The organism is Sphingobacterium endophyticum, from assembly GCF_009733535.1.
Classification (GTDB): domain Bacteria; phylum Bacteroidota; class Bacteroidia; order Sphingobacteriales; family Sphingobacteriaceae; genus Sphingobacterium; species Sphingobacterium endophyticum.
The window spans coordinates 1-57,671 of sequence record NZ_SMMI01000013.1; the positions used below are offsets into that span (position 1 = coordinate 1).

51 protein-coding genes (1 of these 51 running past the window's edge) are annotated in these 57,671 nt (G+C 34.1%); 29 read left to right on the forward strand and 22 right to left on the reverse strand.

Going from position 1 to position 57,671, the window contains the following annotated elements; genetic code table 11:
- Positions 1-341: 341 nt before the first annotated feature.
- Positions 342-2,510 carry a S46 family peptidase gene (locus tag E0Y80_RS15080; protein WP_156308507.1) on the reverse strand — a complete coding sequence of 723 codons (2,169 nt, stop codon included), beginning with the start codon at positions 2,508-2,510 and terminating at the stop codon, positions 342-344.
- Between the two features lie 204 nt (positions 2,511-2,714).
- Here E0Y80_RS15080 and E0Y80_RS15085 point away from each other — a divergent pair, with 204 nt between their 5' ends.
- The 6 genes from E0Y80_RS15085 to E0Y80_RS15110 all read left to right on the forward strand — a co-directional run bounded on the left by E0Y80_RS15085 (position 2,715) and on the right by E0Y80_RS15110 (position 12,990).
- Positions 2,715-4,505 carry a chloride channel protein gene (locus E0Y80_RS15085; RefSeq protein WP_156308508.1) on the forward strand — a complete coding sequence of 597 codons (1,791 nt, stop codon included), beginning with the start codon at positions 2,715-2,717 and terminating at the stop codon, positions 4,503-4,505.
- Between the two features lie 365 nt (positions 4,506-4,870).
- Entirely contained in the window at positions 4,871-6,037 is a 1,167-nt protein-coding gene (locus tag E0Y80_RS15090; protein ID WP_231596063.1) for an efflux RND transporter periplasmic adaptor subunit, read from the forward strand.
- Between the two features lie 87 nt (positions 6,038-6,124).
- Complete coding sequence (locus E0Y80_RS15095) at positions 6,125-9,280, forward strand: efflux RND transporter permease subunit (RefSeq protein WP_156308509.1); 3,156 nt, start codon at positions 6,125-6,127, stop codon at positions 9,278-9,280.
- 6 nt (positions 9,281-9,286) lie between these two features.
- The gene (locus E0Y80_RS15100; protein ID WP_156308510.1) at positions 9,287-10,753 is read left to right on the forward strand and encodes an efflux transporter outer membrane subunit; all 1,467 of its coding nucleotides are present in this window, start codon (positions 9,287-9,289) and stop codon (positions 10,751-10,753) included.
- 445 nt (positions 10,754-11,198) lie between these two features.
- The gene (locus E0Y80_RS15105; RefSeq protein WP_156308511.1) at positions 11,199-11,939 is read left to right on the forward strand and encodes a sulfite exporter TauE/SafE family protein; all 741 of its coding nucleotides are present in this window, start codon (positions 11,199-11,201) and stop codon (positions 11,937-11,939) included.
- 535 nt (positions 11,940-12,474) lie between these two features.
- Complete coding sequence (locus tag E0Y80_RS15110) at positions 12,475-12,990, forward strand: thioredoxin family protein (protein ID WP_156308512.1); 516 nt, start codon at positions 12,475-12,477, stop codon at positions 12,988-12,990.
- A 46-nt stretch (positions 12,991-13,036) separates the two neighbouring features.
- On the opposite strand, the gene E0Y80_RS15115 is transcribed toward E0Y80_RS15110, so the two are convergent.
- Positions 13,037-13,423 (reverse strand): group III truncated hemoglobin, encoded by a 387-nt coding sequence (locus E0Y80_RS15115; RefSeq protein WP_156308513.1) that lies wholly within the window; start codon positions 13,421-13,423, stop codon positions 13,037-13,039.
- A 32-nt stretch (positions 13,424-13,455) separates the two neighbouring features.
- Positions 13,456-13,890 carry an RrF2 family transcriptional regulator gene (locus E0Y80_RS15120; protein WP_156308514.1) on the reverse strand — a complete coding sequence of 145 codons (435 nt, stop codon included), beginning with the start codon at positions 13,888-13,890 and terminating at the stop codon, positions 13,456-13,458.
- Positions 13,891-14,141: 251 nt separating this feature from the next.
- Here E0Y80_RS15120 and E0Y80_RS15125 point away from each other — a divergent pair, with 251 nt between their 5' ends.
- A complete protein-coding gene (locus E0Y80_RS15125; protein ID WP_156308515.1) occupies positions 14,142-14,708 on the forward strand; it encodes a DUF1543 domain-containing protein in 567 nt (188 codons plus the stop codon).
- A 9-nt stretch (positions 14,709-14,717) separates the two neighbouring features.
- On the opposite strand, the gene E0Y80_RS15130 is transcribed toward E0Y80_RS15125, so the two are convergent.
- The 4 genes from E0Y80_RS15130 to E0Y80_RS15145 form a co-directional block, all read right to left on the reverse strand.
- Positions 14,718-15,368 carry an NAD(P)-dependent oxidoreductase gene (locus E0Y80_RS15130; protein ID WP_156308516.1) on the reverse strand — a complete coding sequence of 217 codons (651 nt, stop codon included), beginning with the start codon at positions 15,366-15,368 and terminating at the stop codon, positions 14,718-14,720.
- 103 nt (positions 15,369-15,471) lie between these two features.
- Positions 15,472-16,173, reverse strand: coding sequence for a hypothetical protein (locus E0Y80_RS15135; protein ID WP_156308517.1), 702 nt, complete (start codon positions 16,171-16,173; stop codon positions 15,472-15,474).
- A gap of 3 nt (positions 16,174-16,176) precedes the next feature.
- Positions 16,177-18,138, reverse strand: a complete 1,962-nt coding sequence (locus tag E0Y80_RS15140; protein WP_156308518.1) for a M1 family metallopeptidase — start codon at positions 18,136-18,138, stop codon at positions 16,177-16,179.
- A 7-nt stretch (positions 18,139-18,145) separates the two neighbouring features.
- On the reverse strand, positions 18,146-18,490 hold the full coding sequence (locus tag E0Y80_RS15145; protein ID WP_156308519.1) for a Spx/MgsR family RNA polymerase-binding regulatory protein: 345 nt from the start codon (positions 18,488-18,490) through the stop codon (positions 18,146-18,148).
- 164 nt (positions 18,491-18,654) lie between these two features.
- Between E0Y80_RS15145 and fbaA the strand changes: the two genes are divergently transcribed.
- The 8 genes from fbaA to E0Y80_RS15185 all read left to right on the forward strand — a co-directional run bounded on the left by fbaA (position 18,655) and on the right by E0Y80_RS15185 (position 28,642).
- Positions 18,655-19,734: a class II fructose-bisphosphate aldolase gene (gene fbaA / locus E0Y80_RS15150; RefSeq protein ID WP_156308520.1), complete on the forward strand. Its 1,080-nt coding sequence runs from the start codon at positions 18,655-18,657 to the stop codon at positions 19,732-19,734.
- A 205-nt stretch (positions 19,735-19,939) separates the two neighbouring features.
- Positions 19,940-20,821: a tyrosine-type recombinase/integrase gene (locus tag E0Y80_RS15155; protein ID WP_156308521.1), complete on the forward strand. Its 882-nt coding sequence runs from the start codon at positions 19,940-19,942 to the stop codon at positions 20,819-20,821.
- 13 nt (positions 20,822-20,834) lie between these two features.
- Positions 20,835-21,176, forward strand: a complete 342-nt coding sequence (hpf, locus tag E0Y80_RS15160; RefSeq protein WP_156308522.1) for a ribosome hibernation-promoting factor, HPF/YfiA family — start codon at positions 20,835-20,837, stop codon at positions 21,174-21,176.
- Positions 21,177-21,326: 150 nt separating this feature from the next.
- Complete coding sequence (locus tag E0Y80_RS15165) at positions 21,327-21,689, forward strand: DUF6686 family protein (protein WP_231596064.1); 363 nt, start codon at positions 21,327-21,329, stop codon at positions 21,687-21,689.
- Between the two features lie 172 nt (positions 21,690-21,861).
- Positions 21,862-22,389 (forward strand): ferritin, encoded by a 528-nt coding sequence (locus E0Y80_RS15170; RefSeq protein WP_156308523.1) that lies wholly within the window; start codon positions 21,862-21,864, stop codon positions 22,387-22,389.
- Positions 22,390-22,538: 149 nt separating this feature from the next.
- Positions 22,539-25,292, forward strand: a complete 2,754-nt coding sequence (locus E0Y80_RS15175; protein ID WP_156308524.1) for a TonB-dependent receptor — start codon at positions 22,539-22,541, stop codon at positions 25,290-25,292.
- Positions 25,293-25,294: 2 nt separating this feature from the next.
- Positions 25,295-26,269 carry an NAD(P)H-quinone oxidoreductase gene (locus E0Y80_RS15180; RefSeq protein WP_156308525.1) on the forward strand — a complete coding sequence of 325 codons (975 nt, stop codon included), beginning with the start codon at positions 25,295-25,297 and terminating at the stop codon, positions 26,267-26,269.
- Between the two features lie 72 nt (positions 26,270-26,341).
- Positions 26,342-28,642: a GH92 family glycosyl hydrolase gene (locus E0Y80_RS15185; protein ID WP_156308526.1), complete on the forward strand. Its 2,301-nt coding sequence runs from the start codon at positions 26,342-26,344 to the stop codon at positions 28,640-28,642.
- A 213-nt stretch (positions 28,643-28,855) separates the two neighbouring features.
- On the opposite strand, the gene E0Y80_RS20650 is transcribed toward E0Y80_RS15185, so the two are convergent.
- The 3 genes from E0Y80_RS20650 to mqnC form a co-directional block, all read right to left on the reverse strand.
- The gene (locus tag E0Y80_RS20650) at positions 28,856-29,020 is read right to left on the reverse strand and encodes a hypothetical protein (RefSeq protein ID WP_197091629.1); all 165 of its coding nucleotides are present in this window, start codon (positions 29,018-29,020) and stop codon (positions 28,856-28,858) included.
- 121 nt (positions 29,021-29,141) lie between these two features.
- The gene (scpB, locus tag E0Y80_RS15190; protein WP_156308527.1) at positions 29,142-29,702 is read right to left on the reverse strand and encodes an SMC-Scp complex subunit ScpB; all 561 of its coding nucleotides are present in this window, start codon (positions 29,700-29,702) and stop codon (positions 29,142-29,144) included.
- Between the two features lie 3 nt (positions 29,703-29,705).
- Complete coding sequence (gene mqnC / locus E0Y80_RS15195) at positions 29,706-30,830, reverse strand: cyclic dehypoxanthinyl futalosine synthase (protein ID WP_156308610.1); 1,125 nt, start codon at positions 30,828-30,830, stop codon at positions 29,706-29,708.
- A 272-nt stretch (positions 30,831-31,102) separates the two neighbouring features.
- Between mqnC and E0Y80_RS15200 the strand changes: the two genes are divergently transcribed.
- The 5 genes from E0Y80_RS15200 to E0Y80_RS15220 all read left to right on the forward strand — a co-directional run bounded on the left by E0Y80_RS15200 (position 31,103) and on the right by E0Y80_RS15220 (position 36,414).
- The gene (locus E0Y80_RS15200) at positions 31,103-31,534 is read left to right on the forward strand and encodes an SRPBCC family protein (protein ID WP_156308528.1); all 432 of its coding nucleotides are present in this window, start codon (positions 31,103-31,105) and stop codon (positions 31,532-31,534) included.
- 147 nt (positions 31,535-31,681) lie between these two features.
- Positions 31,682-32,959 (forward strand): C4-dicarboxylate transporter DctA, encoded by a 1,278-nt coding sequence (dctA, locus tag E0Y80_RS15205; RefSeq protein WP_156308529.1) that lies wholly within the window; start codon positions 31,682-31,684, stop codon positions 32,957-32,959.
- A gap of 102 nt (positions 32,960-33,061) precedes the next feature.
- Complete coding sequence (locus E0Y80_RS15210) at positions 33,062-34,267, forward strand: NAD(P)/FAD-dependent oxidoreductase (protein ID WP_156308530.1); 1,206 nt, start codon at positions 33,062-33,064, stop codon at positions 34,265-34,267.
- A gap of 536 nt (positions 34,268-34,803) precedes the next feature.
- Complete coding sequence (locus E0Y80_RS15215; protein ID WP_156308531.1) at positions 34,804-35,172, forward strand: YkvA family protein; 369 nt, start codon at positions 34,804-34,806, stop codon at positions 35,170-35,172.
- Positions 35,173-35,286: 114 nt separating this feature from the next.
- The gene (locus tag E0Y80_RS15220) at positions 35,287-36,414 is read left to right on the forward strand and encodes a serine hydrolase domain-containing protein (RefSeq protein WP_156308532.1); all 1,128 of its coding nucleotides are present in this window, start codon (positions 35,287-35,289) and stop codon (positions 36,412-36,414) included.
- On the opposite strand, the gene E0Y80_RS15225 is transcribed toward E0Y80_RS15220, so the two are convergent.
- The 12 genes from E0Y80_RS15225 to E0Y80_RS15280 all read right to left on the reverse strand — a co-directional run bounded on the left by E0Y80_RS15225 (position 36,411) and on the right by E0Y80_RS15280 (position 42,374).
- On the reverse strand, positions 36,411-36,953 hold the full coding sequence (locus tag E0Y80_RS15225; protein WP_156308533.1) for a hypothetical protein: 543 nt from the start codon (positions 36,951-36,953) through the stop codon (positions 36,411-36,413). The two genes, E0Y80_RS15220 and E0Y80_RS15225, sit on opposite strands and share 4 nt — an antisense overlap.
- A gap of 125 nt (positions 36,954-37,078) precedes the next feature.
- Positions 37,079-37,600 carry an SRPBCC family protein gene (locus E0Y80_RS15230; protein ID WP_156308534.1) on the reverse strand — a complete coding sequence of 174 codons (522 nt, stop codon included), beginning with the start codon at positions 37,598-37,600 and terminating at the stop codon, positions 37,079-37,081.
- A 22-nt stretch (positions 37,601-37,622) separates the two neighbouring features.
- Positions 37,623-38,054: a DUF1697 domain-containing protein gene (locus tag E0Y80_RS15235; RefSeq protein ID WP_156308535.1), complete on the reverse strand. Its 432-nt coding sequence runs from the start codon at positions 38,052-38,054 to the stop codon at positions 37,623-37,625.
- Positions 37,993-38,157 carry a DUF1697 domain-containing protein gene (locus E0Y80_RS21010; RefSeq protein ID WP_156308536.1) on the reverse strand — a complete coding sequence of 55 codons (165 nt, stop codon included), beginning with the start codon at positions 38,155-38,157 and terminating at the stop codon, positions 37,993-37,995. The genes E0Y80_RS15235 and E0Y80_RS21010 overlap by 62 nt, the downstream gene beginning before the upstream one ends.
- A 4-nt stretch (positions 38,158-38,161) precedes the next feature.
- Positions 38,162-39,055: a VOC family protein gene (locus E0Y80_RS15245; protein WP_156308537.1), complete on the reverse strand. Its 894-nt coding sequence runs from the start codon at positions 39,053-39,055 to the stop codon at positions 38,162-38,164.
- Between the two features lie 7 nt (positions 39,056-39,062).
- On the reverse strand, positions 39,063-39,392 hold the full coding sequence (locus E0Y80_RS15250) for a hypothetical protein (protein ID WP_156308538.1): 330 nt from the start codon (positions 39,390-39,392) through the stop codon (positions 39,063-39,065).
- 156 nt (positions 39,393-39,548) lie between these two features.
- Positions 39,549-39,995 carry a VOC family protein gene (locus E0Y80_RS15255; protein ID WP_156308539.1) on the reverse strand — a complete coding sequence of 149 codons (447 nt, stop codon included), beginning with the start codon at positions 39,993-39,995 and terminating at the stop codon, positions 39,549-39,551.
- Positions 39,996-40,189: 194 nt separating this feature from the next.
- Positions 40,190-40,606 (reverse strand): DUF6157 family protein, encoded by a 417-nt coding sequence (locus E0Y80_RS15260; RefSeq protein ID WP_156308540.1) that lies wholly within the window; start codon positions 40,604-40,606, stop codon positions 40,190-40,192.
- 60 nt (positions 40,607-40,666) lie between these two features.
- A complete protein-coding gene (locus E0Y80_RS15265) occupies positions 40,667-41,098 on the reverse strand; it encodes a DUF1801 domain-containing protein (RefSeq protein ID WP_156308541.1) in 432 nt (143 codons plus the stop codon).
- Between the two features lie 2 nt (positions 41,099-41,100).
- Positions 41,101-41,553: an SRPBCC family protein gene (locus E0Y80_RS15270; RefSeq protein WP_156308542.1), complete on the reverse strand. Its 453-nt coding sequence runs from the start codon at positions 41,551-41,553 to the stop codon at positions 41,101-41,103.
- Between the two features lie 4 nt (positions 41,554-41,557).
- A complete protein-coding gene (locus E0Y80_RS15275; RefSeq protein ID WP_156308543.1) occupies positions 41,558-41,950 on the reverse strand; it encodes a VOC family protein in 393 nt (130 codons plus the stop codon).
- A 1-nt stretch (position 41,951) separates the two neighbouring features.
- Positions 41,952-42,374 carry an SRPBCC domain-containing protein gene (locus E0Y80_RS15280; RefSeq protein ID WP_156308544.1) on the reverse strand — a complete coding sequence of 141 codons (423 nt, stop codon included), beginning with the start codon at positions 42,372-42,374 and terminating at the stop codon, positions 41,952-41,954.
- Positions 42,375-42,693: 319 nt separating this feature from the next.
- On the opposite strand from E0Y80_RS15280, the gene E0Y80_RS15285 reads away from it, so the two are divergent.
- The 9 genes from E0Y80_RS15285 to E0Y80_RS15325 all read left to right on the forward strand — a co-directional run.
- Complete coding sequence (locus tag E0Y80_RS15285) at positions 42,694-43,146, forward strand: SRPBCC domain-containing protein (RefSeq protein ID WP_156308545.1); 453 nt, start codon at positions 42,694-42,696, stop codon at positions 43,144-43,146.
- 9 nt (positions 43,147-43,155) lie between these two features.
- On the forward strand, positions 43,156-44,091 hold the full coding sequence (locus E0Y80_RS15290; protein WP_156308546.1) for a DUF1801 domain-containing protein: 936 nt from the start codon (positions 43,156-43,158) through the stop codon (positions 44,089-44,091).
- Between the two features lie 102 nt (positions 44,092-44,193).
- Positions 44,194-45,336 carry an aldo/keto reductase gene (locus E0Y80_RS15295; protein ID WP_156308547.1) on the forward strand — a complete coding sequence of 381 codons (1,143 nt, stop codon included), beginning with the start codon at positions 44,194-44,196 and terminating at the stop codon, positions 45,334-45,336.
- Positions 45,326-46,183, forward strand: coding sequence for an NAD(P)-dependent oxidoreductase (locus E0Y80_RS15300; protein ID WP_156308548.1), 858 nt, complete (start codon positions 45,326-45,328; stop codon positions 46,181-46,183). Before E0Y80_RS15295 ends, E0Y80_RS15300 begins: the two co-directional genes overlap by 11 nt.
- A 48-nt stretch (positions 46,184-46,231) precedes the next feature.
- Entirely contained in the window at positions 46,232-46,972 is a 741-nt protein-coding gene (locus tag E0Y80_RS15305; protein WP_156308549.1) for a dienelactone hydrolase family protein, read from the forward strand.
- A 635-nt stretch (positions 46,973-47,607) separates the two neighbouring features.
- Positions 47,608-50,841: a SusC/RagA family TonB-linked outer membrane protein gene (locus E0Y80_RS15310; RefSeq protein WP_231596065.1), complete on the forward strand. Its 3,234-nt coding sequence runs from the start codon at positions 47,608-47,610 to the stop codon at positions 50,839-50,841.
- A gap of 12 nt (positions 50,842-50,853) precedes the next feature.
- A complete protein-coding gene (locus E0Y80_RS15315; RefSeq protein ID WP_156308550.1) occupies positions 50,854-52,728 on the forward strand; it encodes a RagB/SusD family nutrient uptake outer membrane protein in 1,875 nt (624 codons plus the stop codon).
- A gap of 190 nt (positions 52,729-52,918) precedes the next feature.
- Positions 52,919-55,375: a phosphocholine-specific phospholipase C gene (locus E0Y80_RS15320; protein ID WP_156308551.1), complete on the forward strand. Its 2,457-nt coding sequence runs from the start codon at positions 52,919-52,921 to the stop codon at positions 55,373-55,375.
- Positions 55,376-55,580: 205 nt separating this feature from the next.
- Positions 55,581-57,671: the 5' portion of a calcium-translocating P-type ATPase, PMCA-type gene (locus E0Y80_RS15325; protein ID WP_156308552.1), read on the forward strand. Its footprint extends 585 nt past the window's final position; only the first 2,091 of its 2,676 coding nucleotides appear in the window; it begins with the start codon at positions 55,581-55,583; its stop codon lies off the right edge, out of view.

Genomic DNA, 57,671 nt, shown 5'->3' on the forward strand with positions numbered 1-57,671 from the left:
GTTGTCAAAGACGCAGAATAAAAGCAGATAGAACATTTTCCTCCCATGGAGCACTTTACTATAGTGGTCAACATTGGTGGTCGCTGAAAGATGGCTTAAAAGCGCCTCGGGAATGAAATTCAGAACCTGACTAAGGGAAACTTTGTGGTCATTGAATACTGACATAAATGTTTGATTATCAGTATAAAAATACAAAATTTAAACGATAAAAACAAGTTAATTATTTAATTATCAGATAATTATAAAATTATTTTTGCACATATAAAAAACAAAAAAGTCGGAAGAAAATCTTCCGACCATGACTACCAATTTAGGTGGCTTTTCTATTTTTATAAATTATTTTATCTCTTAATACCCATTTCATTAATTATAAACTGGGCATTGTCAATTTTATCTGCAATCCAAAGTACATATCGAATATCTACCCCAATAGAACGACTATAGCTTTCATTCCATGCATAATCATTTATGGTTGCATCATAAGCTCGGTCAAAATTTACACCAATTAATTCTCCATAGGCATTCATAATTGGAGAACCGGAATTTCCACCGGTAGTATCCATATTATATAGTATATTCACAGGGACATCATTCAATTCTTTCTTAAAATAGTTGCCGAAATTCTTATCCAACCAGTTCTGTTTGATGGATTCTGGATAAGTAAATTCTGATAGACCGGAATTTCCTTTTTCAATTAAACCTCTTACCGTTGTAAAGGGTTCCATATAGGTTGCATCTGCAGGACTGTATCCTTTAATATTTCCATAGGTCAGACGCAAAGTAGAATTAGCATCTGGAATAAAGCTTTTGGATTGGAACTTTTCTTTTACGGCAATGTAATCCGCCATTAATTTATTTAGATTTCCTTCTCTTCTTTTTTGTTCTTGATCAAATGGAGTCATTTCCTTTTCTAAACCCTTCTGAAATATCATCAAATCGTCTTGGTATTTTAAGAAGCTGTTGACATCTTTTAATACATTTGATTCAAAATCTGTATAATTTGAAAGCTTTGAGCTTTCGATAGCTTTTGTTATAAAATTTGAAGCCTCTTGTTCACTCTTAAATTGATAATTCGAAACAAATGGAAGTCTGTTATCGCCTTTTAATTGATAAGCTTGGTTGAACATCGTTGCTGAAATGTTTTTATCTACTTGGAGATTGTAGCTCTCATATAGGCTAGCCATTTGTTTTTTAAAGCCTTCAATGTTTGCTGCAAATAAATCTGCCTTTCTTTTGGAGGATAACTCTTTATTTAAGGCATCCTGGAATGAATTGGTAAGACTCGCCAATTGTAAGGATCGAATTCCGCTATAGATATTATTATACCATAATTCCTTTTCAGCATTATTGAAAACTGTTTGATAATGTTGGTCTATATCATTCATCAAATTCCCATATTGAGCCTTCAAGGCAGCATCGGATTGGATGAATTTTTCGAGATCCTGATCCTCCTTAATCTTTGTATTTACTAAATCTATGTTTCTTAAACCTTTTAATTTACCTCTATAATTCTTCATTACATTGGCATTTCTTTTTATCCTGGTAGCTAATGCAAGTTCGGTAGCCTTATCATCTTTTCCTGCAATTTCCATTTGTTGATTTTGAAAATCATAAAGCTCAGAGGTGTAGGGAAGGAGATATTTTTCCTGATATGAAATATATTGTGCTGGTCTATGTCGGAATGTTCTACCAGGATAACCTAAAATGAAAACAAAATCATTTTCATTAACTCCTTTTGGATTTACTTTAAGATGTTTTTTAGGTTTATAAGGAACATTTTCTTTTGCAAATTTTGCAGAGGAACCATCTGGTGCCACATATGCCCTTAAAAATGAAAAGTCTCCTGTATGTCTTGGCCAAACCCAATTATCGGTCTCTCCTCCAAATTCCCCTATATCCTGTCGAGGAACATAAACCAACCTAACATCTTCTATCGTTTTGTATCTGAATAATACATAGCTTTTTCCTATAAACATTTCTGAAACTTCCGCTTTTATTGTGGGATCCTGTCCCTCAGCTTCCTTAGCTATTTCCTTCCGTTTATTATTTATAATATCAATCCGTTCCGTAGGATCGCTAACATGAGCCACTGCTGCCAATACTTCTTGCGAAACATCCTCGTATGAATCCGTAATACGTATATTTAATCCTTTGGCTTCAATTTCTTGTTCGTGTGAATTTGCTACAAATCCGTTTTCCAAATAATTGTGTTCGGGGGTAGAGGCAAGCTGAACTGCACTAAATGCACAGTGATGATTCGTAATAATTAAACCATTTGGAGAGACGAAAGAACCTGAACATCCACTAACTTGTACCAATGCATCTACCAATCCAATTTGACCTGGGTTATAAATATCTTTTTCACTGATTTTTAATCCGGCCTTTTTTAATCCTGCTTTCCCTAGTTCACTTAAGGGAAACATCCCTTCATCTGGAATTGCACTTGGAATAACGACAGTGCCGGTTGCAAGAAATGCTGTGATAATTCCTGCTTTAATAATATTTAACATAACTATAGAATTTGTTTCGCTTCAAAAATACAAAATGTAACCCGGCAAATTCATGAATTTGATCTCAATCCTTACTTTATTTAACTATTCGATAAATGGTTCCTATATTTGCAGAAATTATAATTTTGTACAGCTAATTTTTATTAGTTCATAAGCCCAAATAGATTCAGAAAATCTGTAAATTCCTATTTGCTGATCAAAAATATGAGACATAAATTCCTTAAGAAGCTTGAAGCATTAAATAAATGGAGAATGCAGAAGATTTCCAATCGAAACTTCTTGATTGTTCTGGCATTTGTGGTAGGTATAGTTGGAGGTCTTGCAGCAGCTTTATTAAAAGGAATGACCCATTTTATTGCTGCGAAATTACAAGATGACTTAGAATGGCATTTTAAGTATTCCTTGTATCTCATTTTCCCTTTAATCGGGATTTTCTTAAGTGTACTGTATGTTCGTAAATTTATTAAGGGTAAGAAATTAGAGCATGGCATTACACCTATTATTTATGCAATATCAAGGCGTTCAAGCCGAATTGATATCCATAATATATATTCACAAATAGTTACGGCTGCCATAACGGTAGGTTTTGGGGGATCTTCAGGTTTGGAGGCTCCAATTGCATATTCAGGTTCGGCCATTGGATCTAATATTGGAAGGTTCTTCGGATTAAGTTATAAAGAGATAACCATGCTTTTAGCTTGTGGTGCCGCCGCGGGTATTTCCGGTGCTTTTAATAGTCCTGTTGCTGGGATGATTTTTGCTATTGAAATTCTATTGCCTGAATTCTCTATTCCAGTATTTATTCCTTTATTAATTTCTTCCGCTCTTGCAGCTGTCATCTCTAGAATCTTATATAGTGAACCTTTATTCCATACTTCCGCTACCGATTGGGAAGTTGGATCCATTATTTTTTATATCCTGCTTGCCGTTTTGGTGGGTTTATATACTATCTATTTTTCTAAAATTAGTCAAGTCGTAAAAAATTGGTTTGCCAATATTAAAAATCCTTATAATAAAGTATGGTTTAGTGGAATATCATTAGGAATCATGATTTTTATTTTCCCAGCTTTATATGGCGAAGGATACCTCACTATTCAACAAATGCTGGATGGGCATTTTAATGCAATTGTTAAGAATTCTCTTTTTTCAGATTATCGAGATATCGCTTGGGTAGTTGTTGGGTATACGATTTTGACTTTATTTGGAAAGTCCTTTGCATCTCTTTTCACGATCAATGGCGGAGGTAATGGTGGAGTCTTTGGACCTAGTTTAGTCATGGGTGGACTTATTGGTTTCGCCTTTGCCTATGGAATGAATCAAACTGGTTTTGTGCAGTTAAATGTTCCAAATTTTGTAATGGCAGGCATGGCTGCGGCATTAGCTGGAATTATGCATGCGCCTTTAACAGGTATCTTTCTAATTGCAGAAGTGACAGGTGGATATACGTTAATGGTACCGCTTATGCTGGTGGCTTCTATTTCTTACTTAATTAATAGGGGGGTAATGAAGCATTCTATCTATACCAAAGTACTTGCTGAATCTGGTGATTTAATATCCTATGAAGATAAGGATCGGACTGTACTCAGTATGATGAAAATTAGATATGTCCTTGAAACTAACTTTGTCGTATTAAGGCCGCAAGAAACTCCATTGGACAGACAATCTGATATTATTCATTCCAAGCGTAATATTTTTCCTATTGTGGATGAAAAAGGAAAGCTTATGGGGATCTTGTATAGTGAGCGCTTGTTTTCAATCCTTTTGGGAGAGGAGGAAGGTCGGGATATGACCTTCGCTGCTTTGGGACAAAAACCAAATGATATAATTTTCGAAACCGAAAATATGGAAAATGTGATGACGAAAATGAATAAAGAAGATGTATGGATATTGCCTGTTGTCAATAAAGAAGAACAATATTTAGGATTTATATCGAAGTCTTCCGTATTCAATAAATATAGAGGTTTATTAATTCGTCAAGGTCAGTATTTAGAATAATAGTATATCTAAATTAATAGGAGAGGCAATTGAAAAATCAATTGCCTTTTTTTTTAACTCATCATGATAATTTTAAGGTTTACAAGATGATTTAAATAAAAAGTTTGCTTTGACGTCAAAATTCTCTTTTGGTTTAAGGTCAGAAAAAAATCTAATAAAAAAAATCTTAGTGTTATAAATACACAGCTTGTTCTTTGTGAATCAGTGTTTTAACGTTTAAAAGGTTAGAAGGTCTTATTTATTTAACTAAAAAATAATATGTTAACAAATGTTAAACGGTACAATAATTGTTAAATGATACGTTAATAAGATGGAAGTGTAATAAAAATATTACGAAGACAAATAAATCAAATCGGAAAATTACTGTGAAGAAAACAAATTTATCAATTTTAAAAGCGACCTTTTTATTAATCGGTACAGTGAGTATTATGGCTAGCTGTTCCGAGAGTAAATCAAAAGAAAAGGAAAATACGACAAAAGCCATGGCTTTACCAGTTTATACTGTTGAGAAAGCTGATGCGGTAACGGTGAAGGATTACCTTGGAACCATAGAAGGTAAGGTTAACGTTGAGGTGCGCCCTCAGGTTGAAGGCCTACTTCAAGAAATATATGTGGATGAGGGTGCTTATGTACAGAAAGGCCAAAAATTATTCAAAATCGACCCTTCTTTTTATCAAGAGGATCTGAATAATATGTATGCCGCTGAAAAAGTAGCTCAAGCAAAATTAAAAAATGCCAAACTTGAAGTCGATCGTTTGAGACCTTTAGTAGAAAATGATGTAATTGCGGATGTAAGATTAGCTTCTGCTGAATCTGACTATCAGGTCGCTAAAGCCGGTTTAGATCAAGCCGCTGCTGAAGTAAGATCTGCTCAACTAAGTAGAAATTTTACAACCATTACTGCTCCTGTAAGTGGATATATTGGCCGAATCCCAAAACGTATCGGTAACCTTATTACCAAAGGGGATAAAGAACCTTTGACAAACTTATCAGACATTCAGGATGTATATATATATTTTGCAATGAATGAATCTGATTTCTTGTATTTCTCTAAAGCACAAGCTAAGAAGGATAGTGTTGAAGGTCGAAAATATGATAAACTTAAACGCTTGACTTTTCCAGAAGTTACTCTTATGATGGCGGATGGTGAAGAATATTCTTCAAAAGGTATTGTTGATGCGGTGAATGGACAAGTTGATCGTACCACAGGTTCAATCTCTTTACGAGCAACATTCCCTAATCCAAATAATATTTTAAGATCGGGTAGTACAGGTACCTTAAAAATTGCTGAAGTGAAAAAAGATGTCCTTCAGATCCCACAAATCGCCACTAACGAGTTACAGGATAAAACCTTCGTGTATGTGGTTGATAAGGCAAATAAAGCTCAGCGCCGTAATATTAAATTAAATGGTAAAACCAAGGATAAGTATATTATATCTGAAGGGTTACAAGAAGGCGACCGTGTTATCTTAAGTGGATTTGAAGAACTAACTGAAGGTTCTGAAATCATTCCTGTAGCACAACAAAAATAATTTGAATTTTAATTTTATGCTATGCTATCCTTTCTTAACTAGAGAGTTGGGAAAAGTATAGGTTAGCTAGATCCTATATTATACTATATGCTTAAAACATTCGTAAGCCGTCCCGTTTTAGCTACTGTTGTTTCCATTATCTTAGTCATCTTAGGCTTGGTCGGAATGAAATTGCTTCCCGTAACCAGATTTCCTGAGATTGCACCTCCTAGTGTTGTGGTATCACTAAGTTATCCTGGAGCAACAGCAGAAACCGTAGCAAGCTCAGTTCTATTGCCTATTGAAGAGGCTATAAATGGGGTGGAGAATATGACTTATATTAAATCCACTGCATCTAATTCCGGTTCTGGTTCTGTTACCGTATATTTTAAAACCGGAACCAATCCTGATGTTGCTTCTGTCAATGTACAAACTAGGATTTCGAAAGCAATTTCCTCAATTCCTGCTGAAGTAAATGAAGCTGGTATTACCACCATGCCTCGACAAAGTGGGGTAATAATGACCATCAATATCTTTTCAAATCAGAAGGACTCTGCATATGATGAGACTTTCCTTCAAGCGTTTGCCCAAATTAACTTAATGCGACCATTACTCCGTGTGGATGGTGTCGCTCAGGTTTCTAGATTGGGAGCGCGTGACTATGCGATGAGGGTTTGGTTAAATCCTGAAAAACTGGCGCTTTATAATTTAGTTCCGAAAGATATTTCGGATGCGATTAAAGATCAGAACTTTGAAATTGCTCCCGGTAAATTCGGCGAAACTTCTGACGAAGCATTTGAAACGGTTATTAAACATAAAGGTAGATTTAGTCAGCCTGAAGAGTTTCAAAATATCGTTATTAAAACAAATAAAGATGGTTCTGTTCTTTATCTCAAAGATGTTGCAAGGGTAGAATTTGGTGCTACCAACCTAAACTCTGATAATAAAGTCGATGGCAAACCAGGCTTAACTTTGAACCTGACCCAAACAAGTGGATCTAATGCACATGATATCGATGTGGAAGTAAGAAAAGTTCTAGAAGAACAGAAGAAATACTTCCCTAAAGGTATTGATTATGAAATAACGTATTCTGTTCGTGATCAAATTGATCAATCCATTGATCAAGTTAAGCATACTTTATTTGAAGCGTTTATCCTCGTATTTATTATCGTATTTATTTTCCTACAAGATTTTAGATCGACGTTAATTCCTGCTATCGCAATTCCAGTTTCCTTGATTGGTACATTCTTTTTCCTACAATTATTTGGATTTTCATTGAATGTATTAACCATGTTTGCCCTGGTATTGGCTATTGGTATTGTTGTGGATGATGCAATTGTTGTTGTGGAGGCCATACACCATAAAATGCATGCAACAGGGCAGAAACCTAGACAGGCGACCTTGTCAACCATGTCGGAAATTACAGGAGCTATTCTTTCCATTACCATGGTAATGGCTGCAGTTTTCTTGCCTGTAGGTTTTATGGAAGGGCCGGCCGGAATATTTTATAGACAGTTTGCTTATACTTTAGCAACAGCCATATTAATTTCTGCATTAAATGCTTTGACTTTGAGTCCTGCTCTTTGTGCGCTTTTATTAAAAGCGCCGGAGGATGAGAAAGAGATTGGAAAGAAGAAAAATAAATTCAATACTTATAAGGATAAGTTCTTTACTGCCTTTAATACTTCCTTTGATCGATTTACAGACAAATATATTATCGGGGTTAAAAAACTCATTAAAAATAAAAAAGTGGCTTGGGCAGGTTTAGCTGTTATTACCGCTCTAGGTGCATTCTTTATGATGAAGTCTCCAAAATCATTTATTCCTACAGAGGATGATGGCTTTATCACCTACAATATCGCAATGCCTCCTGGTGCTTCCTTAGCAAGGACCACTGAAGTATTGAAAAAAGCAGATAGCATATTACGTAGACATGAAGATATCAAAGGAATGACTTCAGTGTCCGGATATAATGCTTTGGATGCTAGTTCTAGCCCGGCGTTTGCTGCAGGATATATCAATTTAGTCCCTCATGAAGACAGGAAAAAAATTCATGATATTCAAGATTTTATGGATACCATTCGAAACGATCTTGCCCAATTGCATGAGGCTAAATTTACGGTATTCCCAAGGCCTACCGTACAAGGTTTCGGAGATTTTGCAGGAATTGAATTAGTCTTACAGGATAGATTAGGGGGGGATATTCGTGATTTTAATGTGCTTGCAGATACATTTATTAATCAATTAAATGAGTTGCCGGAAATCGGAAATGCTTATACAAGTTTTAAATCTACATTCCCACAATATGAAGTAAATATCGATGTTGTTAAGGCAAAATCTTTAGGTGTTAGTATTAACAGCTTGATGTCAACTATTCGTTTATATTTCGCAAGGGTACAGGCCTCAGATTTTAGTCGATTTGGTAGACAGTATCGTGTTTATGTTCAATCAGACTTTGATTATCGTACAGACCCTGAATCTTTCAGTTCCATTTTCGTTCGGAATACTGAAGGCAAAATGGTACCCATAAATACAATTGTCACATTGACAAAAATTGTTGGTCCGGAAACCATTACTCGTTATAATTTGTATAATGCAATTGTTGTTAACGCAGAGCCTGCGAAAGGATATAGTACAGGAGATGCAATGGCTGCAATTGAAAAATACGCTGAAGAAAAACTTCCTGGTAATGTTGGATACGAGTGGACGGGTATGAGTTTGGAAGAGAGTCAATCAGGTTCTCAAACGGTTCTGATCTTTGCGCTGAGTATATTGTTTGTTTACTTCTTATTAGCGGCTCAGTATGAAAGTTACATCCTTCCTTGGGCGGTATTGTTATCGATTCCTGTAGGCTTAATAGGTGTATACGCCACAATTGGTTTGGCAGGACTTCAGAATAATATATATGTTCAGGTTGGATTGATCATGTTGATTGGATTACTGGCCAAAAATGCCATTCTAATTGTTGAATTTGCCGTACAAGAACGGGACAAAGGTATGAACATCGTAGATGCCGCAATTAATGGAGCAAGATTAAGGTTGAGACCTATCTTAATGACCAGTTTAGCTTTTGTTGCCGGTTTAATTCCCTTAATGTGGACTGTAGGACCTTCAGCAATTGGTAACCATTCCATTAGTTTTAGTGCCGCAGGTGGTATGCTGTTTGGCGTAACCTTTGGTATTTTCATTATACCTGTATTGTTTGTGGTATTTAAGACTTTGGATGAGAAGGTTCGAAATAAAATTAAAACAGAAGAAGAATAAAATTCAATGAATAAGAAATTAATATATAAAGTTTTAATGGGTTGCCTTGGAATTGCATTTTTAATGGTGCAGGGATGTAAGGTGGGACAGAAATACCAGCAACCCGAATTGAACTTACCTGATCAGTTCAGGGGAGATACCCTGGCTTATTTTGGTGACACTTCAAGTATCAGTCAAATTTCATGGAAAGAATTCTTTCATGATCCTACCTTAAAAGATTTGATTGATTCAGCCTTGACTAATAACTATGACATGCAAACAGCATTAAAAAACATAGAAATTGCTAATAAGTGGTTGCGCCAGAACAGGATGAATTATTTACCTGAGGTTGATGCAACAATTGCAGGTGTCAATAAACAATATCGATCCAAAGAATTTGGATCAGGACCTTCCACCAAATGGTATGAGAAGCATGGAACAAAAGCTCCTGAAAACATGTTCAGCTACCTTAATCAGTTTGGAACGGAGATAGGATTTAGTTGGGAAATCGATATATGGGGTAAAATCAGCAATGCTAAAGATCAATTATCTGCAGAGTTTCTAAATACACAGGAAGCCAAAAATGCTATTCAGACCAATCTTATTGCAAATGTAGCGAAGGGTTATTTTAATCTATTAATGTTGGATGCAAAAATTGATGTAGCAAAGAGAAATGTCCAGCTGAATGATAGTACCCTTCAGATGATAAAACTACAATATGATGCGGGTGAAATTACAGCATTAGCAATACAACAAACTGAGTCACAGCGTTTAATTGCAGCTTCATTAGTGCCAGAACTTGAAAAAGAAATTGTTCTTCAAGAAAATGCTTTACGTATTTTAATTGGCCAGATGCCTGATTCTGTTAGTAGAGGAACTAGTTTTGAGCATCTATTTGCTGAAAACAAAGATATATCCTTAGGTTCTCCAGTAGATATAGTAAGGAATAGGCCTGATGTACGCGGAGCGGAATGGGATTTGGTTGCTGCAAATGCCAATGCAAATATTAAACAAGCAATGAGATATCCTTCACTTTCTCTTGAGGGTGTATTTGGTGTTAATTCTATGCTACCCAAGAATTGGTTTTCTATTCCAGGTTCGCTCTTGGGTGGATTCGGAGGAAATATCACTGCCCCAATTTTCAAAAATAAGAAATTAAAAACAGAATGGGAGGTAGCAAAATTAGAACGAGATAAAGCAGAAATTGATTTTCAAAGAACGGTAATGGAGGCAGTAAGCGAAGTTTCAGACGCTGTAGTAACCGTGGAAAAATTAAGAGAACAATTAGAATTTGCAAGATTAAGAGTAGAAAACTCTGAAAAAGCAGTCAAAAATGCAGGATTACTGTTCAAAGGTGGATATGCAACTTATTTAGAGGTAATTACTGCCCAAAGTAATGCTTTAAATTCTGATTTAGCTTTAGTAGAATTAAGACAAGAACATTTAGAATCCTACGTTGATCTGTACAGATCACTAGGTGGGGGATGGAGATAATAATTTTCCAGAATAAAAATCTTCACAGTATCAATTTGATACATTTCCATCGTTCTTAGCACTTTTTCTAAGTGTTGGGAACAAAAAATGGGTCGGATTTCATAGAAATCTCGGACCATTGATTTTTATAATGAAAAATACAATAGTCGAAATATACGACAGTCGGGTCACCTTTGGGTTTCAGTCGTGTTTTGGTCGTGAATGGTCCGCACCTTGGTTTGACATTGTCCACAGCTCGTCCGCTTGTGAGCGGACGAGCTCCGGATTACCTTTGGACAAGCTGTGGATGAGACACGAGCGAAACACGAGCGAAACCTAAGCAAAACATGAGCGGATCTTGAAAAAGACACATGTTTGTCTTCCGAATTCTTATCTTTATAAACCGAACCGGCAAATTGATTTGCCATGAAAAACAATAAGAATTATTAACCACTGAAATTCCTTTATGGAAAAGTATTTCGTTTTTTTAATATTGGCCCTTATCACAGAAATTATTGGTACGATTTCAGGATTTGGATCTTCTATATTATTTGTACCGACAGCATCGCTTTTTTTTGATTTTAAAGCAGTATTGGGAATTACGGCGGTGTTTCATGTTTTCAGCAACATTTCAAAAATTACCTTATTCCGTAATGGAATCAATAAGGATATTGCAATTAAACTTGGTATTCCAGCTGTACTTTTTGTCATTTTAGGTGCGTGGCTGACAAAGTATGTGCCGGTTAAAGAAATGGAATTAGGGATGAATATTCTGATTGCATTATTAGCAATATTTCTATTATTTAGGTTCAATAAACCAATAAAACAAACGAATCAGAATTTATACTTAGGTGGAATGATATCTGGTTTTTTTGCTGGATTAGTGGGGACTGGAGGAGCAATTCGAGGTATAACCCTAGCTGCATTTAACCTGCCAAAGGACATTTTTATTGCTACTTCTGCTTTAATTGACTTAGGGGTTGATTTAAGTAGAGCTGTTATTTATGTCTCTCAAGGATATTTCCCTACAGAATATATAAAATTAATTCCCTTTTTAATATTGGTGAGTGTTTTAGGAAGTTATTTAGGGAAAGTTATTTTAAAATTCACTTCAGAAAAATTATTTAAATATATTGTTTTAGGTGTAGTTCTATTAACTTCACTATTTCAATTTATCAATTATTTTACGGTTCATACTACTCCTTAATTATCGCCAATTTGGTCTACTTGTAAGCGGTGAGAAAGACCATGGAATTGAGCTCAGAATAAATATTGCTATCCAAATATATCTTTTGGCCAGATAGGAAAATCCATTTGATCCTATTTTTTTTCGTACTGTAAACGTAAAAAGATTGATTAGGAGAATGGCTAGGGTCATCATTGACATATGTTCGATTCCAAAGAATCTTAATTGTCGATTTTTAACACCTGTTCCTATATCATTCCAAAATGCATTAACCAATGGACTGTTAATGTATAGCAGCCAGCCCAAAATAAGTTGAAAATCATATATTAAAGTAAAAAAGATAAGCAATTGATAATGTTTGCTTTTAAACTCCGATTTGTTTTTATGATTGATGTATATCCAAACTAATTGAAAGATTAAGGCAAGCAGAACTAGCCAGCGGAAATAGGAGTGGAATATTAAAAAATAGTGGTACAATTTTTTGAGATTAAAATGATGCTAAAATTACATAGGAAACCTTAATTTAGTATCGTTTTATTGTAGAAAAAATATTAATATGACGAAATTGAAATATATAATAGGATTTGCGTTTTCATTGTTTTTAATTGGATCAGTGGGAGAAGTAAATGCTCAAGCTAAAAAACCAAATTTAGAATTAGACAGTTTAGCTAAACCTTATCATCCGGAGGCAGATGCGCAAAAGGACATTGACAGTGTGGTTCGAGTTGCCCAAAATGAAAATAAAAATATAATTATCCAAGCCGGTGGAAACTGGTGTATATGGTGTTTAAGATTCAATAAATTTATTCAACAAAATAAAAAAATCAAGGATCTATTAGATCATAATTTTGTGTATTATCATTTGAATTTTTCTCCGGAGAATAAAAATGAAGCGGTTTTTAATAAGTATGCCCCAGGAAAAGGGAAGGAATATGGATATCCTTTTTTCATAGTGCTTGATAAAAATTCGAAGGTACTAACGACCAGGGAAAGTGGAAATTTAGAAGAAGGGAAAGGATATGATGAATCAAAGGTTCTTTCGTTCTTTAATGAATGGTTACCTCAAAAATAACAACGAAACGGGCTAATTAGAAAAAATTAGCTCGTTTTTTATATTATTATATTAATGGCTTTAAATTATTTCCTTGGTAATATTCTATTTTGAACTGAAACATTTCTGCCATTCTTGAACCTTGCCATTTTGCCTTTTCTGCTTTTTCTCCTGCATATAAACTGTCAACAGTTTCTGAAAACAATCCAATCCAATGATCGAAATGTTTTTTGTTGATAGGCATCTTAGCATGAGGAGGAAATGGGCTTCCATAATAAGTGTGTTCTTCGAGTAAAACAGTTTGCCAAAATCTATACATCTTTTCTAAATGCTCAGGCCATCTATCTTGTATAATTCCATTAAAAATAGGTCCTAATAGACTATCTTCACGAATACGGTCATAAAATTTGTTTACCAGAATTTTAATATCATCTAAACTTTCTATATCCTTCATTTATCTTCCTCCAATTATGTTTATGAATATCCTTATCTAATTAAAATACTTTCCCCTGAAATTAAACCAATTGCTAGATCATGAATACTGGTATTTTCCATCATGTTCTTTAAATCAGTTCTGATTTTCACAAAATTATTATGCATAGGGCAAGGTTTATCTGCATTGCATTCTTTTAAACCTAAGGCACAACCCGTAAATATATGATTACCATCAACTGCATTAACAATTTCGGCGAGTCTTGTTTCATGGATTTGCTTTTTATCCATTTCGAATCCTCCAAAAGGACCTTTAATTGAATGTAGAATATTATGTTTACTCAGGAGTCCTAAAACCTTTGCGGTAAAAGCTTCAGGAGTACCTGTGTGTTCCGATACTTCTGTTATTTTAACTCTATGGCCACTCAAAGACTGCGTTGCGATATAGACTACCGCTTTTATTCCGTGCTCACATGCTTTTGAAAACATTATCTATCTATGTATTTTCGGTAAAGATACATCCAATTATCCTATTTAACGACAATTTTGTCTTAAATAACTTTGGTCCATAGGGAAAGATTATAATTAAATGATAATCTAAATGAACAAACAGTTGTTTTCTGGAAGATTTTTTTACAAATATCCCTCGGCATGTTTAAAAGAAAAATAATATATCTGGGGATTAGTTTTTCCTAAGAATCGATTAAATTTATTGAATTATCAAAATTAGCAAGTTAAGGATGGAAAAATTGGACGCATTACATTTATTTATGGTTGTAATTGGGGGAAAGCCTGAAGGTCGTTTTACTGAACAGCATGATATCTTTTTTGGAATAGGAGCAGTGCTGAAGGAATTAGTACCTAGTATGAATGAATTTTGGCCAGAACTGGAAGGGAAGATGCATATAGATTCCTGGAGAAAGGTTACGAAAGTTGGGGACTATAAAATTCAAATTGTTCCCAAACATAATCAAATAAATAATGTGGGCAAGAAATTGTACTTTGTAAATTTAGGTGGATATAAGCCTGATGATATGGAGGAATACCATTACAAACAACTTGTAGTAGCAGACAGTTTAGCAGAAGCAACTAGAATAGCGAAGAGTTCGGTATTTTGGAAGAATCATGAATCATCACATATCGATGATAAATATGGAATAGATGTGGATGATATTTATGAAGTTTCAGAATTATTAAATCCAATTTATAAGGAAAACTTCCAAATAGAAATTAAGGAATATAAAGAAGCACTTGAAGACCCATTGGAAGTTGGGTATCTAAAAATTAGCAAATTAATGACAGATTAAAACAGCAGATTAGTAACCTGCTGTAAATCTTTTTTTGATATAATTTTGATTTTCTATTTCATCGACTATTGCTACGGCTAAATCTTCTACAGAAATTCTGGAATGGCCTTCATGGTCAAAAACTGGATGGTCAGTTCCCAATCTATATTTTCCGGTTCTTTTGCCGGAAGTTGAAGGATTCATTTCAATGGCAGGGCTAAAGAAAGTCCAATCCAATTCATCTTCCCGTTGTATGATCTCATAAAATTCGGCAGCTGCTAGTGCTCCTGGTTTGAATTCCTTAGGGAAATTAGGTCCATCGACTATTCTTTTTTCATTATCATCTAAAAGACTTCCAGCGCCACCAATTACGATAATTCTTTTAATTCCAGCATCTTCAACAGCTTTTAGAATATTACGAGATCCTATTAAAAAGTCTTCATAGATTTCGGGATTATTCCATCCTGAATTATATGCAGAAATTACAACATCATTGCCTTTAAGTGCACTAGCTAATCTATTTTCTTCATTGACGTCCAATTGTACTGCGATTACATGGGGCTTATCTTTAAGATTTTCCACATTTCTTGCTATGGCTGTAACTTCAATATTTTTATGGATTAATTCTTCTAAAATATGGGATCCAACAAAGCCTGTTGCTCCAATTAATGCTACTTTCATATCTAATAAGTTTAAAAAAAACAGGCTAGCGGAAATTTTGAAAGATTTGCTAACCTGTTTTAAATACAAATTTTATTAAAAAATGTTTAATACATTTCGTGTTTTACTTGATTGAATCCACTTTATTGGTTTTGAATTTAGCATAAGAATCCAAGATATATGCTGTCAGATCCTCTTTGGAAGCTTGTTTAATAAATTCATAAGTCGGCCTATATCCATCTTTAAACAACAGTAGTTCTTGTCTTTCCATAGGAATTAAGGTAAGAATTAAATCGTCGGTAAAAACTCGGTCTACATTTCGATGCTCTCTTTCCAATTCTAAGATTTCGATGGAAGATCTTGCTTGTTTAGCTTCTTTTCCAAATAGACGAGAAGGGGAAATTCTTAATCCTCCTCTTGTTGAGCTTGTTTCCACCGCTTTACTATTGTTTTTTGCTCTTTCAATTTCTCTTGTCAATCTACTATCCGTTATTTTAGAAACGATTACTTCATCGATTGTAATCGTGCTTTTGTCATTAACAAGGTAGATCCTATTTATACCTTCCTGATATATAAATGCAGTATCACGGTCATAGCCACGAACTTCTAAGCTTAAATAATCATTGATTTGTCCAGGAATTGTGAAATTACCTTGTAAATCTGTTTTTACTTGCTCATTTGTTCTTAGATTTTTAATCTGTACATCGGATATTTTTTTACTCGTTTCGAGGTCATATACAATGCCTTTTATTTCTTGGCTCAATGAAATAGTTACGTTGCAAAAGAGCAACATTGCTATAAGAAAACTTATTTTATTAATATTCATATCTTATTTTGAATTCCAAGTATTGTTTTCAGGATTTATATCTGGATAAACATTGTCTGGATCTATTTTAACGCTAGAAAGCTTTTCTGTAGTATTGAGTTCAAATCTCCAGGAGTTATTTCTTTCCCATACTTCAACAGGTAATTTCTTTCTAATTTTTTTACCGCTAACAGTTGTCGCTTCCACCACCACAGGCATTGCCATTTTTTGCAAATTGTCGATGGTGATAATGGAACCTTTAGCAGGCTCAAGCTCAACATAACTCACATCAGAAATCGCCTGATCTAAAGCCCAATTATTGAGAAACCAACCTCTCCAAAACCAATTTAAGTTTTCGCCAGTTTCGTTTTCGATAGTGCGGAAGAAGTCATCAGGCGTTGGATGTTTATATGCCCAATAGTCAATATATTTTCTGAAAGCAGCATCAAATCTTTCAGCTCCGATAACTTCATCTCTTAATATTCTTAAGGCAAATCCTGGTTTATAATAGGCAAGGAGACCAATGTTTCTTTCTTTCATGCCTTGAGGTGAGGTAAGAATCGGTTCTAAATTTGGGTGCATTAGAGCTTTAGCCATAGCATTTCTATCGCCCATTCTCCGGAAATATTCACCATTATTAAATGCTTCTGTAGAAAGGTCATTAATAAATGTATTGAACCCTTCGTCCATCCATGCGTATAACCTTTCGTTAGAACCAACAATCATTGGAAACCAAATGTGTCCAAATTCATGATCTGTAACTCCCCATAGGCTACCAGCTTTTGCTTTGCTACCACAGAAAACAATGGCAGGATACTCCATGCCTCCTACGTTGGATGCTACGTTAACAGCAACTGGGTAAGGATAATCCATCCATTTTTTGGAATAGTATTCAATAGACGCTTTCGTATATTCAGTAGATCTTTCCCATGCGTTATTACCATTACTTTCTTTTGGATAAGCTGATAATGCTAAAGCTTTTTTTCCATTGGCAAGATTTATTTGTGCAGCATCCAGGATAAATGCTTTTGAAGACGCCCAAGCAACATCTCTAGCATTTTGAAGACGATATTTCCAAGTCAATGTAGATTTATTAGGTCTAGAATTCTTGTTATTTACTTCATCTTGAGATCTTATGATAACGGTTTTATCGCTTGATTTTGCTTTATTATATCGATCTAACTGATCTTTTGTCCAAACCTCTTCTGGATTTAATAGTTCTCCACCTAAAACCACAATGTGATTAGCCGGAGCAGTTACTTCCACGTTGAAATCACCGTACTCTAGATAAAATTCACCTGGCCCTGTATAAGGTAAAGTATTCCAGCCTGTTATGTCATCATAAACAGAAACTTTTGGATACCATTGAGCAATAGCATAAATATCTCCACTTTCAGTAGGTAAAATACCTGTTCTATCGGCACCATATTGAGGAACAATGTAGGAGAAATCCATACTTATTTCAGTTTTTCCACCATTGGCAGCCAAGGGAGTTGGAAGATCAATTCTCATACGGGTATCGTTGATGCTATATTTTACTTCCTTTGCTCCATTACTGTTGACATTACTAATGGTATATCCACCATTAAACTCAGAGGCAGCATCACCATATCGGCTATTCGTTAACGGAACAACAGCCTGGCCTATGGATTTTTGGTTAAATAAATTTTGCTCAAGTTGAAGCCATATAAAATCAAGTTGATCTGGGCTATTATTTGTATAATGAATTTTAACAGTACCTTTTACTTCATGAGTTTTATCATCAAGGCTTACCTTAATATCATAACTTGCGGCATTTTGCCAATAATTTTCACCAGGTTTACCAGAAGCAGACCGATAAGTATTTCCATTTTTAGTGTAAAAAAGCGGTTTGAAAGCTTCTTTATAATCATAAACACTTTCAACTTTTTGAGCGAAAGTAGGCTGTGAGAGTCCTACTTGTGCCAGAATAAGGCCCAGTGATAATTTAACAATAGATTTATTCATTCTTTGCTTATAATTTAGTTTTGTAATCTACTTCATCAAAACCTAATAATATTCCATTAGGACTTTCAATTAAGGGTCTTTTAATCATACTATTATTCTTTAAAAGAACATGGTTAGCAGTATTTGCATCAACAACAGCAGCTTGTTCTTCAGGAGTTAATTTTTTCCATGTTGTACCCTTTTTATTGACCAATTGTTCCCAAGAAATTTCTTTTTCCCATTCCTTCAGCTTTTCAATTGTTGCAGGTTCTTTTTTATAATCATGAAAAACAAATTCTTTTCCATTTTGATTGAGCCAATCGATGGCTTTTTTAACAGTATTACAATTTTTAATTCCGTACACCTGAAGCATAATTAAACAATTTTATTCTGATAAAGATATTAATAAAATATGGAAAAGGCATTGGAAAGGCGGACAGTTGGGAAAAGTTCATAGTGTATTTTTTACACTATATTTTATGAACTGATAAAAAAAGATTATCTTTATTGTAATTAAAAAAATAAGAAGAATAGACTATGAGCCTAAAAGATTTCAAAGGAGTTTTAACCGGAGATCAAGTACAAGAGTTATTTGAAATAGCAAAAACGCATAAATTTGCATTACCAGCGGTAAATATTATTGGTACGAATTCGATCAATGCTGTAATGGAAACGGCGAAGAAGGTGAATTCACCAGTAATTATTCAATTATCAAATGGAGGAGCCCAATTTTATGCGGGTAAATCCTTAAATAATGATAATTTACAAGCATGTATTTTAGGAGCTGTTTCGGCTGCTCAACATGTTCATTTATTAGCGGAGCATTATGGAGTTGCAGTTATTTTGCATACAGACCATGCGGCTAAGAAATTATTACCTTGGATCGATGGATTATTAGATGCCGGAGAGAAGTTTTTCGCTCAACATGGTAAACCATTGTTTTCATCTCATATGTTAGATCTTTCGGAGGAGCCTTTAGAGGAAAACATTGCGATTTCAAAAAAATATTTGGAGCGCATGAAGCCACTTGGAATGACTATAGAAATTGAATTAGGCGTTACAGGAGGTGAAGAAGATGGCGTTGATAATTCAGATGTTGATAGTTCTAAATTATATACTCAGCCTGAAGAGGTAGCATACGCATTTAAAGAACTTTCTGAAGTTTCAGATAAATTTACTGTTGCTGCTGCATTTGGAAATGTACATGGTGTTTATAAACCTGGGAACGTGAAATTACAGCCAGTAATTTTACATAACTCTCAAGAATATATTCGTGAGAAATTCAATTTATCAGCTGAGAAGCCAGTTAATTTTGTATTCCATGGAGGTTCAGGATCTTCAGCAGAAGAAATTACTGAGGCCCTTTCATACGGAGCCATTAAAATGAACATTGACACTGATATGCAATGGGCATTTTGGGATGGTGTTAGAAAATATGAAGCTAAAAACCACGACTATTTACAAGCGCAAATTGGTAATCCAGAAGGATCTGATTCTCCAAATAAAAAATATTATGATCCACGTGTTTGGTTACGTAAAGGAGAAGAGGCTTTTGTTGAACGTTTAGAGCAAGCTTTTGCAGAACTTAATGCAGTTGATTCTAACAATAAACTATAGTTTTTAAAATATTAAAATTCTTAAAGATGCTTTCAGTTATGGAAGCATTTTTTTTTGCACTAAAAATAATTATTAAACGTATATATATATAGATAGGAGTAATAAGTTTAGTATATAAAATGTGAATTTAATCAGACATATATTTGTTTCATGTCACATATTTTATTGTTAATTATCCTTAATATTACAGTATAAGCGATAGACGATGTATAAGGATCGATTCATTAATTATTTAAAATTTGAAAAGCGGTATTCGCCGCATACATTGCTTGCCTATGAGCGCGAAATTCAGAATCTATTAGACTTTATAGGGGTTGAAGGATCGAGTTTTGAGGATGTAGATTATCGTTTTCTACGATATTATTTTTCGAGTTTAAAGGAACAAGGGATGGAATCGAGTTCGGTTAATCGCGCGATATCGTCATTAAAGTCATTTTATAAGTTTTTAATGCGGGAGGAATTGATTACACGTAATCCCATTGCATTAATAAAATCCTTAAAAATGCCTAAGAAATTACCGGTGGTAGTTGAAAAGGAGAAGATGGTTTTACTGCTTGATCAATTAAGTGAGGAGGGGGGAGATTTCGAGAATACGAGGGATTTTATTGTTCTCGAATTGCTATTTGGTACGGGAATCAGGTTAGCGGAATTATTAAAAATAAAGGAAGTAGATATTGATTTTTATAATAAAAAAATACTTATATTCGGAAAGAGGAGCAAGGAGCGTTTTGTTCCCATACACCAAACACTAGTTGATGAATTGAAAAAATATTTGAAAATGAAAAAAGAAGAGAATTTTCAAAACATTTCATCAGAATTAATCGTTAGCAAAGAAGGGAAGAAGGCTTATCCTAAACTTATTTATCGGATAGTAAAGAAATATTTAAGCACAATAACATCCCAAAAGAAAAAGAGTCCGCATGTTTTGCGGCATACATTTGCTACAGCGCTGTTGGACAACGGTGCGGATTTAAATGCAATCAAAGAACTATTAGGTCATGCTGGGTTATCGGCGACACAAGTGTACACGCATAATTCAGCTGAACGTTTGAAAACAATTTATAAACAAGCTCATCCAAAGGCTTAAAAAAGGAGGAAAAATGAACATTACAGTGCAATCAATTAAATTTAATGCTGACAGTAAGCTAATCGAGTTCATTAAGAAGAGATCTGAAAAATTAAACCAATTTTTGGATAATATCATTGAAGGGGTATGTTATCTGAGGTTGGAGAATGTAGAAGATGAAGCGAATAAGATAGTTGAACTTAAATTTAATGTTCCCGGCAATCAGCTCTTTGCCAAAGCACAGGCTAAAAGTTTCGAAGAGGCAACCGATATTGCTATTGAATCGATTAGACGTCAAATAAATAAACACAAAACCAAGACCAGAGGTAATCTAAGTAATCACAAGGAAGTTTTAAATCAGGAAGAAGAATTTTAATAAATAACAATATACAAAGATGAAAGCCCTCTATAATGAGGGCTTTTTTGATTTTGTTTCAAATTAAGAAGATTGCAATAATTATTCCTTCTTTTTATTTGGAATAATTCTTAACAATATTTAGATTTGTTCCAAATTAAAAGAAATAGCATGATTTGTCCTTTAGCAAATTTTGAAGAGATATTCCAAGATGATAACGGAGCAGTCTACCAATGTAGCCGTAAGAATTGTTATTGGTTAGAATTTCAAGGTTCGACGACTGCTTTTAAGGTTAGGGATTTTTTTGCTTTCAAAAAAAGGATTGATTCCATTGACGTAGCCAATATGTTGAATGATTCCTCCCGCTCATCTGATTTTGAGATTATTATGCCTTTCAGAACTGATAGTATCTTTATTTTATCAGTTGAAGATATTCTTAAATTAAAGGATATTTTAGCTGGTTCTAAATTTATGATTCAATTAAATAGTGAAATCAAAGCTTGTCTACATTACTCCGCAGTTTTAGCTAATTAAATATTCTTTATAATTATACTGATTCTAAATAAATTAGGTTTATAAAAGTCTAATTTAGACTGAATTTGTATTGCAAATTTTTGCATCATTTTCCTCACTTAACACTTATCTTTGTATGTAAGAAATCTGAACTAGGTTTCTGGAAGTATTACACGATAAAGAAATATATATTATGAAAGATTTATTGAAATTAAAAACATCTATCTCAGAAGAGATTGAAAACATATTGAACGAACAAGTAAAAATTGAAGCACATTCATCAGCTTTATATTTAGCGATGTCAGCATGGTGTGATGATCAAGGATTAGACAATTCATCAAATTTCTTTGCAAAGCAATCTGATGAAGAACGCACTCACATGTTGAAGATTTTTAAATATATCAGTGATCGTGGCGGACGTTCTATTTCACCAGAAATTACGAATGTTCCTGTAGATTTTGAATCATTCAGAGGTGTCTTCGAGCAAACATTAGAGCAAGAAATGTTCGTTACAGAGCAGTTTAATAAGATTGCTGATAAATGTATGAAAGCAAAAGATTTTGTGACTTTCAATTTTATCCAATGGTTTTTATCTGAGCAAGTAGAGGAAGAATACGTAGCTAGACGCATCCTTGAGTTGTTTGATGTAATAGGTGAAGAAGGAACCGGACGTTGGGAAATTGACCGTCATTTGGTGAAAGTTGCTTTCGATGGCGAATAATATTTTAAAATAATTTATAAAAACGGGTTGAAATGATATTTTAACCCGTTTTTTTTATACAATTATTTTTAGTTTAAACGTTTTAATAGTAAATTTCAGTTTATAGATAGTATGTGAATTTTACGTTACCAATTTAGTCTATTATCCACGTGAGAGATTACTTGATCAGTATATTTTTATTAGTTTTCACCCTTATAAGCATTCAAGAGGTAAACGCTCAGGAAATCTTAAAAAGTGTTGAAGGCGTTGTGGTAGATAGTACGGGATTAGGAATCAAAGGAGCTTCTGTACGATTGGTCAGTAGTTTAGATACTATGAGTACAACGACTGACGATAATGGATTTTATAAATTCAATAGTATAAAAGGGAAGAGTCTGAATCTTTCATTTAGTTCATTGGGGTATCAAATCATTAATAAAAGCATTTCTAGTACTAGTTTTATTAATAAAATATTTATTCCAAAGGTTACCTTGTTTCCTCAAACCACATTAATTCCTGAGGTAAGAATTCTAAAGGTCATACCAGTTGTAGATCGAGGTGATACGATTCAATTCAATATGGCAGCATTTTCCTTTCCACAGTATTCTTTGTTAGAAGAAGCTCTCAAACAGTTGCCAGGATTTCAGGTCCTTAGGGATGGAACCACATACTATAATGGTCAGTTAATTCGAGGAGTAAGGGTAGATGGGAAGAAGTTCTTCGGAGGAGACCTATTAACTGCTACTCGTAATTTACCATCGGAGTTTGTCAAACAGGTTGAGGTTATCAATGATTATGGAGAACTTTCCACAGCGAAAGGAATTAAAACGAATGACCCAGAAAAAATCATCAATATTATTCTACAACCTGATAAGAAAAAAATAACCTTTGGACAAGGAACTATAGGTGGAGGTACTCGAGATCGATTTTTGGGTAGTATCGGGATCAATAAATTTAATGATGGCCAGGAAATGTCGATCATTGGATCGATTAACAACACGAATACAAGTTTGTTTTTATTTGGTTCACCAGATGGGGCAGGAAGTAGAAATACCGATTTATCAGAGATAGGGGATTTTTCAGATCCAAATGATGGGCTTAACAAATTAGGGTCCATAGGTATATCATTTACAGATAATATAGGTTCCAGAGTAACATTGAATGGAGGATATACCTACCAGAGTAAGTTTAACTTAACAACGGGAAATTCACTATTAACTTCAACTTATCCAACATATAAAATTCACCGTACTGAGGAATATGAAAATAAATCATATGATAATCTGCATACGCTGAATTTGGAAATGAATTCAAAGTTTAAGAATAACGATATATTAAAAATAAATCCAAAGCTTTCCTATAATAGGGAGTATTTTTATAATAACCGGAAAAGCGATCTATTGAATCAAAAGAATTATGGAGGATTCCGTAAAACGATTCGAGATGAGGGAGAAAGGCAGGACAGCACAAAAACAAGTAAACCTTCTGCTGATATTTCGATGTTGTATTCTAAGTTTTTCCATAAACCGGGGAGGAAATTAGTAGCCGATCTTCGGTTAAATTACCAATCTAATACCAAAGATGATGAGATTTCTGAATCGTATATGACGATTGATTCCACAGGAAATGTTCCAGTCGAAAGTAGTTTTCGACAAAAGCAGTTTGTCGATTCTAGAAATGATGTTTCAGGCATTAAATCATCAATCTCCTATGTTGAGCCATTTTATGAACATAGTTTATTAGAAATTATGCATGAAATGGATATTACCAATATTGAAGCTGTTCGTACAGTTCGAAATCCCTATATTTTAGGAGGGGAATTTGTTGATTCGCTGTCCATGGATTATGCTTACCAATTTAAAAGTTTCAAAACTGGATTGAACTATCAGTATGAACCTAATAAAAAATTTAGGGTAAACATGGGATTTACTGTTCAGCCAGTTAATTTATCGGGACGTGTGAAGGGCGATACCATTGTTTATGATTATAATAATGTCAATTTAGTTCCTTCTACAACGCTTAGGTATAAATTCAGTAATGATCTTGAAATTAAACTAGCTTATTTAGGGAAAAATATTCAGCCCACATTTTTACATATTTCTCCATTCAGGGATAATACAAATTCAAGAAGTGTAATCCGTGGTAATCCATCATTGAAGGCGGAGTTTTCCAATCAATTTTCCACAACGCTAAGGAAGTTTGTCCCAACCCGGGGGCAATATTTTCAGACCGATTTTGCGTACACATTTATTGCGAATAAGATTGTGAGTGCCAAGGTTTCGAAACCACAACAAACGATTCAGGAAACAACATTTGAAAATACGGATGGTTACTATGATATTAAATGGTATTATGAGTTTAACTCACCTATTTTTACAGATCAGTTAAACCTGGGACTATCGGGAAATGTAGATTATTATAATAACTTATCATTCATCGATACCATTAAGAATACAACTAAACAAGTTTTATTCAATCAGAATCTACAATTTAGATATTTACCATCGGAGTATTTTGAAGGCGTATTTAATACCAATTATTTTTTGAATAGGGCGGTTTATGAATTTCCTTATAAAAATAAAATTGCCGCTCATTCCTTTTTGTTCAGTTTGGCGGGTAGAGGGTATTTATCTGATAATTTTGTATTGGGAGCTGAAATGTCTCAAAAGTTTTATAAAGGTTATGTAAGCGAATTAAGTGATGTAAACCCAACGATTATTAATACCTACATTGAGTATTCATTTTTAAAGAATAAAGCTGCACTAATCAGGTTGCAGTGTAATGATATAATGGATCAGAATAAAAACGTTGGAGTTTTGACTTCTTATGTTGGCAATGATGTTTTTGAATCTAGAAATAATAGATTGGGTCGATATTTCATGTTAACGTTTAACCTAAGGTTGCAAACCTATCCCAATAAATAAATATGAAAGTTGCATCAATCAAAGAATTTGGAGGCCCCGAGGTTTTTATAATAGAGGATAGACCAGATCCGACTCCGATTGGAGATCAAGTATTAATTCAAATAAAAGCGGCAGGGATAAATAGACCAGATGTTTTTCAACGCAAAGGAAATTACCCAGCGCCAGCGGGTATATCGAATGATGTTCCAGGATTGGAAGTATCAGGTATTGTAAAAGGAATTGGTCCATTAGTATCGAATTTTAACCTTGGAGATGAGGTAATGGCATTATTGCCTGGAGAAGGTTATGCTAGCCTGGTATGTATTTCTGAAAAAGTCTGTTTACCTAAGCCAAAGAATATAAGTTTTGAAGAGGCAGCATGCTTTCCTGAAACTGTCTATACCGTTTGGAACAATCTATTTGAAAGAGGTAAATTAAGAAAATTTGAACGAGTTTTAATTCATGGAGGTACAGGAGGAATTGGATCTACAGCAATTCAGTTAGCAAAATTGTTTGGTGCCACCGTATATACAACAGTAGGTTTAGATGAAAAGAAGAAAATAGCATTTGAATTAGGAGCAGATTTTGTAATCAATTATAAAGAAGAAGACTTTTTTGAGGCATTTAAAAATGAAGGCATTGATGTTGTATTGGATAGCATAGGTGGAACATACTTCAATAAGCATATTGAATTGTTGAAGGAAGATGGAAGACTGATTCAAATTAATGCTACTCATGGAGCCAGAGTTGAGATCAATTTGTTGAAGTTAATGCAAAAAAGGATAATTCTTACGGGATCAACCCTACGAGTTAGAGATATAGGATTTAAAGCAGATCTTACAAAAGAGATTGAAACAAATATTTTACCCTTGGTCAAGGAAAGGAGATTTATTCCATTATTGACAAAAGTCTACACGTTGGAAGAGGTTATTAAGGCACATCAGCATTTTGAAAGTGAAAGTCAGTACGGGAAAATTGCGCTTAGGATTGATGGCTAAATACTTTTAGCCAATAAGAATCTTAATTATTTTCATATATTAGAAAATTGATAAAAACCTATTTTCATTAAAATGAACTTAAAATTTCTTACAACAGCATTATTGATAGGGACGAGTATACTATCCGGTTTTGCTCAAAAAAAAATTGGAAAGGTTGAGAAACCTATAGATTTTGTGAGCACTTTGGTAGGGACACAATCCACCTATTTTCTATCTAGTGGAAATACATATCCAGCAATAGCATTACCATGGGGCATGAATTTCTGGAGTCCACAAACGGGGAAGATGGGAGATGGATGGATGTATAGCTATACAGCGGAAAAGCTTCGAGGTATCAAACAAACGCATCAACCTTCGCCATGGATGAACGATTACGGTCAATTTTCAATAATGGCCATGGTAGACAATAAGACCTTTGATCAAGATAAGAGGTCAAGTTATTTTTCACATAAAGCAGAGGTTGCGAAGCCACATTATTATTCTGTTTATTTAGCAGATTATGATACCAAAGTGGAATTAACCCCAACAGAGCGTGCTTCTTACTTTCGATTTACATTTCCAAAGACTAATAATGCATATGTATTAATCGATGCATTCGATAAAGGTTCATATGTAGAAGTAATTCCAAAGGAACAGAAAATCATAGGTTACAGTACGAAAAATAGTGGGGGAGTACCTGAAAATTTTAAGAATTATTTTGTTATGTCATTTGACCGCCCTTTTGCGAATGTATCAACATTTGCAGATTCTGTGCTTACAGATGGCAGATATATGGTTAAAGCAGACCACGTAGGAGCTATTGTAGGTTTTCAGAATGCCAATGCTGGGGATCAACTATTAATGAAAGCAGCATCCTCCTTTATAAGTCCAGAACAAGCACTTCAAAATTTGAAAGAATTAGATGGCGTTAGTTTTGATGAACAGGTCCAAAAGGGAGAAGATATATGGAATAAGGAGTTAGGAAAAATTGAAATCGACGGAGGAGATATCGATCAAATCCGGACCTTTTATTCATCTCTATATAGATCTTTATTATTTCCAAGGATGTTCTATGAGATCAATGAAAAGGGAGAGGTAGTACATTATTCACCATATAATGGCAAGGTATTGCCGGGATACATGTTTACAGATACAGGATTTTGGGATACCTTCCGGGCCTTATTTCCGTTTTTAAACCTGATGTATCCGGAGGTCAATGAAAAGATGCAAGAAGGCCTTGCCAATGCGTATCGTGAAGGTGGTTGGCTACCAGAATGGGCAAGTCCAGGTTATAGAAATATTATGGTAGGAAATAATTCAGCTTCGGTCGTGGCAGATGCTTGGATTAAAGGAGTTCGGTCGAAGGACATTGAAACGTTATATGAAGCAGTTCTTAAAGGAGCAAATCATGCAGGTCCTATGACTGCTGTTGGTCGGGCTGGAGCGGAATACTATAATGAATTGGGTTATGTTCCATATGATGTAAAAATTAATGAAAATGCCGCTCGATCATTAGAATACGCTTTTGATGATTTTTCAATTTACCAATTAGCAAAAGCATTAAACAAGCCTCAATCAGATAAAGATTTTTATAAGAAAAGAGCTTATAATTATCAGAAGCTGTTTGATCCATCCACAGGACTGATGCGCGGTAAAAATAAAGATGGTTCATGGTCAACTCCATTTAATCCTTTTAAATGGGGAGATGCATTTACCGAAGGAAATAGCTGGCATTACAGTTGGTCTGTATTTCAAGACATTGAAGGTTTAGCCAAGTTATTAGGAGGACATAAGTCGATGGAAATAAAATTGGATTCTGTATTCACATTACCTCCAATATTTGATGATAGTTATTATGGTTTTCCGATTCACGAAATTCGGGAGATGCAAATTGCTAATATGGGTCAATATGCTCATGGAAATCAACCAATCCAACACATGATTTATCTATATAATCATGTTTCAGCGCCATGGAAGGCTCAATATTGGATTAGAGAAACAATGAATAGGATGTATTCGGCAAACCCTGATGGTTACTGTGGTGACGAGGATAATGGACAGACATCAGCTTGGTATGTGTTTTCAGCACTTGGCTTCTATCCAGTAACTCCAGCTACAGATGAATACGTGATTGGATCTCCAGTTTTTGATAAAGTTACATTGCATTTAAGCAATGGTAAAAATGTTCAAATTGAGACCAAAAATAATTCAGATAAGAATCGTTATATACAAAACATGAAATGGAATGGGAAAAACTATTCCAAGAATTTTATCAATCATAGCGAATTGTTAAAAGGGGCGACTTTATTATTTGATATGGGATCTGAGCCAAATAAGAAAAGGGGTATTAATAAAGCCGATCTACCATTTTCAATTAGTAAGGATGATCAATAGATAATAAATAATCATATTAAACAAATAAGCCGTATCAAATTTGCAGTATTCTGATACGGATTATTTGTTATATATAATAATTAATGAATTAAAATAATAAAGGCTTGGAAAATTCCAAGCCTATTAGTTTTCTTATCTAACCCCATAATAGGGTACGCACATTTCCGTTTACAAGAATGATTCTGGTAAAAAGTTTAATTGGCTAGAGAAGATTTAAAAATCTTCATCATCCTCATCTAAGTCATCATATCCACCGATTGAATCGATATCATCTAATCCGAAATCATCATCGTCATCAAAGACATCATCATCGTCATCAGGACCGTTGAAGTTGAGAACTCTTTCATCAACCATTTCATCTGTTTCAATTGCTTGCATAGTAGCCATGTTGTTTATTATGATATTTTTCTTTTGTTATGTAAAATTATATAAGATAATTCAATTCATAAATTTTTTTTCAAAAAAAATAAAACAATTTTAAATCTGTATTTAAAACGTATTAATCAACGATTTCACCTATGCTGTTCTCTTCGGCTACAATGTCTTTTAACTGAGGGAGATCCCTGGTACTAGTTAAACCAAAGTGGTTCATGAACTCAGAACTTGTTGCATATAGTAAAGGTTTTCCAATAGTATTTGATTTACCTGCAATTTGAATCATTCCCTTATCCAACAATCTTTGAATGGAGTAATCACAGTTTACGCCCCGAATTTGTTCAACTTCTAATTTAGTAATCGGTTGTCTGTAGGCGATTATTGCTAGAGTTTCCAAAGCGGACTGACTTAATTTTTTTCTTTCTTTATGGACCTGAAGTTGATTGATAGCTTCATGGTATTGAGGTTTTGTTAAGAATTGCAGTTGGTCATTAATAGAAAGTAAAGCGAAAGGGTAGTCATCAGATTCGTATTTTGCTTTCAATTTCCCTATAAATTCTGCCAACTCAATTTTACTGATTTCAATTGCAAGGGCATCTTGTAAAACTTCGCGAAGGTCTTTTTGATTAATTCCTTCAGTAGCTGCAAAAATAATAGCTTCAATATTTAAGATTATGTCTTTCAAAGCTTAATAATTAATTACTTGTTCTTCCATTTGTTCCGGTAAATCACGGAATTTATAAGTTTGAGTTCTGAGTTGAGGTTGAAATCCAGCTTCAATAATAGCATCTTGGATGGATTTTGATGTAAATCGATGTGGAGCACCAGCAGCTGAAACAACATTTTCTTCAATCATAATTGATCCAAAATCATTAGCACCGGAGTGCAAGCAAATCTGTGCAGTTTGTTTACCAACCGTTAACCATGATGCTTGGATGTTTTTAATATTAGGTAGCATGATTCTGCTCAGAGCAATCATTCGTATATATTCATCAGCAGTAACGTCATTTGTAATACCTCGAAGTCTTTTTAAGAGGGTACCATCATCTTGAAATGGCCAAGGAATAAATGCAATAAAACCATATGCACCATCAGGTTTTTCACTTTGGACTTGACGAATCCATTCTAAATGTTCAAATCGTTCTTCAAGCGTTTCAATATGACCAAACATCATCGTTGCGGATGTGGGCAGGTTAATTTTATGGGCCGCTCTCATTACGTCTAACCATTCCTGTCCGCCGCACTTACCTTTGGAAATTAACCTTCTCACGCGGTCATTAAGGATTTCGGCACCAGCACCCGGCAAAGAATCTAATCCAGCTTCTTTCATTGCGGTCAATACTTCAAGATGACTCATTCCTTCGAGTTTAGCCACATGGGCAATTTCTGGAGGACCCAGAGAGTGTAGTTTTAAGTTAGGATAAAGCTCTTTTAACTGTTTAAATAAGGTTGTATAAAAAGTCAGGCCTAAATCAGGGTGGTGTCCACCCTGGAGCAGTAATTGATCACCTCCAAATTTGAAAGTTTCTTCAATTTTCTGTTTATAGGTTTCAATATCAGTAATGTAGCTTTCTTCATGACCAGGACGCCTAAAGAAATTACAAAATTTACAGTTAGCAATACATACATTAGTTGTATTGACATTTCTATCGATCTGCCATGTGACTTTACCATGAGGTACTTGAATTTTACGTAGTTCATTAGCAACATAGGCTAAGTCAGCAGTTGGAGCTTCTTTATATAAAAAAATACCTTCTTCTTTAGTTAAGAAGTCAAAATTTAAGGCACGTTCTAAGAGTTTGTTAACATTCATGTTAAACAAAGATACGGAGCTTTTTACTAAATCGAAAGATAATTGGTTGCTTATCATATAGAGGTTAAATAAGGTGGATGTGAGAAGGAGATAGTAATGAATTGGAATAATAAGTGCAATTATGCGAATATATTTGCCTCATCGAAAAACTTAAAAATCAACAGGTTGTTTTAATATTAACCTCACATTAATTTTACTTTCTGATAATTTGAAAATTGGGTAAATGAGGCGGATAAATCTTATATTTAAGAACACTACAAAGGAGGTTTTAGATGAGCCACGATATCATTCATATAGAACGGACATACCCGATATCCACAGCAGCTTTATGGCAAGCAATGACTGACAGGCAAAAGTTAAAAGAATGGTTTTTTGACATTCCAAATTTCAGTACAGAAGAAGGGGCAGAGTTTGAATTTACAAAGGTTGAAAATCCGGATGCGCAATTACATGAATGTACGGTTCTAGAGGTAAAACCTGGGGAGTTATTTAAATTTACATGGCGACATCCAAAGCAACCTATTGGCAATTCCATAATTACATGGCGATTTATTCCTAGGCGCGGTGCTACTACCTTGCACTTAACTCATGAGGGCTTAGAACATTTTAAGGATGCGGGTGAACAATTTTCACTAGATCGATTTGAATCTGGATGGGAACGAATTTTAGGAGATGCTCTTCCAAAATTCATAGAGAAGTTGTGACAAAAGTATATCTCCAAATATATTGGTTTTCAATAATTTAATTATTGAACCAAGCATTCTTGCTCTTACATCTTGCGTAAGAATCATTTTTAATTAATTTTAATCCTGAAACCTAAGGAATTCGTGTAAAATGATTCTACAAATCGTATGAAAAAAATATTTTCAAGTTTATATGTTCAGGTCATCCTAGGAATACTTATTGGTATTCTATGTGGTGTCTTTTATCCTGATTTTGCTATTCAGTTAAAACCTCTTGGTGATGGTTTTATTAAGCTAATCAAAATGATTATTGCGCCATTAATTTTCAGTTCGATTGTTATTGGTATTGCTGGAATGCAGGATATTAAAAAGGTTGGCAAGATTGGGTTAAGTTCCTTAATCTATTTTGAAATCATGACTACAGTCGCATTGATCATAGGTTTAGTTTTTGTAAATATAATAGAACCTGGTACGGGAATGAATGTTGACCCGGAAACCTTGGATCCTACGGCAGTTTCCCATTATATCCAAGAAGCTAAGGAGCACAAAAGTGTTATGGATTTTATATTAAGTATAATTCCTAGTAATGTTATTGCTGCTGTGGCATCAGATAATTTATTGCAGGTATTACTATTTTCTGTATTATTTGGAATAGGATTAACAAAGATAGGACATCGTTCTGCTGAACCAGTTATTAATGTTTTGCAATCATTTCTGAAGGGATTATTTGCTGTCATAAAAATGATTATGTATTTAGCTCCCATCGGCGCAATGGGTGCGATGGGTTTTACGATTGGGAAATATGGAATTGATGCATTATCATCATTGGGATTATTAATGCTTAGTTTTTATGCAACCTGTTTTGTCTTTATAGTTGGTGTAATTGGCGCTGTACTTTACTTTTATGTACGTGTAAATATATTCAAGTTATTAAAATATATAAAAGAGGAATTATTAATCGTATTAGGAACTTCTTCTTCTGAATCGGCATTACCGGGATTAATGCAAAAACTTGAAGATGCTGGCTGTTCAAGGCCCATTGTAGGATTAGTAATACCAACAGGTTATTCCTTTAATTTAGATGGCACATGTATCTATTTAACGATGGCAGCTGTCTTTATTTCGCAAGCATTAAATATGCATTTAAGCTTAGAACAAGAAATCACGCTTTTATTAGTATTGTTATTGACCTCCAAAGGGGCAGCTGGTGTTACAGGAAGTGGGTTTGTGACCTTAGCGGCTACACTACCAGTTGTAGGGCATATTCCTGTTGAGGCTGTAGGATTGATTTTGGGAATAGATCGATTTATGAGTGAAGCCAGAGCAATAACGAATATCATTGGAAATGCAACCGCTACTATCGTCATATCAAAATATGAAAAGGGATTAGATGAAGATTTATTACATGAAAAATTAGGTTCTTCCCATATTGTAGCTGAAAATTAGGATTAAATATTTATAAATCCTTTTAGTATTTTTTCATACCTATCAAACAATATCTATTTAATCGGACTTTAATAGGATGTTGTCTTTAAAATAGATATTCTTATGGATCTTAAATCAAATGAACCATTTTGGCTAGTAAAAAATGGTATACTAAATTCGTATCCTTCTTTACGAGAAAATAAAAGTTGTGATGTATTAATTGTTGGAGGTGGAATAACGGGTAGTTTAATTGCTCATCAGTGTATAGAAGATGGATACAAGACTATTCTGATTGATAAACGTGAAATAGTGAATGGTAGTTCTTCCGCAACAACTTCCATGTTACAATATGAAATCGATACTCCATTATATAAGTTGGAGGATATGATTGGTAAAGATGGGGCAATCATGAGTTATAAGGCATGCTCGGATGCAATTGATAAATTAGGTGAAATTTCCAAAAGAATTAAATCGAAAGCAGGGTTTAAGAAGAAAAAATCACTGTATTATGCTTGTCGAAAAAAGGATTTAAGTTGGTTGAAAAAAGAATTTTTGGCTAGAGTAGAAGCAGGATTTACTGTGAAATGGATGGAGGAAGACGAAATTGTAAAAACCTTCAAAATTCAAGATTCGTACGGTGGAATCCTTTCAGAACAGGGAGGGAGTGTCGATGCCTTTAAGCTAGCTCATGAACTAATTCAATATAATTATGAAAAAGGTTTGGAAGTCTACGATAAAACGGAACTCATTAATGTGGAGGAGAAGAAAGGTTTTAATAAGGTTTATTTAGATACTGAAGTAGAAATTCGAGCGAAGCAAATAATTTATTGTGTTGGTTATGAAAGTGCAAACATGATAAAAGAAAAATTTGTTGACTTATTGAGTACCTACGCCATTGTTTCAGAAATCAATCAAAAGCTTTATGAGCACTATAATGATTATTTAATTTGGAATACCGCTGAACCTTATTTGTATATGCGCACAACGGACGATTGCAGGTTTTTAATTGGAGGAGAAGATGAAGAATTTAGAGATCCACAGAAAAGAGATGAACTTTTGTTTAATAAGTCTAAGAAATTAACGAAAGATTATTATAAAGTATTTAATAATGAGGAGTTTATTGCTGATTTTTCTTGGGCAGGTACTTTTGGAGAAACAAAGGATGGTCTTCCATATATCGGAACGCATCAAGATTTCAAACGATCTTATTTTGTTTTAGGATTTGGGGGAAATGGGATAACATTCTCAGTAACAGGGATGGAAATGGTTTCTGATTGGTTAAAAGGAATTCACAATCCTTTGAGTCCTTATTTCGCTTTTGGTAGATAAAATATTACTAATCAAATGACTCTAACTAAAAGAGGCCAACTTTTTAAGGTCGGCCTCTTTCTTTAAAAAGTTATCTTCTTTTTTTCTTTTTATGACTCACGTCAAAATTGAAAATAAAATAACCTTTTTTGTATAATTAATAACGACTTATTATTTTAAATATTGTATGAAATATTATTTTTTTTAAAAAAAATTTTTCAAGAAGGCCATAAAAGATTTTTTATATAATAAAAGGGTTGACATTTTTCGATTGTCAACCCTTTCGTTAAAAAGTTATCTTGTTTTTTCTTTTATGACTCAGGTCACAATTGAAAATAAAATAACCTTTCTTTGTATAGTAATAACGTTAATAATATTAGAATATTGTTCAAAGTTTATTCTTTTTAATAATTATCATAAATGCAGCATAATTCTTTCAAACGTCTATGTTTATGGTTGTATGGAAAAAGGCAAATGAAAGCAATGTTTACTAAATTAAACCGTTTTACTTTTTAAAAGTCAAAGAACAAATTCATGGAAAACAAAATGAAAACAAAATGAAAACAAAATATTTTAGCAGGGCATTGCTTTTGTTTAATACTTTTAAAAACAGAAAATTAACAAATGAGGAAATTGATGATGCAGAAGAAAAAGCTGATAATTTAGGTGAAAGAACAAATGAATTCAAATTATTGATTTCAATGATACGAGATACTTTTTCAGGAAAGTATAAAATGAATAAATGGAACATGTCCATTATTATAGGGACTATAATTTATGTTGTTTCACCTATAGATGCTGTTCCTGATTTGGTTCCGGTATTAGGCTGGTTAGATGATGCATCCATAGTAGGCTTTGCAATTGCAAAATTAGCAGATGAAGTTGACCGATACAAAAAGTTTCAAAAAACTGGATTAGAAATCTGATTATAGGTTTATCAAATATAAAGTTGTTGATGAGGCATTAAAGTTATTTAATGCCTCTTTTTTGGATTCGAATAAAATAAGTTTTAATTTTCGTTTCTAACGACAGTCCAATTAATGAAGAAATTGATCATCATTTTATTTATTATATTCCATCAAATTAGTTTTTCTCAAATAAAATTAAATGATGAACTTAATACCCTGATTAATAATTATTATCCTGAAAAAGAAAATCCAGGGATCATGCTCCAAGTATTTGATCGTCATGGCGGAATAATATATTCAAAAGGTCAGGGATTGACAGATTTAAGGTCAAAAAATTCAATTTCTGAACACAGTAATTTCAGGATGGCTTCAGTGAGTAAACAATTCACGGCCATGTCAATCTTAATCCTTGAAGAAGAAGGGAAATTAGATTTATACGATACTTCGCTATCATTCTACTTTCCGAAACTCAAAGGGCCAATCCGAAATAGTAATATCGCAAATCTATTAAATCATAGCTCCGGAATCGTAGATTATGAAAATTTAATTTCTGATCGTATAAAAGGTCAACTTTCAGATGCTGATGTTTTAAAGCTTGTTGAACCTATTGATTCTGTTTATTTTACTCCAGGAGATAAATTTAGGTATAGTAATACGGGTTATTGTCTATTAGCCTTAATTGTAGAGAAAGTAAGTAAAATGGATTACAGTTCATTTGTAAAAGCAAAAATATTTGATCCACTTCAAATGAATAATTCTATAGTTTACAATCCGACGGATAAAATAATTGATCGTGCATATGGATATCATATGAATCAGGATTCCTTTATTTTCGCAGATCAAAGTCTAACAAGTGCGACAAAAGGAGATGGGGGAGTTTATACTTCAGCAGCTGACTATAGAAATTGGAATACTGATTTTCAAAAATTAATTAAAGGGAAGCAGAAGTTTGAGACTATTTTTAAAAATAATATTGCAGTAGTTACTAATCAAATTTCTTATAGTTTAGGAAAGTTTAGAGGATATGATCAATTTTCAAATGAAGTATATTTTCATTCTGGGGAAAGTACGGGATTTAATAATTTTGTATTATCCATTCCAGAGAGATCAATAAGCATCAGTTTATTCAGTAATAGGGACGATGAAAAAATAGGTCCTTTTATAAAGGACCTGATGAATGTCTTGAATATTAAGATCAAAGGTTTAGAAAGTCAATCTATATTTCCATGGTTATCCAATATTTATTCAAACCATTTTTAATCATATTCTTTAATATCAGCGATTTTAATTTGGTTATTTTGGTCTAGAATGAGTTTAATATCTCTATTATAATCCGTTTGAAAATCGCAGTCTGAGATTAGAATTTTATAGTTTATTTCTTGGGGAGTTTGATTAATGAGATTGCAGTTAGAAACTTGAATATTTTTCCAATCTTGACCGGAAATTAGGAAACCAGAACCAATTCCAGCAGTTTTGAGATCAAATTTATTTTTCCATTTTTGGTTTAACTCAAATTCAGTAATGCTGCTATCCATCTCAAGTCCTGTATTTATTGCATCATTTTTAAATTCGAAATATTCAGGTGTAGTCATTGCCCGCATAATTTCAATGGATCCATCCTTCTGAAAATAAAGTTCAATATTGTCTTTTAGCCATTTACAACCTTTATCAACACCTATAGGATTTTGATCAAAATCTTGATAAGATAAGCTATCTACAGGATTGTTATCAGTCTGATTTGAATTGTTTTGGCAGGAAAAAAGACTACAAATAAATGCGAGGAAAACAAATCTTTTCATACCATTAATAATTAGTTATATAAAAATAAATAATATTGTTGATTTAATTTCATTTTTCATTCACCTAGTGTAGACTTTCTATGACCCATTTAAAAATGATCTTTCTAGAATATCGTTGAAAATAATTATTTCTCTAAAATCTCTTTTAAATGATTGAGGCCAGCATCAAAATCTTTATTCATATCAAAAAATAAACTCATTAAGTTAAAAGGATAAGGCATTTTGCCGTCTATTTCCCAAATCACTTCAGAACTTTGAGCACTCAATTCATTCACTTGCATAAATGATTTATTAGCTTCATCAGAGCCGTTGAAAAATAAATCCATATCGATACGGCCGGCTGTTGAATCAACTTTAGTTATGATTTGCTTTCCATCACCTACTTTTTTACTTTTCCAAGTATAAGTAAATCCAGGTGTAGCATCCGTTCCTTCATAATTTCTAATGATATTTGGGTCCATTCTAGACCAATTATCATAATTTCCTTGATTTCGAATTAATTTGACATAGTTATAGACCTCTGATTTTGGTTTATTAATTGATATTTTACTGCCTGCATGGAAATCTTTAGGCAAAAATGCAGCTACAATTAATGCTAGTGCAACAATAGCAATTACGATGAGTAATAAATACTTTAAAAATTTCATAATTTTTTGATTTGGTTTGAATTTATTTATTTTTCAAATTTAATAATTTGTTTAATGTATTGATATTTCTTCCAGTTGCATTTATTTTTAATTTGTTCTCTATAAAATTATTGTTCAGTTTACTTTTTGCCATCCCTTCAGGTAGGTAAAAATAAAATATGTTATTAACAATCTTATATTCCTCTGGTGAAAGCTTCAACTTATTAAATTCATTCAAATTAGATTGATGGACTTTGTCAGATAAGAAGGTAATAAAAACCTTATTTCCAGGAAGATTAGATTTGAAAGGATTGTTCTCCAAAGCTTCTATTATTTGGATTTCATTAAGGACAAAAACTTCAATATTGAGGGAGAATTTTTCTAATAGCAAAGATTTAATTTGAGAAGAAACTTCATTGGCCTTCTTTTCCGAAGATAAGAGTACATTTGCCACTTTGTATATAGGTTTGAACATTTAGATAACCATCTGAAATTAATACATCTTTTAGTTCAGACATTTTTATGATGTTTTTTCCAGAAACATTGACTGCGCGGAGAAGGACAATATAGTTATTCATTAAATTAACTCTGAGGGTTTAATAAAAGGGCAATATCAATTTTTTTCATTTTCATTAAAGCTGCGGATGAATCTGGGTTTTTGAGCATCTTGGATATGTCTTTTGGAACAATCTGCCAACTCACACCAAATTGATCTTTACACCAACCACACATACTTTCTTTTCCTGCTTTCACGATTTTATTCCAGTAATAATCAATTTCATTTTGATCATTACAAGTAATAGTTAAAGAATTTGCCTCATTAAATGAGAATTCTTGAGGTACACCTGAATCCATTGCGGCAAGAGTTACTCCATTTACGGTAAACTGAGAGTGCATAACTTGTCCCTTTGTTGGACCATCTGAATATTCAAGTACACCTTGGGAAATAAAGTCGGGAAATAACTCTTGATAGAAACTCAGTGCTTCTTTACATTTTCCTTGCTGAGCTCCTCCAAACATCAGTGTTGGTACAATAGCTTGGTTATTTACATTTTCTAATTTACCATAATATAACTGCCAACTAAAACCATATTTATCTACAACCCAACCGTAATACTCAGAAAATGGATATTGGTCTAGTGGCATTAGAATTTGTCCTCCGTTTAAGAGTTTTTCCCATACAGAATCAACTTCCTTTTTACTTTCAAATACGGGCATATACGAAATCGATGGGTTAGGTTTAAACATGGGGCCGCCATTAATTCCAATAAAGTCAAAGCCCATTATATTTGCCTCAACTACTATTGGAGAATCTTTCATGATTGAACTATTTGAAAATACATCTGTGTAAAAATCAAAAGCTTCTTTAGCTTGATTATCAAACCAAAGAGAAGGTATAATTTTATTTGACATAATTATATTATTTAAAGAATTTTTGAATTGAGCTAATAGAATTATTTCTTCAATGATGGACATGGCTAATTTATTTTTTCGCTTTCATTTCCAATCCTTTAAGTGTCAAAACATTACCAGCAGGATCTTTAATTGTTGTTATTTTATTCGATTTTTCTGTTTCAATCATTTGAATTGATATATGATTAACATTTAAAAAATCGAGGGCAGCATTAATTTGATTGGTATTTAATTCGAGAAAAATTTCAGGCTTATCATTATCGGGTATTTCAATTAGCCATAAGTTTATTGATCCGAATATGATTTTTGCTAATCTAAAGCAGTTTAATTGATTAGAAAATATTTCTTCCGAATCTAACAATAGGATATCTCTATAAAAATGTAGGGTTTCTTCGAACATTTTTGTAGGAATCCTCATTCTAATATTGTTCCCAGCTTTAAAGGTTATATTGTTCATCAGCAAATCACTAGGAAAACCTAAGAATTAACCAATAGGTTTTTTATTGGATCACTATTGGTTAATTCATGATAAATTGTAAAATCAATTAAAAAATGGTTATCCCATTTTTTTATTTCCTTCAAAATGGATCATCCAATTAATGCCGAATTTATCTTGAAAGGAAGAGTATAATTCAGCAAAGAATGTTTCACCCAATTCCATTTCCATGACCTTAGCACCTTCAGATAGCGAATTATAATATTGTTTAGCTTCTTCAGGACTTGCTACATCCAACATAATATATGTTGAGTTACCAATGGTTAGCTTGTGGCCAAATCCTTCCACGACATCTGAACCCATAAGCATTGTTTCTGGATTAATATGAATGGCGGTATGCATTACTTTTCCTTTAGCATCTTCAGGTAATGGTGGGTGATTAGGGTCAGCGGGTATATCATCATAGAAATAAGTTCCAGTTCTTTCTGAATTAAATACTTTTTGATAGAAATCAAATGCTTGATTGCAGTCTCCATTGAAGTTTAAATAAGCATGTACTTTTGCCATAACGTTTTAATTAGTGGTTTATATTAATTTAATTAATGTTGATCCGTAAACCTAGTTTACATTTATGTCAATAGGTTTTAAGAATTTAATCTTATTTCATTATTATACTAAATTACTGCACTTAAAATAAAGTTCACTTGTCTTAAGGCAAGTTTTAGAAAATATAAGGACAGTAAATGAAGTTGACTAGGAAGTTATTTTTTTGAATTTCGCATAGCTGGAAGTTTTTTAATAGCATCATTTTGGAGCATATTTTCATACTCTTCAGAAGCGCTATCTATTAACCTGATATTTCCATTGGAATCATAATATATTCCCCAGCCATAAGTTTTTGCTAATGGTGAAGTTCTTAGGCAAGGCTGACCTTTAGAATAGAATTTTATTCTTTCCTTTTCAAGATCGCTTTCTAATATTTCATTACGTTCGGCATAAATATCAAAAATCAAATCATCCGAGTTTATTTTGTTTGGGTGTTTGTTTAATTTATCAAATTGCAAATTAGCAACAGTTAATTTATCAATTTTAATTGTGGGAATATCACCTTTCAACGCTTTAGAATCTTCAGCAACGGTAATTAAAGTATTGAAATAATTTGTAGTATGAATTTTCATGTCTTTAAAAATGTTTCTTAAAATTAAGCTTCAAATTGACAAAGGTTTGTCAGTAGTGAATTAAATATTGTGAATTCGTTGGTATTTATTAGATATAAAATCAATAGACTCTTTCATGACAAACTGGAGAACATCCAAATTTATATCCTCTAACTTTTTAATATATATACAGGCTTTGGCCATTTTAAACTTTCCTAAACCATCAAGGTTTTGAATTTGTTCTTCACAACCGGTTGTTACATATAAAGAAATTGCGGCTTTCCGAGGAGAAAATCCCAATAAGGGAGCATCACCTTCGTGGCCTGAAGCATATTTATAGTGGTATTGACCAAAACCGATAATTGTAGGGCCAAACATTCTCGCTTTTTCTCCGGTTGCTTTTTCCATTAATTCTATCAATTTGAAAGAATCCTTTTTCTTTTGATCATTTTCTAGATTATTTATAAAGGTCTCCACAGAATCGCTGGAAAATTGTGTCTTTACTTTTGCCATAACTATTTTTCACAAATTTCTTTTAACAAATTCAAAGCATCTGGCCATGTTTGATCAAACATATGCGGGTCCGTTTGGTCTGACAATTCGATTGAACAAATAAGATTTGTTTTTCCATTCAGGTTTTTAAATCGATAGACTTCTAATGAATTCTTCCATTCATCAACCATTTTTCCTTCATTATACTCTCCATTTTGGTCAAACATTCCTACATGTCTAAGGATAACTATATCACCTGGAATATTCGCATCTACGATAGCTATCATCCCCGCTTCAAATCCTTCATGATCCTTTGATGTAAATAACATTTTAGTTTTTTCAGTCCAATCACCTCTTAAGTCAGAAGTAGGACTGAAGGGTTTCGTCCATTTTCTATATGAATCTTGGTCTAACATGACTTCGTAAACTTTTGTGGGACTATTCTCTATAATAATTGAGTAATAAACAGTTATCATAATTTTAAAATTTACCAAATCCAAACACTGCTCCAGCAGGATCTTGTATAATTACATAATTATAAGTGCCATCGGATTTCTTACTTTCGTGAATAAGAATTCCACCATTATCTAATGCTTTTTTTAAGGTGTCATTAACATCTTCCACACAGATATACATAATCCATTGCGGTGGGATGTTTGTATTGACTCCACGTTTATGACATATTCCGCCAGCTGGTTCTTTTTCATCAATCATCATGGCATAGTCGTTATAAGAATCTTCGCCATCTTTCATGGCCACAGGGAATTCTTTCCAACCTATTACTTCTTTGTAAAATTCCTTTAATGATTCAGCTTGATCTGTAGTCAAATCAGCCCATACAATTTGTCCAATTTTATATTTTCTTTCAGACATGTTAATTGTGTTTTTTTTCTGTATGATTTTTGAAACTATCTAAAATTGCTTGCCATCCTTCCTTTTGCATTTCTAAAGGATTTGTCTCTTCGGCATCAAAATCAATAATTATTCTTGTTTTACCATTTTCATCTTTGAATTTTATGTCAGTTTCTCTATTGTCACCTAATAAATAAGAAATACTATTATATGGTGTAATTTCAGTATAAGTACCTTCAAAATCAAACTCAAAACTACCATCCTTTGCTGCCATTTTGTTTTTGAATTTTCCACCAACTTTAAGGTCATTGATAGAGGAAGGGCAATGCCAATCCTCAGAAGCTTGATTCCATTGAACAATATCATCAGGATTATTATAGCTTTCCCAGACTGATTCAATAGGCGCATTTATTAAGGATTCAATATGTATTCTTTTCTTTTCCATGATTATTCTGATTTTTAAATTCAAATTTAATATGCGAAATACATTTTTTCCTTGCCTTATGGCAAGAAAAGAATATTTTATCTGCTAGATTTTTCTTGTTTTCAAAGACATTGTAAACAATATTAACCTTATTATTTCCTGTATTTAATTACAGGAACAATGTTTAAATCTTTTTAAAAACAATAAATCCTAAGAATCTGTTTTTGAATAGAATAAATTATTTGATGTAATAGATTTTTACATTGATATATTTTTCGTGGAATAAAGTATTAAATTAGGATAAGTATTTTTTTCAAAAGATAAACAAAACAATGGTGTTATGGGTGAAAAATTAAGTGCAAAGGCATCAATTGAAGTATTAAAGCCTATTGAAGAGGTTTTTGAGGCTATCATTAATCCAGATAAAATGAGCAATTATTTTATTGAGAGATCTTCAGGAAGATTAGAAGAAGGAGTAACAGTAGAATGGAAGTTTCCAGAATTTGAAGATATTTTTCCAGTTACAGGAAAGGTCATTCGTTCATACGACTATATATCCTTTGATTGGAGTGGAGGAGAAGAAGGCATGCTCGTGGAAATATTTTTAGAGGCTTATCAAGACATATTTACAGTTGTACGGATAAAGGAAAGTTATATGCCGATTAATGATGAAGGAATAAAACAAGCTATTGGTCAGACAGAAGGATGGTCGAATTTTTTAGCTTGCTTAAAGGCGTATTTAGAATATGGCATTAACTTAAGAAAGGGTGCTTTTGATTTTATGAAGTCATAAAATATTTATATGAGTGAGATTACTAATATTGATGAATATATCTCTGGTTTCGAAGGAGATCAGAAAAAAATGCTTGAAGAAGTTAAGAGCATAATTAAAAATGCCGCTCCAAAGGAGGCAAAAGAGACTATAAATTACAAGATGCCAACCTTTAGATATAATGGAAATTTAATTCATTTTGCGATGTTTAAGAATCATTTGGGCATATATCCGGGTGTTGAAGCCATAAAACATTATGAAAAGGAATTATCAGGCTATAAAACTTCAAAAGGGGCCATACAAATACCATTGAAATCAGCCATACCAGAACAGCTCATTATCGATTTGGTAAATTTTAATGTAAACCTTCTAAAAGAAAGAAAATATCCGAGTTGGGAGAATAAAAATTCAATGTGGGATGAGTGTCAGGAATTTATGAACCAAATTATTTTGAAGACAAAAACACCTTTAAAAAAAGAAATAAAATGGGGAGCAGATGTTTACACTTATCAAGGCAAAAATGTTATTGGATGGGGAGGCTTCAAGGATTTTTTTTCACTATGGTTTTATAATGGTGTGTTTTTGGAAGATAAATTGAATGTATTAATTACAGCTTCAGAGGGCAAAACAAAATCATTGAGACAATGGAGATTTAAAAATCTTCAAGATATGAATGAGAAAGATATTCTTCAATATATTGATGAGTCCGTTCAGACCATTGAGGAGGGAAAGGCTATAAAACCAGAGAAAGCAGCTCCAAAAGAAGTCACGGGATTTTTGCTGGAATATTTAGAAAAAAACTCAGAATTTAAGAATTCATTTTATAATTTAACTGCAGGCAAGCAAAAGGAATATACAGAATATATTGAAGAGGCCAAGCAAGATAAAACCAAGTTGGCAAGGGTAGAGAAAATTATCCCAATGATTTTAGAGGGGAAAGGATTACATGACAAATACAAAAGATAAGTCTATCATTATGATAGGCTTTTTTCGTTTTTTACAACAAATCAGCCCTTTTTCTGTTCTTTCTTAAAAAGGGGATATTTACAAGATTAGAAAAATAAATGAATGGATAGAAGGAATTTCATTTCACAGAGTATAATATTAGGAAGTAGTTTGGTAGTTGGTCATTCTAATCTACCGAATAACATCATAGGAAACACAAACTATATGAGTCAAAAGAATATTAATAAGGAAATGGTAAAATTTCGACCTAAGTCTAAAAGTGGTTTTGGAGGTGTTGCCATAGGAAATGGTTTCAATGTAGATCATGGAGATATGGTTGCTCATGAGGCTATGGATCAGGCATGGAAATCTGGAGTTAGATATTTTGATACCTCACCATGGTATGGATTAGGAATAAGTGAACGCAGGATGGGGCTCTATCTCAAAGATAAAATAAAGGAGGAGTACACTATTTCTTCGAAAATAGGTAGGATATTGGTGCCGGAAAATAATTTTAAACAGAAGGGATTAATGTGGGGAGGTCAGCTAAATGCGTCCTATCGGTATGACTACACAGCAGAAGGTGCAAGAAGAAGTATTGAAGATAGTTTACAAAGGATGGGGATAGGATCATTAGACATTGTTTTTGTTCATGATTTATCACCTGATAATGGCGATATGGGTAAAGATTGGGTTAAATATTTTGAAATTGCTCAGGATGGTGCCTTTAAGGAATTAACGAAAATGAGGGAGGAAGGCTTAATAAAAGGTTGGGGACTTGGAGTAAATACGATTGAACCTATTTTAAAAACTTTGGAAGTGGCTGATCCTGATATTTTTCTTTCTGCGTGTCAATATTCATTAATAAAATACGAGGATGATCTTAAGGAGGTATTTCCTAAGATTTCAGAAAGGGGGATGTCTATTGTAGTCGGAGCGCCTTTATGTGCAGGATTTTTAGCGGGAAGGCCAAGGTATTTGTATGGTAAAGATATTCCTGAATTTGCGGCCGACAGATTGAAAAAATTGACTCAAGTTGCAGATAACCATCATGTAGACCTAAGAACAGCAGCATTACAGTTTTCAGCAGCAGCAGCAGTTGTATCTGCTGTTATTCCTGGCGCAAGTTCTGCAGAGCAAGCAAAAGCGAATGCGGCTTCTTTTGATATGAAGATACCTGCTGGATTTTGGGAAGAACTAAAAGCCGAAAAAATAATTCTTGAAGATGCGCCGGTTCCAAATGAAAAATTGCAGGATGGAATATAAAGATAAGATTGGGTTTATTGGATTAGGCAATATGGGTAAACCTATGGCCAAGAATTTAGAAAAGGCTGGAGTAAATCTTTTTGTATACAATAGGACGGCAGAAAAGATGCAAGATTTCGCTGAAAACAGCATGATATGCCATGATATTGTAACGCTGATTAGGTCAAGTGATATTATATTTACCATGCTAACCAATGATGATGCTGTACATGCGGTTTATGAAACGATTTTATCCATGAACATAGCAGGGAAATTATTCGTGGACATGAGTACAATATCACAAGAAGCATCCAATGCGATATCGGAAATTACTAAGTCTAAAGGAGCAGGATTTATAGATGCTCCTGTTGCTGGGAGTACACAGCCGGCAAAAGACGGGACCTTAATATTTATGGTAGGAGGTAGTGAGGAAGATGAGAAGAAAGTATTGCCATATTTAGAAATTATGGGTAAAGAAGTGAAGTATATGGGGGAAAATGGACAAGGAGTTAATGCTAAATTATGTATTAATTATTATTTGTCCATATTATATCAAGGAATGGCTGAAACAGTATTATTTGCGGAGAAGTTAGGGATATCTAGGGAGAATATGATGAGCATTATCAATGAAAGTGCAAGTGGGAGCGGTGCTTCAAAGGTTAAGACGAAATCCATTATAAAAGATGAATACCCAGCAGCATTTTCGATTGATCTGATGTTAAAAGATGTAAAATTGGCTATTGAAGCTGGTGCAAAATTTCCATTAACAGCAAGTATATTGGAAACCTATCAAGGAGCGAAGGATGCAGGGTTTTCCGATTCAGACGTCATGAGTATCATACCCTTCATTAAGGGTAAGGATAAATAAATTTTGATATGGAGATGTTATAAAAAAGTTTAATTAAAATATCTAATTATGAAAAAGGATTATATAATCATTCTTTTGAGTGTTTTATTAGGGCAATTGGCAATGGGCCAAAGTTTAAAAGAAGTAGAATATTCGGAGGGTAATCAATCATTGAAAGGATTGGTTACCAGCAATTCTGGAAAATCTTTGCCTGCAGTTTTAATTCTACCGGCCTGGAAGGGAATAGACCAAGAAGCAAAGGACACTGCATTGGCTCTGGAAAAACAAGGATTCATTGCTTTTATTGCGGATATATATGGAGTTGGGAATAACCCTTCGGACAATAATGCATCTGCGAAGCTTTCTTCGCAATATAAAAATGATTATCAATCCTATCAAAAAAGGATTCAGGCAGGTCTTGATGAATTGAAAAAATTAGGGGCTACCAAAACTGCAGTCATTGGGTATTGTTTTGGTGGCACTGGGGCACTTGAAGCTGCAAGAGGAGGATTGGCAGTAGAGGGTGTCGTATGTATCCACGGAGGATTGGCTAAGGCTAAGGATCGCCCAAATAATGAAATAAAAACCAAGGTTTTGGTTGAGCATCCTGCAGATGATGCTTCTGTTAAAAAAGAAGATTATGATGGTTTAATAATGGAATTAAACGAGGGGAAAGCAGATTGGCAGATTATTACTTATTCTAATTCAAAACACACCTTTACAAATCCTGCATCGAATGATTATAATCCAACTATGGCAAAACGAGCTTGGAATCATACTTTGTTATTCTTAAATGAGATTTTGAAATAAACTTTAATTTAAAATATTGAGAGCCACCTTTTTGGTGGCTTTTTTATTTATACTATAGATCGTTTTATTTTTTCTTTAAACATATCAAATAGAAAATTGAAGTAATAAAAAGGGATGAAAATAAGATCCATTCACTTGTTAACGTATGTTTATAGTACGAATACAAGGCTGTTAACAAGAAAGATTTAGAAAAGAATAATAGCAAAAGAATAACCCTCATCTTAATGTAATTAGAAATGCATAATAATTAATTATAGATTAAATAAATTTAATAATAAAAATGGATTTCTTCTGAGTAATTGTATTATTTTTTATGAATAATGATCAGTTTTTGATTTCAAAATCAAAATTAAACCATTAAAAATTAAGGGAAATCTATAAGGATATCTAAATCTCTTTCAAAAATTCAATTCTATGTTACATTTATATTAATAAATCATTAAATTCTATTCTGCGGTTTAATTTAATGAGAAGCAATCATTTATAAGTGTTTATTCAACATTTATCTTGAATTAAAAAAATTAGAAATAGAGTTAGGGAATAAAAAATTTATAAAATGATTTGCGCACACGGTTGTTTTATCTAACTTAGGGCAACTAAACATAAATCTATAATAACTTAAACGCCTTAATTCTATGGTTAAAAGCCACCATCTTTTCAAAGGAAAGAATGGGATGAAAATGCTTCGAATCGGAGGAGCCACTATGCTTTTCAGCATAGCCTCAGTTTCAGGATTTGCTCATTCAACAGTGCATGCTACCAATTATGCTATGCATTGGCAAAATCAAGTAACAGTTCGAGGAACTGTGAAAGATATTTCTACTGGCCAGCCCTTGGCCGGAATAACTGTAAGTGTTAAAGGTACTAACCAAGCCACAACAACCGATGAACAAGGAAATTATTCATTGGATGGGGTGCCAGGTTCAGCTACTTTAGTATTTACTTCAGTTGGATTTGAGAAAAAAGAAGTCTCTGTATCCAATCAAACAACCGTCAATATAGACTTGTCAGCAACATCAGATAATATCGATGAAGTTGTCGTGGTAGGATATGGTACTCAGAAAAAAGAGACCGTAACTGGAGCGGTATCAGCAGTTAAAGGGGAAGAGCTGAAAAAGTCTCCCGCCATTAATCTATCCAATGCTATGGCAGGTCGTGTACCTGGAGTAGTTGCGACGAATGGTAGTGGAGAACCCGGTTATGATGGTTCAGGAATTCGTATCCGTGGAACGAATACGCTTGGAGATTCAGGTCCATTGATTGTAATCGATGGAATTCCTGCAAGATCAGGAGGTATTGATCGCTTAAATCCTGCAGATATTGAAAATATTTCGGTTCTGAAGGATGCATCGGCAGCTATCTATGGTGCCCGTGCTGCGAATGGGGTAATCCTTGTTACTACCAAACGAGGTAAAACGGGTAAACCATTATTATCATATACCTTTAACCAAGGATTTTCACAACCCACAGTTGTACCAAAATTAGCAGATGCAGTTCAGTATTCTGAGATGCGTAATGAGTTGGAAATTTATAAATTACCAGTTTCTGAATGGGGGGCAGCACTAGATGCATTTAATTCAGCTGGATCATATAAAAGACCAAATGGAAGTACGGTAACGGCACCTTTTGATTCTGAGGACAAAAAATTATTTGCAGACGGTTCTGATCCATGGGGACATCCCAATACGGATTGGTATAAGGAAGCACTAAAAAATTGGTCTCCCCAGGCTAAGCATAATGTTCAATTAGAGGGAGGGACGGAAGATCTAAGGTATTTAATGTCATTAGGTTATCTTAACCAAGATGGGTATTATAAAAATTCAGCAACGGGTTATAAGCAGTATGATATCCGGGTGAATTTAGATGCCAACATCAATAAATATATCAAGACCCAATTCGGTGTTTTAGGAAGACAAGAAAACAGGAATTTCCCTACAAAAGGAGCGGGAACAATTTTCCGTATGTTGATGCGTGGTAACCCAACGATGCCAGCATATTGGCCAAATGGTATGCCAGGTCCAGATATTGAATATGGAGAGAATCCTGTTGTTATTTCCACTGATGCAACGGGATATGATCGGGATAAGCGGTATTTTTTCCAAACTAACGGACAGGTAGAAATCAAGATTCCGGGAGTAGAAGGTTTGAAAGTAACAGGAACGGCGGCGATCGATAAATACGTAAGAGGAACCAAACGTTGGGAGATTCCATGGTATTTATATACTTGGCAGGGAGACTATGAAGCAGATGGAGTTACACCATTATTAGTAGCAGGAAAACGTGGTCCGGCAGAACCAAGATTGAATCAATCCAATGAGGATCAGATGAACATTCTATTAGGAGCTGTTGCATCTTATGACAAGGTAATAGGGGATCATACCTTAAATATTTTGGCGGGTGTTAACCGTGAAACCATACGTAATGATAATTTTTCAGCATTTAGAAGGTATTTCCTTTCGAATAATATCGACTATTTATTTGCTGGAGGAGATGCGGAAAAAGATAACTCAGGAGGTGCATACGAAAGAGCTCGTTTAAACTACTTTGGAAGGTTTAATTATAACTACAAAGGCAAATATATTGCTGAGTTATTGTGGCGTTATGATGGTTCTTATATGTTCCCTGAAGATTCACGTTATGGATTCTTTCCTGGAGCCATGCTAGGTTGGATGGTTTCAGAAGAAAATTTCTGGAAGGAGAATGTGCCATTTGTCAATTATTTTAAAATCAGAGCATCCTATGGTCAAATGGGTAATGACAATATTTATTACAATGGTGCACTTCAGGAGTATCAATATTATTCAACCTATGGATTTGGTACTTATGTGATCAATAATGAGGTTGTTAAATCATTGTACGAGAGTCGCGTTCCGAATATGTTTATCACCTGGGAGGTTGCGAATAACTATAACTTAGGGTTTGACTTTCAATTTTTAGGAGGGAAGTTTAACGCTGAATTTGATTTATTTAGAAATAGCCGCGAGAGTATTTTATGGCGTAGAAATGCTTCCATACCTCAGAGTACAGGTATGTCATTACCAGCGGAGAATATTGGAAAAGTGGACAACTCTGGATTTGATTTAAATATTGGATATAAGGAGACCTTTGGAGAATTAGGTTTCAATGCTTCAGTAAATGGAGGCTATGCTAAGAACAAAATTATTTTTTGGGATGAGGCACCGGGAGCACCAGAATGGCAGAAAAGTACTGGTCGCGCTATTAATGCTGGTATGTATTATATCTATGATGGGGTATTTAAGGATCAAGCTGACATTGATGCAAATACCATAGACTATTCTGATATCACTGGTAATCTTCGTCCAGGAGATATGAAATATCAAGATTATGATGGCGATGGAAAGATCACACCAGATGACCGAGTTCGCAGGAATAAAAATACTGTTCCAACATTCCAAGGAGGGCTTAATCTAGGATTTACGTACAAGAATTTTGATTTGTCTATTTTATTCCAAGGGGCAATGGGAGCAGAGATGAGAGTAGGTACAGATGAGTCAGGTGCAATCGGTAACTATTTATTAGATTTCTACGAAAAACGTTGGTCAATTGAAAATCCAAGCTCGGAACATCCGCGTATTACAGACCGTAGTGACCAATATTTCTCTTACAATAATACCTATTGGATGCGTAATACAGACTACCTTCGTCTAAAAACCTTAGAATTAGGTTATAACGCCCCAACAGACTGGACCAAGAAATTTGGTGTTAGCAGTGCTAGGATTTTTGTAAGCGGTCAGAATTTATTGACTTGGAGTGGAATGAAAATTTATGATCCAGAATCCACAAACGCAGTTGGACAATATTATCCACAAGCGAGATTGATTAACTCTGGTATTATGGTTTCCTTTTAATAATTGATGAACATGAAATTAAAATTTAAATTACAATATATTCCTTTGGCCTTAATGGGCTTAATGGCTTCGTGTAATGACGATTTTGTCAGCACCAAACCATTAGGTGAAGTATCAGAGGATGTGGTTTGGACAGATGGGGCGCTGGCTCAGGCATTTGTCTACGAAATATACAATGGATTTGGGGTAGGAGGATTTTACGAGCAACAGATGGCTTCCATGACCGATGAGGCTCTTTTTACCCATCCAGGCCGTGGTATAAACACCGTAACTGAAAGTAGGTCCAATGCAGCTGATCAAGGTTATATAATGGATACCTATAACTATGGACATATGTACTCCAGGATTCGTGCTACTAACATCGCCATTCAACAATTAAGAAATCCACAGTTTGATAAAGGTCAAGCAGATAAATTGTTGGGAGAAGCTTATTTTCTAAGGGCTTATTTCTATCAGCAGTTGCTTCGACTATATGGCTCTGTACCATTGATTACCAATGTTTATGAATTGGGAGAGGCGGATTATATGAAAGAGCGAAATACTTATGAAGAGTGTGTTAATTTGATTGTAAATGACTGTGACTCTGCTGTTACCTTGATGCAAGGGGTTGGGAAAGTTGATGGAAGGGCCAATGAAGTTGCTGCATTAGCATTAAAGGCAAGAGTTTTGACATATGCTGCATCAGATCTTCACGATATTCCCACAGCAAAAGGCAAGTCAGCCACGATCAGTGCTTATTCTAAACCAGAATTTTTAGGTTATGTTTCTGGCGATAAAAGAGCAAGATGGCAAAAAGCGAAGGATGCTGCTAAGAAGGTTGTAGACCATTCAGAATATGGGTATCAAATGAGTTTGACAGCTCCTGTAACTGCAGAACAAGGCACTGCGAATTATTTAGATATCGCGATGGGCGGTGGAAGTAAGGTTGCGAATGCTGAAGGAAAGAAAGACTTAATTTTAGGACGATTCTTTGTTGATTTAAAGGATGAGCGAGGTGGTTATGTTGGCCGTGATAATGGTCCAAACGGCTATCATAACTGGTCTGGAAATACGCCGATACAGTTGTTAGTAGATGATTATGAAATGTTAACGGGAGTGAAATTTAGTTGGGATAACCCAGCGCATAAGGCAGCCCCATATACCAATCGTGATCCTAGGTTTTATGCTACCATCAGTCATGATGGATCTACCTGGAAACCTAGAACTGAGGATGTGAAAAATAGAGATCCGTATAATCAAATTCAAACTGGACGTTATGAAATTGGAAATGGTTCTGGTTCTAAAACAGTTTCATTTGGATTGGATACAAGAAACAGCCCAATTGAAGATTGGAATGGTTCTTATACCGGATATTATTACCGCAAATTTGTAGATCCTAATCCTGCAATAATTGATCAGAATACACGTCAGCAAATTCCTTGGCCATTATTAAGATATACTGAGGCCGTATTAAACTACGCCGAAGCATGTATTGAGTTAGGGGAAGATGCAGAAGCTAAAACCTGGTTAAATAAAATCCGTTTCCGCTCAGGAATGCCGGCAATTACAGAAACTGGAGCCGCATTAAAAGAAAGGTATAGAAACGAACGTCGTATTGAATTGGCTTATGAAGAACACCGTTTCTTTGATGCCAGACGTTGGATGATTGCTCCTACAACTTTGGGTCGTAAAGTTACTATTATGGATATTTTTGGTCAACTTAAACCAGGGAAGACTGTTAATATTTATAAATATGATATAAACAACTATACATATACCTATACCGTAAATACCTTAAACCCAGGTATTGAAAATAGGAGTTGGAATGATAAAATGTATTTCACTTCATTCCATAGGGATGAAATCAATAGAAATACGAAATTGCTTCAGAATCCTGGTTACCAATAGGATTAGTTAAGTATATAGATTGGCCCAACCATTTAGGTTGGGCTTTTTTATTTTATAAGAGTCAAGTCTTTTTTGATTTTGTAAAAATGTTAAGGATATAATAAGCTGAGGTTAAATATTTATGATGAATTAACTAAATTGAAGAATCAAGTTATTTAAATCCTAGTTTTGGGATCTAAACGAATTATAAATGGATACAAGGAGAGAATTTCTTAAAAAAGCTTCGATGCTAGCTGGAAGCACAGCAGCAATCAATATGATTCCCGAGTCAATACAGCGAGCATTGGCTATTGATGCTAATCCAGGAACAAACTTTTTAGATGCAGAACATATTGTGTTTCTGATGCAGGAAAATAGATCGTTTGATCATTGCTATGGAAGCTTGAAAGGTGTTCGTGGATTTAATGATCCTCGAGTTTTAAGGCAGCCTAATGGTTTACCGGTGTGGTATCAAGAAAACAAGAAAAGTGAAATATTTTCACCTTTCCATTTAGACATTGTAAATACAAATTCGACCTGGATGGGGAGTTTACCACATGGCTGGAGAGATATGGTTGCGGCGCGTAACGAAGGGAAAATGGATACATGGTTAGAAGCGAAGAAGGCAGGGAATCCTGACTACCAAGAGATGCCATTAACAATGGGATATTATGATCGAAAGGATATTCCATTTTATTATGCATTTGCGGATGCCTTTACAGTTTGTGATCAACATTTTTGTTCATCCTTAACGGGAACCAGTGCTAACCGTTCATATTTCTGGTCTGGTGCAATTCGAGAGGAACCACATAACCCAGAATCAACTGCCCATGTAGATAATTCACAAATCAATTATAAAGATGTTTCTTGGAAAACATATCCTGAAAGATTGCAAGAATCGGGGATTTCTTGGAAGGTATATCAGAATGAATTGAGCTTACCTGTAGGATTTGAAGGCGAAGAGGAGGATTGGTTAGCTAATTTTACGGACAATAATCTTGAATTCTATAAGCAATATCAGGTCAAATTCCATCCGGCCTATTATAGGTATGCGCAGAAGAGGGTTCAGGATTTAGAACACTTATTGACTGTTGCAAAATTTGCCAATCAGGAGGCCTACGAAAAAGTAATTCGGGAGTTGGAGAGTTATCGGAAGGATGTAGAATTATATACTCCGGAAAATTTTAATAAACTTGGTAAACATGAGCAAGAAATACATAACAGAGCATTTGTAACCAATATCAAAGATCCAAATTATCATGAATTGACTAAAATTAAGGGTTCTGGAGATGAGATGATAGAAGTACCCAAAGGAGATGTGTTTCATCAATTTCGTTTAGATGTCAATTCTGGAAATTTACCTAGTGTTTCTTGGTTGGTTGCTCCATGTCGATTTTCAGACCATCCAGGATCCCCTTGGTATGGTGCTTGGTATGTATCCGAAACTTTAGATATTCTCACATCAAATCCTGAGGTATGGAAGAAAACGATCTTTATTCTGACCTATGATGAAAATGACGGTTATTTTGATCATGTATCACCATTTATTCCACCCTTATCAAATAAAAAAGATACAGGAGCTGTTCCCCTAGGTATGGATACACAAGATGAGTATGTGACAGTGGAACAGGAAAATCACCGAACTGGAAAAACAAATGCAGAACATGACAGCCCAATTGGTTTGGGATATCGCGTTCCTATGGTTATCGCCTCACCATGGTCAAAAGGAGGCTGGGTGAATTCTGAAGTTTTTGATCATACATCAACATTACAATTCTTAGAATATTTTATTCAAAAGAAATTTAACAAAAGCGTAATTGAAGAAAATATTTCATCATGGAGACGGTTGATTTGTGGAAACTTAACTTCTGCATTTAGAGCAGTTCCAGACATAAAAAAACCAAATCTTGATTTTGTTAATCGCGATCAATATGTTGATAGGATTTATAATGCAAAATCAAAATCCTTACCTGGTAATTATCAGCAAGTTTCTGAAGCGAATATTAAGCAGTTTAGAAATAACCTCTCGATCAATACTAGTCTGGGTATTCAAGAAGAAGGTACAAAGCCTGCATGCGCTATTCCCTATGATATTGATGTCAATTTCACTAAAGATTCTTCAACGATTGCTTTTCTATTTGAAATTAAGGGTAATTTACCACAGACAAAAGTTGTAGGAGTTCCATTTCAACTTATTTCACATACGGCATATGGTTCTAAGAATGAAATTGGCAAGGTTTGGAATTTTGCTGTTAAGCCAAAAGAGGTTCTTAAATTTGAAATTAAACTATCTGAAATCAAAGATCCAACATTTTGTTTTTCAGTACATGGTCCCAATGGCTTCTTCAGAGTGTTTAAAGGAAATGTAAATTCCAACATAGGAAATTTGAAATCATCGACACACAACAAAAAGAATGAATTCCACATTGAATGCATTCGTTCAACAATGGCTTTAGTAATTAAAGATCCCTCATATACTAATTTTTCTAAAACTATTGCCAAAACAAAGAATATGAAGGAGAGATGGAATTTGGAAAAATCAAATGGTTGGTATGATTTTGAAATAACTTCCACTGAGGATCCAAATTTGTATGTAAGATTTGCTGGCCATGTTGAAAATGGTAAGTCAAGTATTACCGATCCGCTAATGGGAAAGGTAATAATTTAATGTTTTCTGAAAGAGGCCATTTTAATTTATTCTGGATAAGATAGGATTAAGGCAAGGGTCAAATTTTTAGATTGGAAGATTCTTGGATCTGTTTTGAAACTGATTATATATGAAAAATAATTTAACTATGGCCTTTGAAAGTGATAGAAGTCATCAATTAGGTCATAACATAGAACTATTTTTGGATATATGTATTCAATAATATATGGCATCAAAAGAAGATAAAGAAACTGTTCATTATTATAATCAATCTATAGAGGATGTTTTATCGGCACTGGATGTTGATCCTAAAATAGGTTTAAACTCTGCTGATCTAGAGGGTCGATTACATCGTTTTGGAAAGAATAAATTAAATGAGCAAAAGAGAAAATCCATAATCAAGATATTTCTTGAGCAGCTAAACGATGCATTAATTTATGTGTTATTTGTTGCGGTTGCCATAACCATTTTTATGGGTGAATATACAGATGGCATCATCATCTTAATTGTTATCCTTATTAATGCATTTTTAGGTTTGTATCAGGAATTAAAGGCAAACAATGCAATTGATGCTTTAAAGAATTTATCACATCCAAAGGCATTGGTAAGGAGGTCTGGTGAAATTCGTGAAGTTGATTCCGAAGAATTGTTGCCTGGAGATATAGTTATTTTGGAAACCGGAAGATATATTCCGGCAGACCTAAGGCTCATTGAGACCGCTAATCTTAAGATAGACGAATCTGCATTAACCGGAGAGTCTGTTTCATCGGATAAAGATGCTGCAATTGTTCTTAATAACGAATACATCCCTTTAGGAGATCGTGTGAATTTAGCATATATGTCTACCCTAGTTACCTATGGTAGAGGTGTTGGGGTTGTTATTGGTACTTCAACACACACAGAAGTAGGCAAGATAGCAGGCTATTTACAAAATGAAGAGACTGAAAAAACTCCATTGGAAATTCGTTTGGATCATCTGGGAAAAACATTAGGAAAATTAGCCATTGGAATTTGTGTACTAATTTTTGTGATCTCTTATTTCCAAGGGAGGGACCTTACAGAGATGTTTTTGACTTCAGTATCCTTGGCAGTAGCGTCCATTCCAGAAGGTCTAGCAGCCATTGTTGCAATTGTTTTATCCATAGGAGTTACCAAGATGGCGAAGAAAAATGCCATAGTAAAAAAGCTTCCTGCAGTAGAAACCTTGGGTTCAGTGACCGTGGTTTGTTCAGACAAAACTGGAACACTGACGCAAAATAAAATGACGGTAAAAGAAGTATTTACTTTTGGCGATCAATTAATATTGGTTGAGGATGAATCAGATAATACCCCTGAGGAGGATTTATTAGCAAAAGCTATGGTATTAGCTTCAGATGCGACATTGGAATCGGGGAAACAAACTGGGGATCCTACAGAAATTGCATTATTGGCATTAGCAGATGAATGGGGATTAGATAGAAGGCATATTCAAAAGGAAGAACCAAGAATTGATGAGATATCTTTTGATTCTGACCGGAAAATGATGTCTACTATGCATCAATTGGATTCTGGTTTTATTATATATACAAAGGGAGCCGTTGATAATTTAATTACTAAATGTGATTTTGTGCTTCAAAATAATGAATCTGTGCCCATAACTGAGGATCATAAGCAAAAAATCAACGAGGCCATAGAAAAAATGTCGGAAAAAGCACTGAGGACATTGGCAGTAGCATTTAAACATAGTCATGAAAAGTTAAATCATGAGAATTTTGAGCATAATTTAGTATTTATCGGAGTTGTAGGTATGATTGATCCGCCACGAAATGATGTGAAGGAGTCTATTTCATTAGCTAAACAAGCTGGCGTTACTACAGTTATGATTACTGGAGATCACGGCAATACTGCATTTGCAATCGCCAAGGAATTGGGAATTGCTGATGATATGAATCAGGTAACAACTGGAAAGGAAATAAATGATATTTCTTATTCGGATTTAGAATCACATATTGAGGAATATAGGGTTTTTGCTAGAGTTTCACCCGAACATAAAGTTAATATCGTAAAAGCATTTAAGTCCAAGGGAAACATTGTTTCAATGACAGGAGATGGGGTAAATGATGCCCCTTCATTGAAGGCAGCAGATATTGGGGTTGCAATGGGAATAACCGGGACGGATGTGGCTAAGAATGCTTCAGATATGATTCTTGCGGATGATAACTTTTCTACAATTATTGGAGCTATTGAACAAGGGAGGAATATTTATAATAATATAAAAAAGTCTGTTATTTTTTTATTGGCCAGTAATTTAGGAGAAGTTGTTTCGATGTTAGTGGCA

Excerpts from the sequence above, each read along its gene's own strand:
- E0Y80_RS15270 (WP_156308542.1), bottom strand. The coding sequence starts at position 41,553 with ATGATAACTGTTTATTACTCAATTATTATAGAGAATAGTCCCACAAAA.
- hpf (WP_156308522.1), top strand. The coding sequence starts at position 20,835 with ATGAACATTACAGTGCAATCAATTAAATTTAATGCTGACAGTAAGCTA.
- E0Y80_RS15225 (WP_156308533.1), bottom strand. The coding sequence starts at position 36,953 with ATGAAAAGATTTGTTTTCCTCGCATTTATTTGTAGTCTTTTTTCCTGC.
- E0Y80_RS15125 (WP_156308515.1), top strand. The coding sequence starts at position 14,142 with ATGGAAAAATTGGACGCATTACATTTATTTATGGTTGTAATTGGGGGA.
- E0Y80_RS15100 (WP_156308510.1), top strand. The coding sequence starts at position 9,287 with ATGAATAAGAAATTAATATATAAAGTTTTAATGGGTTGCCTTGGAATT.
- E0Y80_RS15290 (WP_156308546.1), top strand. The coding sequence starts at position 43,156 with ATGAGTGAGATTACTAATATTGATGAATATATCTCTGGTTTCGAAGGA.
- dctA (WP_156308529.1), top strand. The coding sequence starts at position 31,682 with ATGAAAAAAATATTTTCAAGTTTATATGTTCAGGTCATCCTAGGAATA.
- E0Y80_RS15295 (WP_156308547.1), top strand. The coding sequence starts at position 44,194 with ATGGATAGAAGGAATTTCATTTCACAGAGTATAATATTAGGAAGTAGT.
- E0Y80_RS15235 (WP_156308535.1), bottom strand. The coding sequence starts at position 38,054 with ATGTTCAAACCTATATACAAAGTGGCAAATGTACTCTTATCTTCGGAA.
- E0Y80_RS15135 (WP_156308517.1), bottom strand. The coding sequence starts at position 16,173 with ATGAATATTAATAAAATAAGTTTTCTTATAGCAATGTTGCTCTTTTGC.
- E0Y80_RS15115 (WP_156308513.1), bottom strand. The coding sequence starts at position 13,423 with ATGAAGGATATAGAAAGTTTAGATGATATTAAAATTCTGGTAAACAAA.
- E0Y80_RS15315 (WP_156308550.1), top strand. The coding sequence starts at position 50,854 with ATGAAATTAAAATTTAAATTACAATATATTCCTTTGGCCTTAATGGGC.
- E0Y80_RS15215 (WP_156308531.1), top strand. The coding sequence starts at position 34,804 with ATGAAAACAAAATATTTTAGCAGGGCATTGCTTTTGTTTAATACTTTT.
- E0Y80_RS15300 (WP_156308548.1), top strand. The coding sequence starts at position 45,326 with ATGGAATATAAAGATAAGATTGGGTTTATTGGATTAGGCAATATGGGT.
- E0Y80_RS15145 (WP_156308519.1), bottom strand. The coding sequence starts at position 18,490 with ATGCTTCAGGTGTACGGAATTAAAAATTGTAATACTGTTAAAAAAGCC.
- E0Y80_RS15185 (WP_156308526.1), top strand. The coding sequence starts at position 26,342 with ATGAACTTAAAATTTCTTACAACAGCATTATTGATAGGGACGAGTATA.
- E0Y80_RS21010 (WP_156308536.1), bottom strand. The coding sequence starts at position 38,157 with ATGAATAACTATATTGTCCTTCTCCGCGCAGTCAATGTTTCTGGAAAA.
- E0Y80_RS15085 (WP_156308508.1), top strand. The coding sequence starts at position 2,715 with ATGAGACATAAATTCCTTAAGAAGCTTGAAGCATTAAATAAATGGAGA.
- E0Y80_RS15170 (WP_156308523.1), top strand. The coding sequence starts at position 21,862 with ATGAAAGATTTATTGAAATTAAAAACATCTATCTCAGAAGAGATTGAA.
- E0Y80_RS15220 (WP_156308532.1), top strand. The coding sequence starts at position 35,287 with ATGAAGAAATTGATCATCATTTTATTTATTATATTCCATCAAATTAGT.
- fbaA (WP_156308520.1), top strand. The coding sequence starts at position 18,655 with ATGAGCCTAAAAGATTTCAAAGGAGTTTTAACCGGAGATCAAGTACAA.
- E0Y80_RS15180 (WP_156308525.1), top strand. The coding sequence starts at position 25,295 with ATGAAAGTTGCATCAATCAAAGAATTTGGAGGCCCCGAGGTTTTTATA.
- E0Y80_RS20650 (WP_197091629.1), bottom strand. The coding sequence starts at position 29,020 with ATGCAAGCAATTGAAACAGATGAAATGGTTGATGAAAGAGTTCTCAAC.
- E0Y80_RS15285 (WP_156308545.1), top strand. The coding sequence starts at position 42,694 with ATGGGTGAAAAATTAAGTGCAAAGGCATCAATTGAAGTATTAAAGCCT.
- E0Y80_RS15310 (WP_231596065.1), top strand. The coding sequence starts at position 47,608 with ATGGTTAAAAGCCACCATCTTTTCAAAGGAAAGAATGGGATGAAAATG.
- E0Y80_RS15250 (WP_156308538.1), bottom strand. The coding sequence starts at position 39,392 with ATGTTCGAAGAAACCCTACATTTTTATAGAGATATCCTATTGTTAGAT.
- E0Y80_RS15230 (WP_156308534.1), bottom strand. The coding sequence starts at position 37,600 with ATGAAATTTTTAAAGTATTTATTACTCATCGTAATTGCTATTGTTGCA.
- E0Y80_RS15265 (WP_156308541.1), bottom strand. The coding sequence starts at position 41,098 with ATGGCAAAAGTAAAGACACAATTTTCCAGCGATTCTGTGGAGACCTTT.
- E0Y80_RS15140 (WP_156308518.1), bottom strand. The coding sequence starts at position 18,138 with ATGAATAAATCTATTGTTAAATTATCACTGGGCCTTATTCTGGCACAA.
- E0Y80_RS15120 (WP_156308514.1), bottom strand. The coding sequence starts at position 13,890 with ATGTTTTCAAAAGCATGTGAGCACGGAATAAAAGCGGTAGTCTATATC.
- E0Y80_RS15095 (WP_156308509.1), top strand. The coding sequence starts at position 6,125 with ATGCTTAAAACATTCGTAAGCCGTCCCGTTTTAGCTACTGTTGTTTCC.
- E0Y80_RS15110 (WP_156308512.1), top strand. The coding sequence starts at position 12,475 with ATGACGAAATTGAAATATATAATAGGATTTGCGTTTTCATTGTTTTTA.
- E0Y80_RS15080 (WP_156308507.1), bottom strand. The coding sequence starts at position 2,510 with ATGTTAAATATTATTAAAGCAGGAATTATCACAGCATTTCTTGCAACC.
- mqnC (WP_156308610.1), bottom strand. The coding sequence starts at position 30,830 with ATGAATGTTAACAAACTCTTAGAACGTGCCTTAAATTTTGACTTCTTA.
- E0Y80_RS15200 (WP_156308528.1), top strand. The coding sequence starts at position 31,103 with ATGAGCCACGATATCATTCATATAGAACGGACATACCCGATATCCACA.
- E0Y80_RS15165 (WP_231596064.1), top strand. The coding sequence starts at position 21,327 with ATGATTTGTCCTTTAGCAAATTTTGAAGAGATATTCCAAGATGATAAC.
- E0Y80_RS15130 (WP_156308516.1), bottom strand. The coding sequence starts at position 15,368 with ATGAAAGTAGCATTAATTGGAGCAACAGGCTTTGTTGGATCCCATATT.
- E0Y80_RS15255 (WP_156308539.1), bottom strand. The coding sequence starts at position 39,995 with ATGGCAAAAGTACATGCTTATTTAAACTTCAATGGAGACTGCAATCAA.
- E0Y80_RS15210 (WP_156308530.1), top strand. The coding sequence starts at position 33,062 with ATGGATCTTAAATCAAATGAACCATTTTGGCTAGTAAAAAATGGTATA.
- E0Y80_RS15260 (WP_156308540.1), bottom strand. The coding sequence starts at position 40,606 with ATGAAAATTCATACTACAAATTATTTCAATACTTTAATTACCGTTGCT.
- E0Y80_RS15280 (WP_156308544.1), bottom strand. The coding sequence starts at position 42,374 with ATGGAAAAGAAAAGAATACATATTGAATCCTTAATAAATGCGCCTATT.
- E0Y80_RS15155 (WP_156308521.1), top strand. The coding sequence starts at position 19,940 with ATGTATAAGGATCGATTCATTAATTATTTAAAATTTGAAAAGCGGTAT.
- E0Y80_RS15105 (WP_156308511.1), top strand. The coding sequence starts at position 11,199 with ATGGAAAAGTATTTCGTTTTTTTAATATTGGCCCTTATCACAGAAATT.
- E0Y80_RS15245 (WP_156308537.1), bottom strand. The coding sequence starts at position 39,055 with ATGTCCATCATTGAAGAAATAATTCTATTAGCTCAATTCAAAAATTCT.
- E0Y80_RS15305 (WP_156308549.1), top strand. The coding sequence starts at position 46,232 with ATGAAAAAGGATTATATAATCATTCTTTTGAGTGTTTTATTAGGGCAA.
- E0Y80_RS15320 (WP_156308551.1), top strand. The coding sequence starts at position 52,919 with ATGGATACAAGGAGAGAATTTCTTAAAAAAGCTTCGATGCTAGCTGGA.
- E0Y80_RS15275 (WP_156308543.1), bottom strand. The coding sequence starts at position 41,950 with ATGTCTGAAAGAAAATATAAAATTGGACAAATTGTATGGGCTGATTTG.